Origin of the sequence: Pseudomonas sp. S36, assembly GCF_016647875.1 — a bacterium.
GTDB classification, from domain to species: Bacteria; Pseudomonadota; Gammaproteobacteria; order Pseudomonadales; family Pseudomonadaceae; genus Aquipseudomonas; species Aquipseudomonas parafulva.
The window spans coordinates 112,510-167,603 of record NZ_JACVVG010000007.1; the positions used below are offsets into that span (position 1 = coordinate 112,510).

The window sequence follows — 55,094 nt, forward strand, 5'->3', positions numbered from 1 at the left end:
GTCGGTGTATTTGCATTTGATGCAGTTGTCGGTGACGACGAAGGTCATTTCTAATTCTCTCCTCAGGCGACGGCGGCGGCCCTTCCTCTTGGGGCCGCGCGGTTTACGGGTACATGGCTGCAGGCCAGGCTAATAACCTGCAGCACCAGCAAACCGCGGCGGATTCTACCAGCTTGTAGTGGACGCCGTTATAACAGGTTCTTTAGTTGATATAGCATTTCGATAGCTTGACGCGGGGTCATGTCATCCAGCTGCAGCTTGCCCAGCTTCTCGATGGCTGGGTGGGGCAGGCTGGCGAACAGGTCGCTCTGGTGCGGCACCTGTGGCGCGCCCTTCGGACCCGGCACAGCAGGCGGTTCATGGGGCAGGCTGTTGGTTTCCAGGCGTGCCAGGTGCTCCCGTGCGCGCTGGATGACAGCAGTGGGTACCCCGGCCAACTGCGCCACCGCCAGGCCATAACTCTGGCTGGCCGGCCCGGGCAGCACATGGTGCAGGAACACGATGCGTTCATTGTGCTCGGTGGCATTGAGGTGCACGTTGGCCACCAGCGGCTCGCTGTCGGGCAGTACCGTCAGCTCGAAGTAGTGCGTGGCGAACAACGTATAGGCACGCAGGCGCGCGAGGCGCTCGGCCGCTGCCCAGGCCAGCGACAGGCCGTCGAAGGTGCTGGTACCGCGGCCGACTTCGTCCATCAGCACCAAGCTGCGGTCTGTAGCGTTATGCAGGATGTTGGCCGTTTCGCTCATCTCCACCATGAACGTGGAGCGCCCGCCAGCCAGGTCATCGCTGGAGCCGATGCGGGTGAAGATCCGGTCTACCGGCGACAGTTCGCAGCTGGCTGCCGGTACAAAGCTGCCGATATGGGCCAGCAGCACGATCAGCGCGGTCTGGCGCATGTAGGTGGATTTACCGCCCATGTTCGGCCCGGTGATCACCAGCATGCGTGTGTTGTCGTCCAGGCCCAGGTCGTTGGCCACGAACGGGGTGGTGAGCACCTGCTCGACCACCGGGTGACGGCCCTGCTCGATGCGCAGGCAAGGGTGGTCGACGAAGCGTGGGCAGTTCAGGTCCAAATTCAACGCCCGCTCGGCCAGGTTGCTGAGCACATCCAGTTCGGCCAGGGCTGCGGCGCTGTCCTGCAACGGCGCCAGGTGGCTGATGAGGGTTTCCAGCAGGGCGTCGTAGAGCATCTTTTCGCGGGCCAGGGCCCGGCTCTTGGCCGACAGCGCCTTGTCCTCGAATGCTTTCAGCTCGGGGGTGATGAACCGTTCGGCGCCTTTCAGCGTCTGGCGGCGGATGTAGTCGCCCGGCGCCTGTTCTGCCTGCTTGGTGGGCAACTCGATGAAGTAACCGTGCACGCGGTTGTAGCCAACCTTGAGGTTGGCCAGGCCGGTACGGGCTTTTTCACGGGCTTCCAGGTCGATGAGAAACTGACCGGCGTTTTCGCTGATCGCCAGCAGGTCATCCAGCTCGTTGTCATAGCCGGCCTTGAGCACACCGCCATCACGGATGACCGCAGGTGGGTTGTCCACGATCGCCCGTTCCAGCAGGCTGGCAAGCTCCGGGTAGGTGCCGGTAATGGCGGCCAGCCGCGCCAGGTGAGGGGCTTCCAGTTCGGCCATGGCGTTCTGCAGTTCGGGCAGTGCGCCCAAGGCATCACGCAGGCGGGCGAGATCGCGGGGGCGTGCGTTACGCAGGCCGATGCGCGCCAGAATACGTTCGATGTCGCCGATTTCCTTCAACTGCGGTTGCAGTTTTTCGAACCGGTAGCCGTCGAGCAGGCATCGGATCGAGTCCTGCCGGGCCTGCAGCACCTTGAGGTCGCGCAGCGGCCGGTTCAGCCAGCGGCTCAGCAGGCGGCTGGCCATGGCGGTTTGGCAACGGTCGATCACCGATTGCAGGGTATTGTCACGCCCACCCGCCAGGTTGATGTCCAGCTCCAGGTTGCGGCGGCTGGCACCGTCGAGGATCACGGTGTCGTCCAGGCGTTCATGGCGCAGGCTGCGCAGGTGCGGCAAGGCGGTCCGCTGGGTTTCCTTGGCGTAGGTCAGCAGGCAGCCAGCGGCGCCGATGGCCAGGGTCAGCTTGTCGCAGCCAAAGCCCTTGAGGTCCTTGGTCGCAAATTGCTGGCACAGCGCCTTGCGCGCGGAGTCGCGGTCGAAGTCCCAGGGCGCACGGCGGCGAGCCCCCGGGCGCTTTTCGGCTGGCAGGTCGCGCGGCCAGTCGTCCGGGATCAACAGCTCCACCGGGTTCAGGCGTTCCAGTTCGGCCAGCAGGTTTTCCCAGCCCTTGAGCTCCTGAACGCTGAAATTGCCACTGGTGATGTCCAGCACAGCCAGGCCGAACAGGCGGTCATCGCCCAGCAGCGCGGCAATCAGGTTGTCGCGGCGCTCGTCCAGCAGCGCTTCGTCGCTGACTGTGCCGGGCGTGATGATCCGCACCACCTGGCGCTCGACCGGCCCTTTGCTGGTGGCCGGGTCGCCGATCTGCTCGCAGATCACCACCGACTCGCCCAGCTTCACCAGCTTGGCCAGGTAACCTTCCAGCGAATGGAACGGCACGCCGCACATGGGGATGGACTGGCCGGCTGACTGACCGCGGGCGGTCAGGGTGATGTCCAGCAGGCTGGCGGCCTTTTTCGCATCTTCGTAGAAGATCTCGTAGAAGTCGCCCATGCGGTAGAACATCAGCTGGTCCGGGTGCTGGTTCTTCAGCTTCCAGTACTGCTGCATCATCGGGGTGTGTGCGGAAAGATCAGACATTCGGGGCCTTACAGCGAGTGATCTGGTTGGCGATGGTAAACCCGCAATGGTACAGCCTTTTTGCTTGCCATGCAGGCACCCGCAAGTGGGCAAATCGGCGCAGTTGGCGCTTCGGGGTGGAGCCAGGCGACATCAAGCTTTAGAATGGCGAGCCCCGATGAAGACCCAAGCCGCTATTTGCATGAATGTCTCCACGCGCGTTTCTTTTGTAGACCAGCAACTTATCTACCTTCTGTACGGCAAGCGTCGTACCTATCAGCTAGAGGCCAAGTTCAGCATTCTCAGCGCCTTGGCGCGCTGTGAGCCCGGCCAGTGCCCCGTTATCCGTGTGCTTACCGACGAGCCTCAGGCATTTGCCGGGTGGCCCGTGGAAGTGGTCAGGCTGGACGCGCAGACCCTGCAAGCCTGGGCGCCCGATGGCAGTTACACCCATCGGCGCAAGGCCTGCGCCATTGCCCAAGCTTGCGAATGGGCACAAAAGACCATTTTCATCGACACCGATACGGTGTTTCTGCAACCTGCGCAGCGGCTCTTCGAACAGGTGGGTGCCGGCCAGTTCCTGATCGACGAAGTGGAGTCGAGCTGGGCCAAGGCCTCGTGCAAGCGTCATTATCGCGCCCTCGCCCGCGGGTTGGCGGCGACAGGCCAGTTGCCACCCGACGACCTGCAGCTGTGCAACAGTGGGGTACTGGGCCTTGCGCATGAAAACGCAGCCGTTGCCCAGCGGGCGATCGCCCGGATCGACGACTGGGCCGCCTACAGCCGCGAGCTGCTGACCATCGAGCAGATTGCATTTTCGTTTGAAATCCATGGCGCGCGCATCAACCAGGCACGGGGTTTGATCAGCCATTACTACGCCATGAAACCATACCTTCATGCCATCCAGGACGTGTTCTTTGCCCGCCATGGCGAGGGCTTCCATGCCGACATGCCGGCCTTGGCGCTGCAGGTGCCAGCGTACCGCCCGCTGCCCTCATGGTCGATGCGCGTTGGCGTGAAGCTGAGCCTGCTGCGCGTGCCTCGTGAACTGCGTGGCGTTGCCCGCAAGCTGCTTTACGGCAGTGCGATAAGTGGTGATGAGTACCTGCAGGCCTGCAAGGTGGTGTGGTGGCGCTCGGCGATCGACGACATGCGCATGCTCGGCGGCCTTGACTGGACCAATGGCTGGCCTGCAGGGCTGCCGCGCCTCAAGCGCAGGGATGAGCGCGTCATCAGCAAGATTGCGCGGGAAAGCCTGAACGTTTGACCGGCCAGTGGCTCTACCAGGATGGTAGGGTAGCGCCCACTCTTTCAGGAGCCTGTCATGGACCCGATCACCACGCTCGCCAACCAATTGGGCGAACACCTGCAGCGCGTTGGTGCGCAGGTGAGCACTGCCGAATCCTGCACCGGCGGCGGTATCGCCGAGGCCATCACCCGCATCGCCGGCAGCTCGGCATGGTTCGAGGCCGGTTATGTGACCTATTCCAATGCGCAGAAAACTCGACAGCTGGGCGTGCCTGAGCTGTTGTTCGAGCAGGTCGGGGCGGTGAGCCAGGAGGTGGTCGAAGCCATGGTGCGCGGGGCGCAAGCCGCCAGTGGTGCACGTTTTGCCGTTGCGGTCAGTGGTGTGGCCGGCCCTGGCGGTGGTTCGCCGGCCAAGCCGGTGGGTACCGTATGGCTGGCCTGGGGCGATGGAAGCCGCGTGGTCAGCATACGCCGCCAGTTCGACGGCGACCGCGAGGCGGTGCGCCGGCAGACGGTGATCGCCGCTTTAGAAGGCTTGTTACAGCTTGCCCCGCGGTAAATCGACGACAGGGGTTTGCGTAGGCGCTGGCCTGTGGAATAATACTGGCTACTTATACAGGTATCCCGGCCGTCAGGGCCAAGTCGAACACGTGAGGATTTCAATGGACGACAACAAGAAGCGCGCCTTGGCTGCGGCCCTGGGTCAAATCGAACGCCAATTCGGCAAGGGCGCGGTCATGCGCATGGGCGACCACGAGCGCCAGGCCATCCCCGCCATTTCCACCGGCTCCCTGGGGCTGGACATTGCGTTGGGCATCGGCGGTTTGCCAAAAGGCCGTATCGTCGAAATCTACGGCCCGGAGTCGTCGGGTAAAACCACGCTGACGCTGTCGGTCATCGCCGAAGCCCAGAAAAGCGGCGCCACGTGCGCGTTCGTCGACGCCGAGCACGCCCTGGACCCGGAATACGCCGGCAAGCTGGGCGTCAATGTCGACGACCTGCTGGTCTCGCAGCCAGACACCGGCGAGCAGGCCCTGGAAATCACCGACATGCTGGTGCGCTCCAACGCGGTTGACGTGATCATTGTCGACTCCGTAGCTGCGCTGGTGCCGAAGGCGGAAATCGAAGGCGAAATGGGTGACATGCACGTGGGCCTGCAGGCTCGTCTGATGTCCCAGGCCTTGCGCAAGATCACCGGTAACATCAAAAACGCCAACTGCCTGGTGATCTTCATTAACCAGATCCGGATGAAGATCGGCGTCATGTTCGGCAGCCCGGAAACCACCACCGGTGGTAACGCCCTGAAGTTTTACGCATCGGTGCGTCTGGACATCCGCCGTACTGGCGCGGTCAAGGAAGGCGATGAAGTGGTGGGTAGCGAAACTCGCGTCAAAGTGGTCAAGAACAAGGTTTCGCCGCCGTTCCGCCAGGCTGAGTTCCAAATTCTTTACGGTAAGGGTATTTACCGTAACGGCGAGATCATCGATCTGGGCGTATCCCAAGGGTTGGTCGAAAAGTCGGGTGCCTGGTACAGCTATCAGGGCAATAAAATCGGTCAGGGCAAGGCCAACGCCGCCAAGTACTTGCAAGAAAACCCGGCTATCGGCAACGAGATCGAGAAGCAGGTTCGCGACAAATTGCTCACCGCAGGCGCCGCTGCCGCGGCAGCAGCTGCTGGCAAAGCTGCAGCAGCAAAAGCTGACGCCGACGACATGGCTGACGCCGACGCTGGTTATTGATCGCGCGGTCGTTGCTAAATTATGCCCGCCGTACTCGACACCCCTGTCGCCATTCGGCGGGCTGCCATGGACCTGCTCGCGCGACGTGAGCACGGTCGCGTTGAACTGACACGCAAGTTGCGCCAGCGTGGTGCAATGGACGAGCTGATCGAGCCTGAGCTTGATCGGCTTTGCGATGAAGGGCTGCTAAGCGAAGCCCGGTACCTGGAAAGCTTCATCAGGTACCGTTCCGGCTCTGGTTATGGCCCGGCGCGCATTCGCGAAGACCTCGGTCAACGTGGGTTGGCTCGAACTGATATCGACCAGGCACTGCGTGAAAGCGAAGTGGATTGGGGGGAGCGCTTGCGGGATGTCTGGCAACGCAAGTTCGCCGGCCAGCGCCCGCAGGATCCGCGCAGTCGTGCGCAGCAAACACGCTTTCTGGCCTACCGCGGCTTCCCCCTGGATATGATCGGTCGTTTGCTCAGCGGGCGCGATTTGGACGACTGACGTGTTATGTCAGCCAGTTCTCCGGCACGTTGATGAAGTTCACCAGCTCTCTTAGCCGACCCTGGTCGCGACCGGTAAAGGCGAAGGACAGGCGGGTGAGGTGCCCATAGTCGGCCGTTTCATGTTCGGCGCTGCTGTCGGGCTGCTGTTCAAATTCCCCATTCATGCACAAGTCCGCGAAGGTTTCCCGTATGTCCTGGAGTGCGGCGGCACTCAGGGCGTGTTGCATACGAATCACGAACTGGCTCTTCAACCAACGGCTTGAATGGTAATTGCGGTAGAACTGGTTGATTTCCTCCACCGCCTCATCAGCTGTATGCACCAGGCGGACCAGCTTCAGGTCGCCGGGCAGGATGTAGCGGTTTTCTTCGAGTTGATTGCGGATGAAAGCCAGGCAGTCGCGCCAGAAGGTGCCGTCGGGTGAGTCCAGCAGTACCACGGGTACCAGCGGGCTTTTGCCGGTCTGGATCAAGGTCAGCACCTCAAGCGCTTCGTCCAGTGTGCCAAAGCCGCCAGGGCAGAGCACCAGCGCATCGGCCTCCTTGACGAAGAACAGCTTGCGGATGAAAAAGAAGTGGAAAGGTAGCAATTTGTCCGTGCCATCCACCGTGGCGTTGGCATGTTGCTCGAAGGGCAGGGTGATGTTGAAACCGAGGCTGTGATCGCTGCCGGCACCCTCGTGCGCTGCGGCCATGATGCCGCCACCGGCGCCAGTGATTACCATCAGGTCCGAGCGTGCAAGGGTGGCGCCCAGTTCGCGGGCGATAGCGTACATCGGGTGCTGCAGTGGCGTGCGCGCCGAGCCGAATACGGTTACCTTGCGGCGGCCCTTGTACCGCTGCAGGGCACGGAAAGACTGGTCAAGTTCACGCAGTGCCTGCGCTGTGATCTTGGCGCTCCAGCGGTCGGCATCGTCATGAGCCATGCGCAGAACGGTCAGCATCATCTCGCGGTACAGCGGCAGGTTGGGGCTGGCGGGTGCCACGAGTTGCAACTGTGCGTCGATGTGGCTGAGGTCGATGTTGTTGTCGCGGAAATGGCCGGAAAGCAGTTCGTTCGATTGATAAGGCATGCAACTTCTCCTTCTGCACCCTCTCAATCTAGCCGTTTGCGCAGCATCATGCCCAGCCGCAATGGCTGCCGGTCAGCCGGCAATGGGCGCCGCGGCGCCCAGGTAACCGGCCAATGCGGCCATTACTTCTTCTTGTTGCCTGCCACGCAGCTGGCGCTGTCGAAGGCTTGATCCATCACAGGCTGGTTAGTTTTGTACACGGTGAAGCGGTAGACCATCACGGCACCCTTGGACATCAGGTTGCGGAACCCGCTGTTGCGGCACACGCTGTCGCCCAGCTGGCTGCGAACCTGCTCGGGGTTGGATTGCATGCGCGCAGCATGCTCGCCACGCACGCTCAGGTGGTTGATCAAGGCCTTGCCTTCAACGGTGTAGCCTTGGTCGAGAATGTCTTCGTTGATGGCGCGGGGCGTGCCGACGCTGCTTTCCTTGGCGACCTTCTGCAGCATCTTGTTGAGGTCGTAGTCCTGCTTGGAAGCCGCCTGGGCTGCCAGGGGCAGGGCGAGCATCAGGCTCAGGGCGGGGGCGATGAGGCGCAGCATGAATCTCTCCTGTTCGGTGACTGGCGCTTGGACATGCATGTGTCTGCGGCGTTCCGTGAGCACCGCACGGCGCCTGTGCCTGGCATAAAGCCGCGATTATAGGGGGCGCGCCGCCCGCTGCACAGCAATGGGTGGCGCTTCTGTTAAACTGCACGCCGTTTTTGCTCGAGCTATTACCGTGCCTATTTTCAACCTGCCTGGAGGCCTGCCGGCATGAGCCACGCGGTAGCGCGTCTGCGTGCCGAACGCCTGGCCCGCAGTAACAAGCCCTTCGTTGCCCGTGGATCACGGGCGCAACGCTGCCCCGATTGCCGGGTTATTGCCACGCACTGCCTGTGTGCCTGGAAGCCCAAGGTGCAAGCCGAGTCAGGCATTTGCCTGCTGATGCATGACACCGAGCCATTGAAGCCCACCAACACTGGCTGGCTGATTGCCGACCTGATCGAGGACACTTCCGCCTTTGGCTGGCTGCGCACCTCGGTCGACGAGGGCTTGCTGGCATTGCTAGACGACCCGCATTGGCAGCCCTATATCGTTTTTCCCGGTGAATTCGTTGCTGAACAACGTGTGGTCAATGATGTGGTGCGCGAGCCCGGCAAGCGCCCGCTGTTCATCCTGCTGGATGCCACCTGGACCGAGGCGCGCAAGATGTTCCGCAAAAGCCCGTACCTGAACCGCTTTCCGGTGTTGAGCCTGCAAGCCGAGCAGATGTCACGCTACCGCTTGCGCCGTTCCCGTCGTGATGACCACTTCTGTACCGCCGAGGTTGCGGCCATGTGCCTGGACCTGGCCGGAGACGCGGTAGCCTCCCAGGCGCTGGATGCCTACCTGGATGTCTTCAGCCTGCATTACCTCAGCGGCAAGCGGCGGGTGCCGCTGGACGAACAGGATGACACCCATCGCCGTTTGCATACCTTCCTATAGTCCAAGGGGCATGCCCCGGGCTTTCGTTCATAATGATGGGGCTGGGCAGCCAGGACAGGCGAGACGGCAGGGCGGCTGGCTTGCCTTCCTGGGCCGCGCTCGGCATCCTTGGCGCCGATTCCCCGCCGGGCAGCCCCGTTTGAGACCGGGCGCCGGGTACAGAACAGGATCACTAGATCGATGGCCACGTACGAAATCCTGATTGCCGATGACCACCCGCTGTTCCGCGGTGCCTTGCGCCAAGCCGTAACGCTTGGCCTGGGCCCGGACGTTCGCCTGGTAGAGGTTGCCAGCATCGCCGAGCTGGAAACCCGCCTGAGCGAAAAAGCAGATTGGGACCTGGTGCTATTGGACCTCAACATGCCAGGCGCCTATGGTTTCTCTGGGCTGGTGCTGCTGCGCGGGCAGTACCCGCAGATACCTGTGGTGATGGTCTCTGCGCAGGAAGAGGCCGCCGTGGTGGTCAAGTCTCGCGAATTCGGCGCCAGCGGGTTCATCCCCAAGTCAAGTACCCTGGAGGTGATCCAGGACGCCGTGCGCAAGGTGCTGGACGGTGAAGTATGGTGGCCGCCCCAAGCGTTCGAGAAGGTTGATGTACCGGCCGAGGCCAAGGCCGCCAGTGCAGGCCTGGCGAGCCTGACGCCGCAGCAGTTCCGGGTGCTGACAATGGTGTGCGAAGGCCTGCTGAACAAGCAGATCGCTTACGAACTGAGCGTATCCGAAGCCACCATCAAGGCCCATGTCACGGCCATCTTCCGCAAGCTGGGCGTGCGTACGCGCACCCAGGCCGCGCTGTTGCTGCAACAACTTGAATCGGTTGCCAGCACCTGACTGCGCGTGGCTTCACGCTTTTTTGACCCATGCCGGTCTAGTCTGCTGGCCTTCTCGTTGTTAAGCGACCCTCATGACTCCATCACCCTTCAAGGGCCAGACCGGCCTTAAACGTATCCTGAACGCCGCTGGCTATTCGCTGGACGGGCTGCGCGCCGCATTCAAGGGCGAAGCGGCATTTCGTCAGTTGGTACTGCTCAACGTACTGCTGATCCCCATCGCCTTCTGGCTGCCGGTCAGCCGTGCCGAGCGGGCGATCATGATCGCTGTCTGCTTGTTGGGCTTGATCGTGGAGCTGTTCAACTCGGCGGTAGAGGCAGCCATCGACCGCATTTCACTGGAGCGCCACCCGCTGTCGAAAAATGCCAAGGACATGGGCAGCGCTGCGCAATTCGTGTCGCTCAGCATGGTGGCGCTGGTGTGGGGCGTGATCCTGCTCTAGGCGATAGGCGGCAACACGATTTCATCACTGCGGGTGACGCCGGCAGTGAAGTTGCGGCACAGCTGCAGGAACTCGCGCATGGCCGATGTCTGGTATTTCTGCTTGTGCCAGATGAAGTAGAACTGGCGCATCAGGTCCAGCTCCGGGGTTTCCACCGCCACCAGGCTGCCCCGGCGGAATGCATCGCGCAGCGCCAGGCGCGAGATGCAGCCGATGCCCAGGCCAGACTCCACCGCGCGTTTGATGGCCTCGGTATGCTCCAGTTCAAGGCGGATATCCAGATGGGAGCGGTGGTGTCGCATCGCCTGGTCGAACGTAAGCCGCGTGCCTGAACCCTGCTCGCGCAGGATCCAGGCCTCCCTGGCCAGCGTCTGCACATCGGCGCGGCCCTGTTTGGCCAACGGATGCTGCGGCGCGCAGAACACCACCAGCTCATCCTCCACCCAGGGCAGGACCTCAAGGTCTGGATGGTTGCAATCGCCTTCGATCAGACCCAGGTCAATTTCATGGTGAGCAACCTGTTGCACGATATGCGCGGTGTTTTGCACGTGCAGCTTCACCTGGCTTTCCGGGTGAAGTTGCATGAAGCTGCCGATCAGCAAGGTGGCCAGGTAGTTACCAATGGTCAGCGTGGCGCCCACGGCCAGCGAGCCGAAGCCGGACTTGCCATTGAGCAGGTCTTCGATTTCCTTGGCCTGGTCAAGCAGGGCGACAGCCTGAGGCAGTAACTGGTGCCCCAGCGCATTGAGGCTCAGGCGCTTGCCCGCGCGGTCGAACAGCTGGCAGCTGCACTGGCGCTCGAGTTCGGTGATGGAAGTGCTGGCAGCAGACTGCGACAGCGCAAGCAGGCTGGCTGCTCGCGACACGCTCTGGTGCTGGGCGACGGCCACGAAGACCTGAAGTTGACGAAGTGTAAATCGCATATCGATATAACCGATAACACATATCTTGATAATTCAGTTAACAGATATTGTCGCTGCCCCTAAACTATCACGCAACTACGCGCCCTCTGCGCCGCGTCTTTTTCAGGAGCCCCATTAGATGAGCAACATGAACCACGAACGTGTCCTCAGTGTGCACCACTGGAACGACACCCTGTTCAGCTTCAAGTGCACCCGTGACCCGGGTCTGCGCTTCGAGAACGGTCAGTTCGTGATGATCGGCCTGCAACAAGACAGCGGCCGTCCGCTCATGCGCGCCTACTCCATCGCCTCGCCGAACTGGGAAGAGCACCTGGAATTCTTCAGCATCAAGGTGCCGGATGGTCCGCTGACTTCCCAGCTTCAGCACCTGAAGGAAGGCGATGAGATCATCATCAGCAAAAAGCCTACCGGTACGTTGGTACTCGATGACCTGAACCCGGGCAAGCACCTGTACCTGCTCAGCACCGGTACCGGCCTTGCGCCTTTCATGAGCGTCATCCAGGACCCGGAAACCTACGAGCGTTTCGAAAAGGTGATCCTGGTACACGGCGTGCGCTACGTGAACGAGGTGGCCTACCGTGAGTTCATCACCGAACACCTGCCACAGAACGAGTTCTTCGGTGAAGCGGTACGCGAAAAACTGATTTACTACCCCACCGTTACCCGCGAGCCGTTCGAGAACCAGGGCCGCCTGACCGACCTGATGCGCAGCGGCAAGCTGTTCAGCGACATCGGCCTGCCGCCGATCAACCCGCAGGACGACCGTGCCATGATCTGTGGCAGCCCCAGCATGCTCGACGAGACCAGCGAAGTGCTGGACAGCTTCGGCCTGAAGATCTCCCCACGCATGCGTGAGCCAGGTGATTACCTGATCGAGCGCGCCTTCGTCGAGAAGTAAGGCGCAGGCGGGTACAGAAAGGTGGCCTCGGTGCCACCTTTTTCGTGCCTGGGCGGCTGGCGCAATCGCTGGCATGCCAGCTAGAGCACCACCTCTCTATTCCAGCCGCGTTTCACCGCTATACACCAATATCCCCCGGCACCGCTTGCACAGGTAGCGCCGCCCCTGGCGAACCAGCGTGTGCCGCTGGGCCGTGAACGGGAAATCACTCTGCGGGCATGGGCAGCGGTAGATGTACCGGGTCGCCAGGCGGCGCTCGATTGCATAAGTGTGGCAGCGGCTGGGCGGCAGTTCGTACACACCGCGCATGATCAATTGCCACTCCTGGCCGTGAGCCTGAATGCTGTCGCCGAACAGTTGGTGGGCCACCAGGTGCGCGACTTCGTGCGCCACCGTCTGGCGTAGAAAATCTTCCTGGTTTTCTCGGTACAGCTGCAGGTTGAAGCGCAGTTTGTTCTCGTGAAGGTGGGCGACCCCGGCTTTTTGCCCGCGCAGTTTGAAGTTCACTTCCGGGCGGAGGAAGGGGCGTTTAAAGAAGGTTTCCGCTTGCTGGTAACAGGTTTCGACGCGTTGGATAAGCAGCTCGGGCATGGCGCAATGGTTCTCCTGGCCCGTCATTATGCCGTAACCGCGGGGAGGCCGCCGAGCCACCTGTCAGCGCGCCCCGTGGCCTTCGGGTCCCCCGGGCAGCGCGCTGACATCCGGCCTAATTGGTGTAGACAGGCCCTACACCCAAGCCCCAGATGATGACAGTGGCCGCCATGATCGCCACCAGCACCACCAGCCCTACCGCCAGGACGGAGCTGGAAAACAGAAAACCTTCATCCTGCGGGATGTTCATGAAGGTCGGCAGGCCCACGTACAGTAGATACACCGTGTAGCAGATAGCCGCTGTTCCCACCAGCATGCCCAGCCATAAGTGTGGGTAGAGCGCCGCCAAGCCGGCAATGAACAGAGGGGTGGCGGTGTAGGTGGCAAAGGCCGTGCACTGGGCCATGGACGGATTGGCATCGTAGGTACGTGCCATCCAGTGGATAAAGGCCGCCATTACCGCCACCCCGGCGAGCATGGCGACATAGGACATGATGCTCATCCAGAGTGCGCTTTGCAGGGTCAGCATCACCGCTGGCCGGTCGCCGATCACCCAGCCGACCTGGGTAGTGCCAATGAATGCCGAAAGGGCGGGTATCGCCGCCAGTATCAAGGTATGGGTCAGGTACATGTGGCTGATGGTTTCGTCTTCGCCACGGATTTCCCGCCATTCCCGGTCGGGGTGGGTAAACAGCCCAACGACGTGATGAATCATGCCGGTCACTCCTCTGAATGTTGCCAGTCGCCCCCTATGGAGCGCAGCGGCCCGGGGCCTGGACACCGAGCGAGCGGTACGTTGGCCCTATCACGCAGTATAGGAAGCGGTGACTCGATCAAGGCAGCACCTTTAGAGCAAATCGCACTCGCTCGCCTGCTGCTGATTACCGTGAAGTCTTTGTCGGAATGCCTACAGTGCTGGCGCATTTGTGCGTAAAATAGCCGGCTTTTGTCACACCTCGCGGATTCAAGCGCTATGGGCACCCTCTCGGTCAACCAGAACAAACTGCAAAAACGCCTGCGTCGTCTTGCCGGCGAAGCCATCACCGACTACAACATGATCGAAGATGGCGACAAGGTCATGGTCTGCCTGTCCGGCGGCAAGGACAGCTACACCATGCTCGACGTTCTGTTGCACCTGCAGAAGGTAGCGCCGATCCAGTTCGAGATCGTCGCGGTGAACATGGACCAGAAGCAGCCAGGCTTCCCTGAGCACGTGCTGCCTGCGTACCTGAAGGCGCTGGGCGTCGAGTACCACATCGTCGAGAAGGATACGTACTCGGTGGTGAAGGAGCTGGTGCCGGAGGGCAAAACCACCTGTTCGCTGTGCTCGCGCCTGCGCCGTGGCACCCTGTACACCTTCGCCGATGAAATCGGCGCAACCAAGATGGCGCTCGGTCACCACCGCGACGACATCGTCGAGACGTTTTTCCTCAACATGTTCTTCAACGGCGCCCTTAAGGGCATGCCGCCGAAGCTGCGCGCCGATGACGGCCGCAACGTGGTCATCCGCCCGCTGGCCTACTGCAGCGAGAAGGATATCCAGGCCTACTCCGACATGAAGGAATTCCCGATCATCCCGTGCAACCTGTGCGGTTCGCAGGAGAACCTGCAGCGCCAGGTGGTCAAGGACATGCTGGTGGAGTGGGAGCGCAAGCACCCGGGCCGTACCGAGAGCATCTTCCGTGCGATGCAGAACGTAGCGCCGTCGCAGCTGGCCGACCGCAACCTGTTCGACTTCACCAGCCTCAAGATCGACGAAACCGCTGCGCCACGTTTCCTTGATGTGGTGAACATCTGAACCTATGCGCGATTACCAGTGGTTGCACGAGTTCTGCCTGAATCGCTTTGGCTCCGCCCAGGCCCTGGAGGCTTTTCTGCCGCAGCCGCGTACACCGGCGCAGTTGCGTGAAATAACCGACGACCGTTATCTGTCCACGCTGGCGCTGCGTGTGTTCCGGGCCGGGCTCAAGCACAGCCTCGTGGATGCCAAGTGGCCAGCATTCGAGCAGGTGTTCTTCGGTTTCGATCCGGAGAAGGTCGTGCTGATGGGGGCCGAGCACCTGGAGCGGCTGATGCAGGACACGCGCATCATCCGCCACCTGGGCAAGCTCAAAAGCGTGCCGCGCAATGCGCAGATGGTATTGGACGTGGCGAAGGAGAACGGCAGCTTTGGTGCGTTCATCGCCGACTGGCCGGTTAACGACATCGTCGGGCTATGGAAGTACCTGGCCAAACAGGGCAACCAGCTGGGCGGGCTGTCGGCGCCGCGGTTTCTGCGCATGGTGGGCAAGGATACCTTTGTGCCCACCGACGACATGGCGGCAGCGCTGATCGCGCAGAAAGTGATCGACAAGCCGCCGACCAGCCAGCGCGACCTGGCCCTGGTCCAGCAGGTTTTCAACCAGTGGCACGCCGAGAGCGGGCGGCCGCTGTGCCAGTTGTCAGTGATGCTGGCGCATACTGTCAACCATTGAGACCGCCGGGGCTGCACCGCAGCCCCCCGAACTTATCCCCCTTCACCCGCCATGCGCCGCTCATGCTGGAATTTCCAGCGCACATACAGCAATGCGGCAATGAAAAGCCCCAGGCTGATCAGCACTTCGGCCCAGCCAAACACCGCCCGCCCCGGGTCGAACGCGGCCAGTACGCCCTTGATGAAGTAGATGTTCACCACGAAGCATGTCCAGGCATGGGCCCGTGCGCTGCCTAGCAGCATGCCGGGCAGCAGCAACAGCAACGGGATCAGCTCGATCGCCAGGATCACGCCGACTCGCGCGCCGTGGAGGTTGGCGAACCACAGGTTGTTCACCACCAGCAGGGCGATCAGGCCGAAGAACAACGCCAGGCTCGTTGCCCGCGCCAGGCGCAGGCGCGGCGCCAGCCACTCCAGCGGCGGCAGCACCTTGGGCTTCTTAGCCACGCGCAGCCTCCAGGGCCTTGGCAGTGGTCGCCAGACGTTGGCCCAGGGCACGGCACAGGGCGATTTCGTGGGTGTCCAGCTCGCGCTTGCCGTCGGCGCCAGCATGGTGGCTGGCGCCATAGGGGGTGCCACCGCCACGGGTTTCCAGCAGTGCCGACTCGCTGTAGGGCAGCCCCATCACCAGCATGCCGTGGTGCATGAGTGGCAGCATCATCGACAACAGGGTGGTCTCCTGGCCGCCGTGCAAGCTGGCGGTGGAGGTGAACACACCGGCAGGCTTGCCCACCAGTTCACCGCCCAGCCACAGGCTGCTGGTGCCATCGAGGAAGTATTTCAACGGTGCTGCCATGTTGCCGAAGCGGGTAGGGCTGCCCAGCACCAGGCCGGCGCAGTGGCGCAGGTCGTCCAGGGTGGCGTACAGGGCGCCGCTGGCTGGGATGTCGGGCGCTACCGCTTCGCATTCGGTGGAGATGGCCGGCACGGTGCGCAGGCGCGCCTCCAGGCCTGCCAGTTCGATGCCACGGGCGATATGCCGGGCCATCTCGCTGGTAGCGCCATGGCGGCTGTAGTAGAGCACCAGGATGTAGGGTTCGCTCACGGCAAAATCTCCAGCACATGCTCAGGTGGGCGGCCGATCACGGCCTTGCCGCCGGCCACCAGAATGGGCCGCTCGATCAGCTTGGGGTGGCTGACCATGGCTTCGACCAGTTGTGCGTCAGTGAGTGCGGGGTTGGCCAGGTTCAGCTGTTTGTATTCGTCTTCGCCGGTGCGCAGCAACCCGCGCGCGCCAATGCCCAGCTTGCCCAGTACGGCCCGCAAGGTGGCAGCATCGGGAGGTGTTTCCAGGTAGCGCACCACGGTGGGCGCCAGGCCGCGGGCCTCGAGCAGTTCCAGGGCGGCGCGGGATTTCGAGCAGCGCGGGTTATGATAGAGCGTCAGGTCGGTCATGTGGGGTCGCATCCAGCAGGGTGTGGCGGCTATTCTAACCGCAGCGACCGCCCCATTTGCTCTAAAACTCGAGAAGGATTGACCCATGGCAAGGCGTCTGGCAGCAGTACTGGCCATCACCGCAAGCTTGTTGCTCGGTGGTTGCGGTGCCGATTATGGCGTGGACCAACACGGTAATGCAGTGAAGGCCGAGCAGCTTGACGGCCACTGGCTGGTGCTCAACTACTGGGCAGAATGGTGCGGGCCGTGCCGTACCGAAATCCCTGAACTGAACGCTGCGGCCAAGCAGTGGGCGGCTGACGGTGTCAGGGTGGTGGGGGTGAACTTCGATGGCTTGCAGGGCCAGGACCTGAAGCAGGCAGCCGAAACCCTGGGTATTGGTTTCACCGTACTGGCCCAGGACCCGGCCGAGCGTTATGACCTGCCACGCAGCGAGGCGCTGCCGGTGACCTACATCATCGATGACAAGGGCAAGGTGCGCGAGCAACTGCTGGGCGAGCAGACCTTGGAAGGCTTGCAGGCGAAGATCAAGGCGTTGAAGGGCGCGTAAATAGGGCGGGCCGCATCTAGGGCGCGTTACCGAACCGGTGCGCGTGAGCACCGCTCAAGGTGCGGCCCACCACCCCTCACCCTTCCTCGGGCCACAAGCGCAGCGGCTTGCCCTCGGCAGGCCACAGGCGCAGCTGGTCCACAGGGGACATGTCCCAGCGCTGGACTGTTTCCAGCGCCTGCAGGAAGCGCTTTTCCTGCTCCATCAAGGCGGGTGCGCACAGCTTGCGGGTTTTGCCCACATGGCCGAAGCTCAGGCGCTCACCGTCAAGGGTGTAGGGCGCAAACCAGTGGTTGCACCCGGCGTTGCCGTAGGCACGGCCGTCGCTGGCCAGGGTCAGGGTCAGGTGGCTGTCGTCGATCAGTGGGCGCTCGCCGATCCACTCCAGCACATAGCTGCGCTCCTGTTGCAGCTTGGCAGGCTGTGCGGCGCAGCCAAGCAGGCCGGTGGCGATCAGCACGCAGGTCAGCAGGTTTTTCACTGTGCACCCTCCTGGCAGCGCGGGCACAGGTGCGTCTCGTCGCGGCTTACCCAACCCAGCTCAGCGATGCGGGCACTGGCAGCAGGCTGGCGGGCTTTCTTGCCCAGCTTGGCGTCCACGGCGAATTCGAAATCCAGTACTGCCGCGCAGCTGTTGCACTCAACCTGCCAGTTGAGGATTTCCAGCTCGTTGAACACTGGGCCACTGGCCACGGCGACCCATTGGCCGCGTGGGTTGATCAGGTGGCGTACGCTTTCGACGGCCAAGCGCATGGACAGGTCCTTGCTGCCCTTGAGGGTCACCAGCAAGGTGTCGCCTTTGTGCATCGAGCCGCCGTTGCCTGTGACCTGATAACGGCCCGGCACCAATGCGCGGCACTCGATCAGGGTGTGTTGCGGGTTGAAAAGCGTGTAGCGAAAATCGTGTTCGACCATGGGTCCTCCAGAAATGCCGCGTATCCTAGCACTAACCCACCACCAGGTTCTGCGGATTGCCCGCCGCCCAGCGGTTGATGTTTTCCAGCGTGGTCTCGGCAATGGCCGCCAGTGCCTCACGGGTGAGAAAGGCCTGGTGGGCCGTGATGATCACGTTGGGGAACGTCAGCAGCCGCGCCAGTACGTCATCCTGCAGGGGCTGGTCGGAGCGGTCCTCGAAAAACAGCTGGGCTTCTTCTTCATACACATCCAGGCCCAGGTAGCCGAGCTGGCCGCTTTTCAGCGCGTCGATCAGCGCTGGGGTGTCCACCAGTGCGCCGCGCCCGGTATTGATGAGCATGGCGCCGCGCTGCAACTGCGCCAGGCTCTGGGTGTTGATCAGGTGGTGGGTGCCTTCGGTCAGCGGGCAGTGCAGGCTGACGATATGGGCCTCGTGCAGCAGCTCGGGCAGCGGTAGATAGCGAGCGCCCAAGGCCAGTAGGTCAGGGTTGGGGTAGGGGTCGTAGGCCAGCAACTGGCAGCCGAAACCGGCCATGATACGAGCAAAGGCGGCGCCGATCTGCCCGGTGCCAACCACGCCGACGGTTTTACCGTGCAGGTCGAAACCGGTCAGGCCATGCAGGGTAAAGTCTCCCTCACGGGTGCGGTTATACGCGCGGTGCAGCCGGCGGTTCAGCGCCAGTACCAGCGCTACCGCATGTTCGGCCACGGCGTGGGGCGAGTAAGCCGGCACACGTACCACGGCCAGGCCCAGGCGCCGTGCGGCGGCCAGGTCGACATGGTTGTAGCCGGCAGAGCGCAGGGCGATCAGGCGCGTGCCACCGCTTGCCAGGCGTTCGAGCACCGGCGCATCCAGCTCGTCATTGATGAATGCGCAAACCACCTCATACCCTTGTGCCAGGGTAGACGTGTCGAGGGTCAGGCGGGCGGGCTGGAAGTGGAGGTCCGCACCGTAATGCTGGGCGGCCCGCGAAAAACTCTCCTGATCGTAATGCTGGCAACTGAACAGCAGTGCACGCATGTCTGGCTCCTTGTGTGTCCGTGGCCAACGGCGTGGAATGCTGCCCGTCGGCGATTAACCTCAGCCGGTCGACCGGGCTTGCGCAGCCAGGCGAACGATTGCGCTGTCCAGTTCATCCAGGGCTTGGGTTGCCTGTGTACTGTCCTGCTTCAGCAAGGTTTCGCTGCGCTGGCAGGCCGCCCGTAGCTGCGGCACCCCGCAATAGCGGGAGGCGCCGTTCAAACGGTGCACTTGTTCGATCAGCGCAGTGCGGTCCTGGGCATCGCGGGCAGCGCGTATGGCCCTGCGGTCATCATCGAGCGCGGCCAGCAGCATGCTCAGCATGTCTGCTGCAAGGTCTGCCTTGCCGGCTGCCAGGCGCAGGCCTTCTTCGTGGTCCAGCACCTTCAGTTCGTCGGCGTTGGGTGGCAGCTCGGCCTGGACCTGCTGGGGCGAACCCAGGCTGAGCCCGGTCCACTTCATCACCACCTGGGCCAGTTGCCGCTCGCTGATCGGCTTGGTCAGGTAGTCGTCCATGCCGGCGTGCAGCAGGGCGCGTTTTTCGTTGGCCATGGCGTGGGCGGTAAGGGCAACGATTGGCAGTGGGTTGCCACTCTGGGTGTTTTCCCACAGGCGAATCTGTTCGGTGCAGGCCCGGCCATCCATGCCGGGCATCTGCACGTCCATCAGCACTAGGTCGAAGGGTTGGTCCTGTACGGCCTGAACGGCAGCGTAGCCATTGTCGACCGCTACTACCCTGGCGCCCAGGTCCTCGAGCAGGGTCTGCACCAGCAGCAGGTTGGCCGCGTTGTCGTCCACGCAGAGGATCTTTGGCTGGTGCTGGCCGTGAAGTGGGCTGGTTTCATTTTGCGGCCGGCGCGGTTGCACCATCTCCAGCAGCAAGCGGCGCAGTTTGCGGGTGCAGGAAGGTTTGGACAGCAGTTGGCCGTGCCCGTTGGACAGGTAAGGGTGGTACAGCGCTTGCTCGGTGGTGGGGCACAGCACCACGCACTGGCAGTGGTGGCGTTCGAGTTGCTGGTAGTACTCGCCCAGTTGCTCGGGCGAAAGGGTGCCCAGGTTGGCGCCCATCACCGCGAAGTCGAACGGCTGCCCCGCCTGGCTCGCGGCCTGCACTGCCTGCACCAACTGATCGTACGACGCGAACTGGCTGACGCTCAGCCCGCAGTCCTGCAACTGGTGGTCCAGTGCCTGGCGCGCCAGTTCATGGCCATCGACGATGGCGGCCCGGCGGCCGAGCAAGGGTTGCAGCGGCAGGGCCTCGACATCGTCGTGGGCCTTGGGCAGGTTCAGGCTTATCCAGAACTGCGAGCCTTCCCCGGGCGTGCTGTCAACGCCAATTTCGCCGCCCATCTGCTCGATCAGGCGTTTGGAAATCACCAGGCCCAGGCCGGTACCGCCGGGTTGCCGGGCCAGTGAGTTGTCGGCCTGGCTGAAGGCCTGGAACAGGGTGCGCACATCCTGGGGCGACAACCCGATGCCGGTGTCCTGCACGCTGATGCGCAACTGCGCGCTGTCTTCGTGTTCGTCTTCGAGCATGGCGCGGACCACGATCGTGCCTTCGCGGGTGAACTTGATGGCATTGCTGACCAGGTTGGTGAGGATCTGCTTGAGCCGCAGCGGGTCACCGATCAGTGACGATGGCGTGTCCCGGTAGATCAGGCACAGCAGCTCCAGCTGCTTGGCGTGGGCGGCCGGGGCCAGGATGGTCAGCGTGTCCTGGATCAGGTCGCGCAGGTTGAACGGAATGCTGTCGAGCACCAGCTTGCCGGCCTCGATCTTGGAGAAGTCGAGAATCTCGTTGATGATGCCCAGCAAGTTGTCGGCAGATTTTTCGATGGTGTTCAGGTAGTCCACCTGGCGCGGCATCAGCTCGCTTTTCTGCAGCAGATGGGTGAAGCCCAGGATGCCATTGAGCGGGGTGCGGATTTCGTGGCTCATGTTGGCCAGGAACTCCGACTTGATCCTGCTGGCCTCCAGGGCCTCCTTGCGCGCCATGTCCAGTTCGATGTTCTGGATCTCGATGGTTTCAAGGTTCTGGCGTACGTCCTCGGTGGCCTGGTCGATGCTGTGCTGCAGCTCTTCATGGGCATTGTGCAGGGTTTCGGCCATGCGGTTGATGCCCCGGGCGAGTTCATCCAGTTCATGGCTGCCCATCGCCGGAAGGCGTTCTTCCAGGTGCCCGTCCTTGAGCTGGTTGACCGCATGCTTGATGCGTTCGATAGGGTGGTTGATGGCACGGCTCATGCGCAGTGCCAGCAGCCCGCTGAGTACCAGGCAGGCGAGGATCAGCAGCAGGGTGGTGAACAGGTTGCGGTAGCCCCGTAGCAGCGTGCCGTCGTGGGACAGTTCGATCTCTACCCAACCCAGCAAGCGTTCGGCTTCGGCCGGCACCGCTTCTGTGGCCAGGTCGCGATGGTGGCCGAAGACCGGCATCAGGTAACGGGTGGCGTCGTTGCCAGTGCGTTGCAGCAGCTGCGTGCCGCTGCCGCCGCTGGGGGGCTGGTTGAGCATGCTGGGGCCGGCATGGGCCAGCCGTGTGCGGTCCGGGGCGAGGAAGGCGACGGCACGCACGTCGGGCTGCTCCAGGGTCTGGGCAGCGATGCGTTCAAGTTGCGCGGGCGCCGGCCGCGCCATGGCGGGTGCAGCCAAAGGCGCCAGTTGCTCGGCGAGCATCTTGCCGCGTTGCAGCAACTGCGTACGCAGGTCGCTTTGTTGCAGCCAGGTAAAGTAGCTGCCCAGTACCAGCGCCATCAGCCCGGCCGGCAGCAAGGCCAGCAGAAGCACCCGGCTGCGAATCCCCAAACGATCGAGCACACCGCCTCCTGTCATGTGCCTGGACACCGTCGTGTGTGACGGCCAAGGGGCGACGTTACTCCGCCTGCCAGGCTAATGCACCTGTTTAGTCGGTGTTTTTGCCTTCTGTGGCCAAGCTGCACGGGATGCAGTTGCCTGTTGCCTACGGGATGCTGAATAATCTGGCAATTGAGAATAAATGGCAGTTGCCAATGAATCTTGTAGCGACGCCCAGCCCCGCCATCCTCGCCATTGAAGACGACCCCGTACTGGGCGCCTACCTCCACGAGCAATTGCAGCGCGGCGGCTTTCAGGTCACTTGGTGCCGCAATGGCCTGGAGGGCTTGGAAACGGCCAGCCGCCGGGTCTTCGATGTCGTGCTGCTCGACATCCTGCTGCCCGGGCTCAACGGGCTGGAAGCCCTGACCCAGCTGCGCAGGCAGGGCGCCACGCCGGTCATCCTGATGTCGGCGCTGGGCGCCGAGGCTGACCGCATCGTCGGTTTCAAGCGTGGCGCGGACGACTACCTGCCCAAGCCGTTCAGCATGGACGAATTGCAGGTGCGTATCGAAGCAATCCTGCGCCGCGTGCGCCTGGAGCGCCATCACCGTCCGCCGCTCCAGCATGGGGATCGGGGCGAACTGGAGTTCGACGAGGCGCACCTGGACGTGCGCCTGGCCGGCTGCGCGGCGGGCCTGACACCCAGCGAATACCGGCTGCTGGAAATGCTGACCCGTAATCCCGACGAGGTGCTGAGCAAACCCTTCCTGTACCAGCAGGTGCTGCAGCGGGGCTATTCGCAGCATGATCGTAGCCTCGACATGCACGTCAGCCAGCTGCGCCGCAAGCTCAAGGGCATCGGCTACGAAGGGCGGCAGATCCGTACCGTCTGGGGCAAAGGCTACGTGCTCAGCGCCCTTGAGGTGCAGTAGGCCGTGCTCGACCGGCACTCGCTGTTCTGGAAGCTTGCCATTCTGCTGGTGGGCTTCTGCCTGCTGATGATCGGGCTCAGCTTCACTTGGGGCCGGCATATGGAAACCCGCAACGCCTACCTCGACGAGCCTGCGCGTGCAGCGTTGCGCGCCTATGCGGCCGAGGCTGAGCACGCCTGGCGCAGCGGTGGGCGTGAGGGCCTGGACCGTTGGGTTGCGCAGATGCACCGGCGTGAGCACGGCTGGGTGGGTGTGCTGGACGCCAACCTGCGGCCGCTGGACAACGCCACGCTCGATGCACAAGCCCTGCAGCGCCTGACCCGCCTGCGGGGGGTTGACTGGCCCATGAGCAGGCGCAGCGTCGACCAGCCGTGGATGCGTGTTCCGTTCCCGGGCGCCGCAGAGCAGGCCATGCTGGTCATCGAGCTGCCACAGCGCTTCAACCCGGGCCAGTACCTGCTGCTGTGGCGCATCCTCACCAACGGTATCATCCCCGGGCTGTTCACCCTGCTGCTGTGCGTGGGCCTCTACCGCATGCTGATCGTGCCGCTGAACCAACTGCGCGAGCAGGCCAATGCCTGGCGTGCCGACCAGCTGTCGGCGCGCCTGGCACCACGCCTACTGGCCCGTCACGACGAACTGGGCGAACTGGCGCGGGCATTCGACCAGATGGCTGAACGCTTGCAAGGCACCGTGGCTATCCAGCAGCAGTTGCTGCGTGACCTGTCCCACGAGATGCGCACGCCCCTGAGCCGCTTGCGCGTGGCCTGCGACAGCGAGCCCGAGCTACAGGGGTTGCGCGAGCGCCTGAGGCGAGAAGTGGACTGCATGCAGCAGCTGGTCGAAGGCACCTTGCAGTTGGCCTGGCAGGACGCCGAGCGTGCGCCGATGAACCTGGAGCCCATCGAGGTGCAGGCGCTGTGGGACCTTCTGGCCGAGAACGCCTGCTATGAGTGCGGCTGGTCACCCACCCGCCTGCACTGTGAGGTGCCCGCGGGCTGCTGGGTGCAGGGCAACCTCAATTACTTGGCCCAGGCGCTGGAGAACCTGCTGCGCAACGCCATTCGTCACTCGCCCCCCGAGGGTATAGTGCGTCTGGGTGGGCGCAGGGAGGCGGGGTTCTGGTGGCTGTGGCTTGAGGATGAAGGGGGCGGAGTGGCCGAACAAGACCTGGAGCGCATCTTCGCGCCGTTCTCCCGGCTGGACGGCTCACGGCCCGGGGACGGCGGCTTTGGCCTGGGCCTGAGCATCGCCCGCAGTGCCATCCAGCGCCAGGGCGGCACCCTGTGGGCGCGCAATGGGCCGCGTGGGTTGCGCCTGTGGCTGCGTTTGCCCGCGCATGCGCCAAGCCGAAATCAATGACTGGGCATTTGATATAGCGTGTAGCTATATGCACCACAGATTGCGTGATATGGCGCGCAAGGGTTTGCCGGTATGATAGGCGCCCCTGCCGCCTGGATTGTGAAGCACACCATGACCTTGCAGTACCCAACCATCGCCGATTGCGTCGGCAATACGCCTCTGGTTCGCCTGCAGCGCCTGGCTGGCCAAACCAGCAATACCCTCCTGCTCAAGCTTGAAGGTAACAATCCTGCCGGCTCGGTGAAAGATCGCCCGGCGCTGTCGATGATCGCCCGGGCCGAACTGCGCGGCCAGATCAAGCCCGGCGACACCTTGATCGAAGCCACCTCCGGCAATACCGGTATCGCCTTGGCGATGGCGGCAGCGATCAAGGGTTACAAGATGATCCTGATCATGCCCGACAACTCCACCGCCGAGCGCAAGGCCGCCATGACCGCCTACGGCGCCGAGCTGATTCTGGTGACCAAGGAAGAAGGCATGGAGGGCGCCCGGGACCTGGCCGAAAAGCTTCAGGCCGAAGGCCGTGGCCTGGTGCTGGACCAGTTCGCCAACGGCGATAACCCGATCGCCCACTACAACAGCACGGGCCCCGAAATCTGGCAGCAGACCCAGGGCACCATTACCCATTTCATCAGCTCCATGGGCACCACTGGTACCATCATGGGCTGCTCGCAGTACCTCAAGGAGCAGAACCCGGCGGTGCAGATCGTCGGCCTGCAACCGATGGAGGGCTCTGCCATCCCTGGCATCCGCCGCTGGCCAGAAGAGTACCTGCCGAAAATCTTCGATGCCGCCCGTGTTGATCGCGTCGTCGACATGTCCCAGCAGGAAGCCGAAGAGACCATGCGCCGGCTTGCCCGCGAAGAGGGCATTTTCTGCGGCGTGTCCTCCGGTGGTGCGGTGGCCGCCATGCTGCGTCTGTCCCGCGAGGTGGAAAATGCCACCTTGGTCGCGATCATCTGCGACCGTGGCGACCGCTACCTGTCCACTGGCTTGTTCGATCACAGCTAAATGTCCAAGAAAAAGAGCAACAGCGGCCTGCGCTTTCAGCCAGCCGGCGGTAACCGCAGCCCCCAGGTACCTGTGGGCAAGAAGCAGCAATTGACCGTGGAGCGCCTGGCCGGCGACGGCCGAGGCATTGCCTTTCATGACGGGCGTACCTGGTTCGTCAGTGGCGCCCTGGCAGGTGAGGTGGTCGAGGCGCGGGTGCTCAGTGCCCGCGGCAAGGTGGTGGACGCGCGCCTGGAGCGGTTGCTGCAACCCAGCCCCGAGCGCCGCGAGGCGCCGTGCCGGCACTATGCCCGCTGTGGCGGGTGCAACCTTCAGCACCTGCCCCATGCGGCGCAGCTTGCGTTGAAACAGCGCACCCTGGCCGAACAGTTGCAGCGGGTGGCTGGCGTGCAGCCCGAGCAGTGGGCGCCGCCGCTGAGCGGGCCGGAGTTCGGCTACCGGCGCCGTGCGCGGGTGGCCGTGCGCTGGGACGCCAAGGCGCGGCACCTGGAGGTGGGGTTGCGCGCCGAAGCCAGCCAGGACATCGTCGCCCTCGACGATTGCATGGTGCTGGTACAGCCCTTGCAGTCGATTCTGCGGCATTTGCCAACCGTGCTGCGCTCGCTGGACAAGCCGCAGGCCCTGGGGCATGTGGAATTGTTCAGCGGCACTGCCGACGCGGTGCTGGTACGCCATGTGGCGCCGTTGCCCGCCGAAGACCTGGCCCGGTTGCAGGCCTTCTGCGAGCAGGCCGGCGCCCAGTTGTGGCTGCAGGGGGAGGGTGAGCCTGCCCCGGTGGTGCAGGGTGCACCCTTGGGCTTTGCCTTGGCGCCCTGGCAATTGGAGCTCGCCTGGCGACCAGGGGACTTCGTGCAGGTCAACGCTCAGGTCAACACGGCGATGATCGAACAGGCCCTGGCCTGGCTGGCACCGCAGGCTGACGAACGGGTGCTGGACCTGTTCTGCGGGTTGGGCAATTTCGCCCTGCCACTGGCCCGCCAGGCGCGTGAGGTGGTAGCAGTTGAAGGCGTGCAGGCCATGGTCGACCGGGCCGCCGCCAACGCCCGAAGCAACAATGTGCATAACGCACGGTTTTTTCAGGCCGATTTATCGCAGCCTTTGGCCGGCTCCGGATGGGCCGCCGAAGGCTTTTCTGCGGTACTCTTGGACCCACCGCGTGACGGTGCATTCGAGGTGGTGCAAGGCATCGCCCGCCTCAAGGCCAAACGGCTGGTCTATGTATCGTGCAACCCGGCAACGTTGGCGCGAGACGCGCAAGTGCTGGTTGGGCAGGGGTACCGGTTAAAAAGGGCCGGGATTCTCGACATGTTTCCTCAGACGGCACATGTCGAGGCCATGGCGTTATTCGAAGCGGGCTAGCATGCTGCTGGCCCCTTGGTACGGCTTTCAAGGATTGGCAGCCGTGCGGTGATTGCCAGCGCATCCGTGGGGTGCGCTGTATGGAAAGGTAGAACAAAGATGGTACAGGTGAGAGTGCACCAGCCGGTCAACACCGACGGCAGTATCAATCTCGAAGGCTGGTTGGACCACGTGGTAAGCGTCGATTCGGCACTGGACCGCGCTGCGCTGAAAGACGCCTGCGAGTTTGCCCTGGACGTCGAGAAGAAGGGCAACCCTGCCAAGCATTCCTGGGCAGACGGTACCTCCAGCTTTCAGGCCGGGCTTGAAATCGCCGAGATCCTCGCGGACCTCAAGCTCGACCAGGACTCCCTGGTGGCAGCGGTCATCTACCGGTCGGTACGCGAAGGCAAGGTGACCTTGGCCGAGGTCAGCCAGCGCTTCGGCCCGGTGGTTTCCAAGCTGATCGACGGCGTGCTGCGCATGGCTGCCATCAGCGCCAGCCTCAGCCCCCGGCAGTCGCTGGTGCTGGGCTCTCAGGCGCAGGTTGAAAACCTGCGCAAGATGCTCGTGGCCATGGTCGACGATGTGCGCGTGGCGCTGATCAAGCTGGCCGAGCGCACCTGCGCGATACGTGCAGTCAAGGGCGCCGACGACGAGAAGCGCCTGCGGGTTGCCCGCGAGGTGTTCGACATCTATGCTCCCCTGGCCCACCGCCTGGGCATCGGCCACATCAAGTGGGAACTCGAGGACCTGTCCTTCCGTTATCTCGAGCCCGATCAATACAAGCAGATCGCCAAGCTGCTGCACGAGCGTCGGCTGGACCGCGAGCGCTTCATCAGTGATGTGATGAACCAGTTGCAGAACGAGCTGCTGGCCACGGGCGTGAACGCCGATATCAGTGGCCGGGCGAAACACATCTATTCCATCTGGCGCAAAATGCAGCGCAAGGGCCTTGAGTTCAGCCAGATCTACGACGTGCGTGCCGTACGTGTACTGGTGCCGGAGGTTCGTGACTGCTACACCGCGCTGGGTATCGTGCATACGTTGTGGCGGCACATCCCCAAGGAGTTCGACGACTACATCGCCAACCCCAAGGAAAACGGCTACCGCTCGCTGCATACGGCGGTAATCGGCCCTGAGGGCAAGGTGCTCGAGGTCCAGATCCGCACCCACGGCATGCATGAAGAGGCTGAGCTGGGGGTGTGCGCCCACTGGCGTTACAAGGGCACCGACGTAAAGTCTGGCTCCAACCATTACGAAGAAAAGATTTCCTGGTTGCGCCAGGTGCTGGAATGGCACGAAGAGCTGGGCGATATCGGCGGCCTGGCCGAACAGCTGCGGGTGGATATCGAGCCGGACCGGGTCTACGTGTTCACCCCGGACGGCCACGCCATCGACCTGCCCAAAGGCGCCACGCCGCTGGACTTCGCCTACCGGGTGCACACCGAGATCGGCCACAACTGCCGGGGTGCCAAGATCAACGGGCGCATCGTGCCGCTCAACTACAGCCTGCAGACCGGCGAGCAAGTCGAGATCATCACCAGCAAGCACGGTAACCCGAGCCGCGACTGGCTGAACTCGAACCTGGGCTACGTGACCACTTCCCGGGCGCGGGCAAAGATCGTGCACTGGTTCAAGCTGCAGGCACGTGACCAGAACGTCGCCGCCGGCAAGACCCTGCTCGAGCGTGAGCTAAGCCGGTTGGGCCTGCCTCAGGTGGACTTCGAGCGCCTGGCCGACAAGACCAACGTCAAGACGGCAGAAGACATGTTCGCGGCACTGGGTGCCGGCGACTTGCGCCTGGCGCACCTGGTCAATGCTGCCCAGCAACTGCTCGAGCCCGAGCGCATCGAGCAGATCGAACTGGTCCCGCGCAAACCCAGCGGGCCGCGCGGTGGCAAGCGTGGCGATATCCAGATCCAGGGCGTCGGCAACCTGCTGACGCAAATGGCAGGCTGCTGCCAGCCGCTGCCGGGCGATGCCATCGTTGGCTACATCACCCAGGGCCGTGGCGTGAGCATCCACCGCCAGGACTGTGCATCGGTGCTGCAACTGGCGGGCAAGGAGCCCGAGCGCATGATTCAGGTGAGCTGGGGGCCGATCCCGGTGCAAACCTACCCGGTGGACATCGTCATCCGCGCCTATGACCGCCCGGGCCTGCTGCGCGATGTGTCCCAGGTGCTGCTGAACGAGAAAATCAACGTGCTGGCGGTGAACACTCGCTCGAACAAGGAAGACAACACCGCGCTGATGTCTCTGACCATCGAGATTCCAGGCCTGGACGCGCTGGGGCGCCTGCTGGGGCGGATCTCGCAGTTGCCGAACATCATCGAGACGCGGCGTAATCGTACCCCTTGAGACCGCGGCGTCTGCTTCGCGGGTAAACCCGCTCCCACAGGTAACGTACAGATTTCAAAACCTGTATCCATCCTGTGGGAGCGGGTTTACCCGCGAAGAAGCCACCGCCGAAGGACCTGCCTACATGACCTACACCCTCGAAGACCTGCTGCACCTCATGGCCCGCCTGCGCGACCCGCAGTACGGTTGCCCATGGGACCTCAAGCAGAACTACGCGAGTATCGTCCCCCATACCCTCGAAGAGGCCTACGAGGTCGCCGACACCATCGAGCGCGGTGATTTCGAGCACCTGCAAGGTGAGCTGGGCGACTTGCTGTTCCAGGTGGTCTACTACAGCCAGCTGGCCCGGGAGGAGGGGCGTTTCGAGTTCGATGGCGTGGTCGACAGCATCACCCGCAAGCTGATTCGCCGCCACCCGCATGTATTCCCTACCGGCGAGCTTTATGCGCCGCTGGATACCCCCAGCCTGAGCGAGGCCCAGGTCAAGTCCCGTTGGGAGGAGATAAAGGCCGAGGAGCGGGCCGAGAAAAGCACGCCCGAGCAACTGTCGCTGCTTGATGACGTGCCGTCAGCCTTGCCGGCCCTGTCCCGGGCAGCCAAACTGCAAAAGCGTGCGGCCACGGTCGGCTTCGACTGGCCGGCAGCGTTGCCGGTGCTGGACAAGGTGCGTGAAGAACTGGATGAAGTGTTGCAGGCCATGGCCGACGATGACGCCGATGCACTGGAAGACGAGGTGGGCGATTTGTTGTTCGCTGCCGTCAACCTGGCGCGGCACCTCAAGCAAGACCCGGAAAATGCCCTGCGCCGCGCCAACCGAAAGTTCGAGCGACGTTTTCGTTTTATCGAGCAGGCATTGCGCGACAGTGGCACCCCTATTGAAGAGTGTAACCTTGACGCGCTTGACGCCCTTTGGGGTGAAGCCAAGCGTCAGGAAAAGAACCTGCCCAGCTGCAGCTGAGCTGTTGCATAAGTGAGTGAACATTCATGAGCCTTTCCCTTCGCGACCAATTGCTCAAAGCCGGTCTGGTCAACCAGAAACAGGTCTCCCAGGCCAACAAGGCTGAGAAAAAACAAAAACGCCTGGAACACAAAGGCCAGGTAGAGGTGGACGACACCCAGCAGCGCCAAGCCAAGGAAGCGATGGCCGAGAAGGCCAAGCGTGACCAGGAGCTGAACCGCCAGCAGCAGGAAAAGGCCGAGCAGAAAGCCCGTGCCGCGCAGATCAAGCAGTTGATCGAAGCCACCCGCCTGCCGAAGCTCACCACCGAGGACTACTACAACTTCGTCGATGACAAGAAGGTCAAGCGCATTGCGGTCAATGCGCTGATGCGCAGCAAGCTGAGCAATGGTGCGCTGGCGGTAGTGTCCCATGGGGGCGGCTACGAAGTGATTCCGCGTGAAGCGGCGCTGAAGATCCAGGAGCGCGACCCGCACCGGGTGTTGCTGCTCAACACCCATGTGGAGGAAGCCGACGATGATGACCCGTATGCGGCCTACAAGATCCCGGATGACCTGATGTGGTAACAGTAAAAACCCCGCCTAGGCGGGGTTTTTCGTTCAAGAGGGGTCATTGCGTGGTGCGCTGCTTTTCCTGGTCTTCCAGCTCGACGCGGTACTGCTGTGCTTCGTGTTCGTTATGGAACATCCCAACCAGTTGACCTTGTTGGTGCACGTCCCAGATCCGCACGCCAGCGGCCAGGCCTTCATGGGACATTTTCGATTCGTCGCGTTCGGTTACTTGGACTGTCATCGGTAAACTCCACATTTTCAGTTGGCTGCGACAGTGTGTCGCACACCCCCTTTATAGAGTTTGTTAGCAGGCTAAGTAAATAAAATCGCCATGAAACAAGTTTCATGAAGCCTGCTTGCGGCGCCTCGGCGCCCGCCCCACCATCGTCCCATAAAAAAGCCCCGCTCAAGGCGAGGCTTCAGTCACTCAAGACAAACCCGGCTCAGTTACCCTTTACCGCCTTGCCATCGACCGTCCCATCCTGCAGCACGATCACGTATTCCTTGCCGTCAGTTTCGACCTGACGCAGTTGCACCAGCAGATAATCCCAGTTCTTGGCGAACCACAGCTCGGTGATGCGCTTGCTCTGGCTCGGGTCACGTACCCGCTCGACCTTGACGGCATCCACCTGGCCGGTCTTGGTGGTGACCTTTTCGGTGCCCAGTACGCGGAAGTCGTAGGTGTCGATCTCGTCGCCATCGACCACCTGGTAGGTCATGCTCTTCTTGCCAGCGGCCACATCATGCTGCAGCGCCAGCTGATACGACGACTTGTCGAGTACGCCGCGGTTCAGCGGCAGGGTGATGGCATCGCCACGGTCGGTACCGGTCACCTTCTTGGCGGCCCAGTCGAAGTTCAGGTCGACCTTCTTCGCCTTACCCAGGCCGCCCCGTTCGAAGTGGTACTGCTGGGGCAGCAGGGTATCGTTGTCCTGGCGCAGTGTGCTCTGCTCGGTCAGGCTGGCAATCATCATGGACGCCTTGAAGTTCAGGCTCCACGTGCCATTGGCATTCTTGACCAGGCTACGTTCAGCGGTACCGCTCATGGGCAACTGCTTCCAATCGGCGGTGTAGCTGGCCGAAAACGGCTTCAAGTCTGCTGCCTGGAGGGGCAGGGCAAGCACGGCTAGAGCCAAGAGCAAGGCACGACGCATAAAATCTCCTAGGATCGAATCAAGTGACCGCTGGCCGACAGGGGCTGGCCATCCAGTAATGCACCTTGTTCGCCAAGACGCAAGCGCCCTTCGGCAAACCAGCGCACTGCCAGGGGGTAGACCAGATGTTCCTGACAGTGCACCCGCTGGGCCAGCGTTTCGACGGTGTCATCGGCGGCTACGGGCACAACAGCCTGTACGACCAGTGGCCCCCCATCGAGTTCCTCGGTCACAAAATGCACACTGCAACCGTGTTCCGCGTCACCGGCTTCCAGCGCCCGGCGATGGGTGTGCAGGCCTTTGTACTTGGGCAACAGGGACGGATGGATGTTGACCAGACGCCCCTGGTAGTGGCGCACAAAGCTGCCGCTGAGGATACGCATGAAGCCAGCCAGCACCACCAGGTGGGGTTCGAAACCGTCGATGCACGCCATTAGCGCAGCGTCGAAGGCCTCACGGCCTTCGTACTGGGTGTGATCAAGCACGACATGTTCGATGCCCGCCGCGGCGGCGCGCTGCAGGCCAAAGGCATCGGCACGGTTGGAAACCACCCCGCAGATGCGCACTGGGTTACCCGGGGCCTGGCAGCTGTCGATCAGGGCCTGCAGATTGCTGCCGGACCCCGACAGCAGTACCACGACATTGCAGAACGCGTTCGGCATCAGTGTGCCTTGAGGTTTTGCAGCTCGACCTGGGCTGCGCCCTCAGCGGCTTCGGTGATGTGGCCGATGACCCAAGGCTGCTCGCCAGCGGCACGCAGTTCAGCCAGGGCGGTTTCCACCTGGTCTTGTGCCACGCAGATCACCATGCCGACGCCGCAGTTGAGCACGCGGTGCATTTCGTGTTCGTCGACGTTGCCTTTTTCCTGCAGGAAGTCGAACACTGCCGGGCGCTGCCAGCTGGCCACGTCGATCACTGCCTGGGCGTTGGCCGGCAGTACGCGTGGAATGTTGTCCAGCAGGCCGCCGCCGGTGATGTGGGCCATGGCCTTGACTGCACCGGTATTCTTGATCAGTTGCAGCAGCGGCTTGACGTAGATGCGGGTCGGTGCCATCAGCAGGTCGGTCAGGGGCTTGCCGCCCAGCTGGGTGCTTTCGACGTCAGTGGCCGATACCTCGAGGATCTTGCGAATCAGCGAGTAGCCGTTGGAGTGTGGGCCGGAGGACGGCAGGGCAATCAGGGCATCGCCCGTGGCCACCTTGGAGCCGTCGATGATCTCGGCCTTTTCCACCACGCCCACGCAGAAGCCGGCCAGGTCGTAGTCTTCGCCTTCGTACATGCCGGGCATTTCGGCGGTTTCACCACCGACCAGCGAGCAGCCGGCCAGCTCGCAACCGGCACCGATACCGGTGACCACAGTGGCCGCCACGTCGACGTTCAGTTTGCCGGTTGCGTAGTAGTCGAGGAAGAACAGCGGTTCGGCGCCGCATACCACCAGGTCGTTGACGCACATGGCGACCAGGTCCTGGCCGATGCTGTCGTGCTTGTTCAGGTTCAGTGCCAGGCGCAGCTTGGTGCCGACGCCGTCGGTACCAGAGACCAGCACCGGCTGCTTGTAGCCGGCCGGGATCTCGCAGAGGGCGCCGAAGCCGCCCAGGCCACCCATGACTTCAGGGCGTGCGGTGCGTTTTGCCACGCCCTTGATGCGTTCGACCAGTGCTTCGCCGGCGTCGATGTCTACACCGGCGTCCTTGTAGCTCAGGGAGGGTTGCTTGCTCATTGATCCAGGCCTTTAGGGGGAGGGATTCGTAGAAAAGACCTTGATAGCCAGGGCTGGCTGCCTGATGGCGGCTGCCTGAACTTCAGTGGTCTGTGAAGGCGCGCGATTTTATCAGGGTTGCCGGGCAGCGGCCATCCTCACGCCGACGGGCAGGGCGGGAAATTGCTAAAAAACGGTTGGGGTGTTGATGCGGTGTCTCGAAAGCTTCAAGCTTCAAGCTTCAAGCCAGGCCCATACCGCATCCTGCTTGCAGCTTGCAGCTTGCAGCTTGCCGTCGCCGCTCTGTCCGAGAAGGATACCTCATGCGTTTCTTGAATTTTCTGGTAGCGGGTTGTCTGGGGCTCATGGCAAGCGTTGCCCAGGCTGAGAACGTCGCTGGCCTTTATCAGGTGCGCGAGCAGGTGGCAGGGCAGGGGGCTGAGGCCCGCAACGCGGCGACCGCTCAAGCCTTCGATACCTTGGTACTGCGCCTGACCGGCGACCCGAAGGCTGTTCAGAGCCCCGGGCTTGCCGGGTTGCGCAAGGACCCACAGCAAATCATCAATCAGGTGGGCAGCGATGCAGGCCCGCCCGAATCGGTGATGGTCGAATTCGACCCTGGCAGTACCGAGCGTGCCCTGCGCAAGGCCGGCCTGGCACTGTGGGGCAGCAACCGCCCGTCCATCCTTGGCTGGTGGCTGAACGACAGCGCCGAGGGTAGCAACCTGGTCGGCGATGGCCAGCCCAGCGCCCAGCCCTTGCGCCAGGCAGCCCAGCACCGTGGCCTGCCCTTGCGCCTGCCGCTGGCCGACCTGCAAGAGCAGTTGGTGGCCAACGCCAAACAGATCGACGCCAGCAAACCCGGCCCCCTGCGCGAAGCGTCCGAGCGGTACGGTGCCGACGCCTTGCTGGCCGTTCACGCCCAGGAAGCGGACGGCAAGTGGCAGGGCAAATGGCAGCTGTGGCTGGGGGACCAGCACGAGCAGGGTACTGCCGAGGGCGCGTCCCCTGAGGCATTGGCTGATGCCGTGATGCTGGCGGTGAGTAACCGCCTTGCGCCGCGCTACGTCAACCGCCCCGGTGCCAGCAGCCAGTTGCTGATGCAGGTAGAAGGCATGAACCTGCAACGCTACGCCGAACTGGCCCGCATTCTTGAACCCTATGGTGCTCACCTGCAATTGGCAGAGGGTACCACCTTCACCTATGCAGTCACGGCCAACCGCGAGCAGTTGCGTGCCCAGCTGGGGCTTGCGCGGCTGCAGGAACTGCCGGCCGACCCCGCGCCTGCCAGCACCCTACCGCCAGCCTCGGCAGGGCAGCCCGCCCCTGACCTAGCAGTGCCCAAATCTTTCGATGGCTTGCGTTTCCGCTGGTAAGAGGCTTCATCATGACTGACATGCGTCGCTGGATCTGGCTGGGCTTGGCACTGCTGCTCATCGTGCTGCTGTATAGCCTGCACAATATCCTCACCCCGTTTCTGGTCGGCATCCTGCTGGCGTACCTGGCAGACCCCCTGGTCGATCGTCTGGAGCGCATGGGCATGTCGCGCACCTGGGGCGTGGTTGTGGTATTCGGCTTGGTCACTTTGGTAATGCTGGCCTTGCTGCTCGTGCTGATCCCGATGCTGGCCAAGCAGCTGGTTCGGCTCTACGAGCTGGCGCCCCAGGTGCTGGACTGGCTTGAACATGTTGCACTGCCCTGGGTGCAGGGGCGCCTCGGGCTTGCAGATGGCTTCTGGAAGTTCGACAAGATCAAGGCGGCCATCGGCGCGCACATGGGCCAGACCACCGACATCGTGGGTGTGGTGCTGTCCCAGGCAACGGCCTCCAGCCTGGCCTTGATCGCCTGGCTGGCGAACATGGTGCTGATCCCGGTGGTGGGCTTTTACCTGCTGCGCGACTGGGACGTGATGATGGCCAAGTTGCGCAGCCTGCTGCCGCGCCAGAACGAGCCGAAAATCGTCGAGCTGGCCGGTGAGTGCCATGAGGTGCTGGGCGCGTTTGTACGCGGGCAGTTGCTGGTGATGGTCGCCCTGGGCTTCATCTATTCAGCCGGCCTGATGCTGGTTGGCCTGGAGTTGGGCCTGCTGATCGGCATGATGGCCGGGCTGGCGGCCATTGTGCCGTACATGGGCTTCATTATCGGTATCGGCGCAGCGCTGGTGGCCGGGTTGTTCCAGTTCGGTGGCGACCTTTATCCCATGCTCGGCATCGTGGCGGTGTTCATGGTGGGGCAGGCGCTGGAGGGCATGGTGCTGACCCCCTTGCTGGTAGGGGATCGCATTGGCCTGCACCCTGTGGCAGTGATTTTCGCGATCCTGGCCGGCGGTGAACTGTTCGGTTTTACCGGCGTGTTGCTGGCGTTGCCGGTTGCAGCGGTGATCATGGTGCTGCTGCGGCACATGCACGACCTGTACAAGCAGTCGGACATGTACGACGCAGACGTCGACCCTGAGCTGTAGCCGAGTTTGCCCGTGGCAGGCTGCAAGCCTTTGATTTTGCTTGCACTCTGCCCGGGTGTGATTGTGCACCCTGCGTTGCAGGTATAGACTTTGCCGACTGTTCACTAAAGGCCCCTGTGGTCCCGCCGACCGCCCGCGAGCATGAAACCACCGATCCAGTTGCCCCTGGGTGTGCGCCTGCGCGATGACGCCACCTTCATCAACTATTACCCGGGCGCCAATGCTGCGGCGCTGGGGTATGTCGAGCGTCTTTGCGAAGCGGACGCCGGCTGGACCGAGAGCCTCATCTACCTGTGGGGCAAGCAGGGCGTTGGGCGTTCCCACCTGCTGCAGGCCGCCACTCACCGTTTTCAGCAACGTGGCGAGCCTGCGGTGTATCTGCCCCTGGCGCAACTGCTGGAGCGCGGCATCGGGCTGCTCGATTACCTTGCCCAGTACGAACTGGTGTGCATCGATGACCTGCATGTCATCGCCGGCAAGCCGGACTGGGAAGAGGCGATGTTCCACCTGTTCAACCGCTTGCGTGACAGCGGCCGCCGCCTGCTGCTGGCCGCGTCTGCCTCCCCCCGCGAATTGCCCATCAAGCTCCCCGACCTCAAGTCGCGCCTCACCCTTGCCCTGGTGTTCCAGATGCGTGGGCTGTCCGACGAAGACAAGCTGCGTGCCCTGCAACTGCGGGCATCGCGCCGGGGTCTGCACCTCACCGATGAAGTCGGGCACTTCATTCTCACCCGTGGCGCGCGCAGCATGAGCGCGTTGTTCGACCTGCTTGAACGCTTGGACCAAGCCTCCCTGCAGGCTCAGCGCAAGCTCACCATCCCGTTTCTGAAAGAAACCCTCGGCTGGTAACCCCCTGAAAACGCTGGGCTAGAGCGGCCTCACAGAAAAGTCACATCTTTTTCGATAAAATTTGCAAATCGCCATCATAGAGGGCATAGTTCCACCCCACTAAAGGATTACAGACACGGTTGTGCCCATGCTCAAGCGCTTCGCACCCCTCGTGCCACTCGCACTCGTGACCCTGCTTTTTGGCTGCGCGGCCCAAGGCCCAGCTTCTTATTCGCAGCCCCAGGATCACACTCCGGTCGCCGTACAGCCGGCGATCAAGGCCAAAGCCTCGTCGTCGTCGGTGTTCGGCGAACCGCAAGAAGTGGCCACTGAAGATGACCTGGAGGCTTTCTCCAGCAGCAAGCCCTACCAACTGCCGGTTCTGGCCGACAGTATTCTGGAGCGCGGCATGTCGTTGATCGGCACCCGCTATCGCTTTGGCGGTACCTCGGAACAGTCCGGCTTCGATTGCAGTGGTTTCATCGGCTACCTGTTCCGCGAAGAGGCGGGCATGACCCTGCCACGCTCAACGCGTGAAATGATCAACGTCGATGCACCCAAGGTTGCGCGCAACAAGCTCAAGCCAGGTGACTTGCTGTTCTTCAGCACCAACGGCCGGGGCCGTGTCAGCCATGCCGGTATCTACCTGGGTGATAACCAGTTCATCCACTCCAGCAGCCGCCGCAGCGGTGGCGTACGCATCGACAGCCTCGGTGACCGTTACTGGAGCAAGACCTTCATCGAAGCCAAGCGTGCCTTGGCCATGGCGCCGACCAACATCGCGCGCAACTGATAGCATGTGATATACCCTGCCACGGCGGCGTTGCTTTTCAAAAAAAGCTCGCCGCCGTGCGCATTTACAGAAAACGTCTAATCTAAGTTCTCAACTCTTTTCGGCTGCGGCCCAGCGACCTCAGACAGGATGTTTTGGCCATGACAACGATGGCGCGCTTCGCATTGCTTTCCCTGGCAGCCCTTCTGGCTGCTTGTACCAGCCGGCCACCGGCACCTGCCCCGGTGGTGGTTCAGCCACGGGTCGTGTACAGCCAGCCGAGCGCTTCGCCCGTGGCCGATGACGTGCTCATCCGCGCGATCGGCCTGGTGGGTACGCCCTACCGTTGGGGCGGCAACACCCCGGACTCTGGCTTCGACTGCAGCGGCCTCATCAAATACGTCTACCGCGATGCCGCCGGTATCAGCCTGCCGCGCTCCACGCGGGAGATGATCGTCATGCAAGCGCCAACGGTAGATGCCAAGTCCCTACAGTCCGGGGACCTGGTGTTCTTCGCCACAGGGGGTGGGTCGCAGGTCAGCCATGCGGGCATCTATGTGGGCGACGGGCGCTTCGTGCACGCTCCGTCCACCGGTGGCACCGTGCGCCTGGACTACCTGTCCAACAGCTACTGGGCCAAGGCCTACCTGCAGGCCAAGCGGGTGATCCAGCAGGGGCACCTGGCGCAGAACCCCTGAGCATGCTCAGGGGGCTTTGCTGACCCGCCATATGCTGTTGCCCACATCGTCAGCCACCAGCACACCACCGCGGCTGTCCTGCACGACGCCGACCGGTCGGCCCATGGCATTACCCGCCTGGTCGAGGAAGCCGGTCAATAGGTCCACGGGTGGGCCGGCCGGTGTGCCGGCGCTGTCGAACGGTACGAAGATTACTTTGTAGCCACTGTAGGGCTGCCGGTTCCACGAGCCGTGCTGCCCTATCAAGGCGCCTTGGCCAAAGCTCGGCGGCAACACACCCTGGTCGACAAAGGCCAGCCCGAGGGACGCGGTATGGGGCCCCACTGCGTAGTCGGGCGCTATTGCCTTGCTGACCTTGGCAGGGTCTTGCGGCTGCACCCGGTTGTCCACATGTTGCCCGTAGTAACTGTATGGCCAACCGTAGAACCCGCCTTTTTTCACAGACGTGATGTAGTCCGGTACCAGGTCACTGCCGATTTCGTCACGCTCGTTGACCGCGGCCCACAGGGCGCCACTGCCTGGCTGCCACGCCAGCCCGTTAGGGTTGCGCAGGCCGCTGGCATAGATCCAATGCTTGCCGGTGGCCGGGTCTATCTCCCAGATCGCGGCCCGTTCAGCTTCCTTCTCCAGACCGTTTTCGCCCACGTTGCTGTTCGAGCCCACGGTCACGTACAGCCGTTTGCCGTCCGGGCTGGCGATCACGTTTTTTGTCCAGTGGTCATTCAAGGGGCCAGCAGGCAGTTCGGTCACCACCTCGCCTGCACCGGTAACCTGCTGCATACCGGGTTCGTAGTGAAAACGCAGCAGTTTGTCCGTATCAGCCACGTAAAAGTCGTTGCCGATCAACGCCATGCCGAAGGGTGAATTGAGCCCTTCTATAAAGGACGTGCGGGTTTCAGCTACACCGTCATGGTCGGCGTCGCGCAGCAGCGTGATGCGGTTGCGGCTGGGCACTGCTGCGCCTGCACGTTTCATGGCCAGCCCCATGGCCCAACCACGTATGCCGCGACTGTCCTCGGGCTTGGCGGGCGCATTGGTTTCCGCCACCAGGACATCGCCATTGGGCAGTACGTAGAGCCATCGGGGGTGGTCCAGCCCTGCAGCAAAGCGGGTCACGTGCAAGCCTGGTGCTGCCTGAGGCATCAGCCCCTGGGGCCAGCCGGTGGCCGGTGCGATGTTGACGGTAGGGAACAGGGTTTCAGCGGGAGGCGGGAGCTGCGGGGTAGGGCCCGTGCCGTCGGCTACCGCCAGGCGGGCTGTTTCGCCGCAGCCTGCCAGGCCGGCGCACAGCACGAGCAACAGTGGAACGGGCGGGCGATTCATGGCGGCGTCTCTCAGTGCGGCAGGTAGTGCTTCAGAGAATAGCCGGGTCTGCTGGGTTCAGTCGCTGTGACCAGGGGCTACACCGCTACCGCCTGCTGACCACTTCGCTAGGCAGCATGGGTGCCTGACAACCCGAGGCAGGAGTACCCATGAAGAACCTTCTGGAAAAAGTCGACCGTGGCCTGGATGCGATAAGTGCTGGTATGCCGCTGGCGCGATTGGTCGACAAGATCATCCGGGACTACCCCGACCCCTATGAGTTGGCCAGGGAGCAGGCCACGCAAATCCTGCTGCGCCGTACCGGCAAGGCTATTGACCCCCGGTTCGTTTGGTGGCACCAGTTTCAAGGCACGGCTACCAGCAGCCCGCGCACGTTCACCGGCTGGCAGCATTCGGGGCGCCCCAGCAAGTCGCTGCGGCTGCCGCAGCTGGTGATCGAGCGCTTTGACCCGGGTTTTCAGGAGGCCTCCGACGAACTGAACGTTTACGGCGGCTTCTATCGCCAGGGCCCCCATGCGGGGCGGTTTGACGAACACAATGAAGTGCCGATGCTGCCCAGCGACGTGCTGGCTGATTTGTGGACGCTGGATTTCGCCAGCCTCTACCGTCAGCGTGTCGATGAGTTCTGGGTTCGGCATGGCCGGCATTTTCGTGTGCTGGCCAAGATCAACCTGTTGGCCCAAGCCCGGCATGCGGCGCAGGCCGGCAAGATAAACAGCACGCAGTGGGCGCAGTTGCGCGCCTTGGTTACTGACCGCTTGAGTGCAAACGAGCTGCCTGTACTGGCCCGGCTGGAGCATGACAGTAGCCAGCGCCCATTGAAGGTTTACCGCTACGCATTCGATCATGACGACCGCGGCTGCCTTTATAGCCTGCATGAGCAGGACGGACGCGCGATGCTGTATCTGCCCTGGGCCGAGCAGGCCTTGTGGGCGTTCGAGTCCGAGCGCGCCATGGCCGGCTGGTTGCGCACGAGCCTGCAGGACCCGCAGTGGTTGGGTCAGTTCATGCGGGCTACGCATCTCTATGATGACGGCAGGGTGAAGCGTATCCATGGGCAGCTGCACAATTTGGCCCAGAGTGCCTCGGCAGAAGCTGCGCAGGTGCTGTTGCAACCCCTGAAACGCCCGGTGAAGAACGACTTCTTCGACTACATGGCCAACTTGTCCCGTGCCGAGATGCACAGCAATGCCAACCTGATGATCAGCAACCAGGACCTGCGCAAGGTGCTCTGGCGAGGATACTTGGGTGCATTCCTGAAGGTGTTTGGCGGCTTTGCGCCCCTCGGGCGGCCAGTGCTCTGGGTCATGCTCGGGGTCACCGTCAGCCGGGTGGCGCTGGAGGTGGATGCTGCACTGGATGCACGAGACGATGACGGGCGCAAGGCGGCGTTACGCGCAGCCATGATCGATACGCTAATGGCTGCGCTCAACCTGGTGGATGTGATGTTCCAGGCCAGTTTCGACTCGCTGGCCTATCAGGCACCCCAGCATGAAGCCACGATTTCACTGGAGCACTGGCAAGTGCAGACGTCAGCGACCACGGCCGCGGAGGGTTTGGAAACCAACAACCTGCTGGTGGGTGAAACCGGCCGTGAAGGTCGGCTGGCGGGCGTGCTGGTGCAGGAGGATGGCTCCTGCTGGATCAAGCTGAACGGTTTGTCGTACCGGGTCCGTTACAGCACCGACCTGTCATGCTGGCTGATCGTGCCGGCCGAAAACCCATACGCATTCGGGCCCCTGCGCCCGGTCCGCCTGAGTGCCAGCGGTGAATGGGAACTACTGGTGCCGCCCCGCCTGGCAGGCGGCAACCCCCCCGCTATAGAGAACGTCGCCACCGTAAACTCCCCTTTCTGGGACACCTACGCCGGCCTGGATTCTGCACAGAGCAAGGCCCTTAGCACTCAGGCGCTGAGGCGTCAGAAAGCCCTTCTGGAATCCTGGATGTTGCCTACGGTATCGGAGGGACGTGCGCCCGATGTGGATGCCAATGGGCTGGACTGCGTGATGGTCAGAAACGCCCCTGAATATTCGTACCGTCACGAGCGTGAGTATTTCAATTCGTTGATCGAGTACTACACCAGCGACGAGTCGCAAGTGAATGATGTGTTCCGCCATGGCCGCTATCGGTATGGGGACGAAGACAGCTATATCGCCAACCTGGCTGACTCGCTCGAGCGGCTGCCCAAGAGTAACGCGGTGACGCTGTACCGCGGTGGCAATGCAGCGCGCCACACCGGTGCGGCACCCTATCGCACAGGTCGGCTGAAGGTGGGGGACACGCTGGTAACTACGGACCTGACGTCCTTTACCGAAAACCCCTATAAGGCAGCGGAGTTCGCCTCACGTGTATTACCTGGGCAGGCGCGTGGTAACGCCAGGGAGTTCGATGACAGTTCCGTGATTTACCAGCTGCCTGCCGGGCGTTATGAGGATGGCACCCCGGTGAGCGCTTTTTCGCTGTACTGGGATGAAGCAGAAACGTTGTTTCTGCCTGGGCAGTATTTCCGGGTGGAGAATGTGGAGCAGGTATACGGGGCCGGTTACCACTTTATCCTGGTTACCCTGGGCCGTACGGTTAAGCCTGCTTCCGGCGTGGTTCACGACCTGCGCACGGGCCAGGTATTCGACCCCGGCGTATTCAGTAGGCGCCTGCGTACGCCGGCGTTGGCAAAGCGGTTTTTCCCTGCGTGACTGGCCAGCCCAGCGCGTGGTTCAACTTTGCCTGAGCAGCAGCGCAACGCCTGGGTAGTAGTTACCCAGTGCGTCGTGCAGCTTGCGGTAGGCGTAGGGGAAATACCAGGCAATGGCGCACGCAGTATGCTTCTGCAGGTCGTCCACCAGGTCCTGGAGTTCCTCGGGGCTGGCATGTTGCCCTGCCTTGCACGGGCTGATGAACAGGGCGCCGGCTTTCAGCTGGCTGGGGTAAGCCACCTGGTGAGCCAGGGCCGCAGTCTGTTGCAGGGCTGCCGCCATGTCCAGGCCGGCCATTTTCGGCCAGCGCTGGCTCACACTCAGGTAAAGCGCCTCGTCAAGGCTGCTGATCCATAGGTCGCAGCGTGCCTCACGGTCCTCGTCGTCCCGTTGTTTCTTGCCTGAAAACTGCTGCAACGCGGTCAGCTCTGCTTGCCAGGCCGCCGCTGCCAGCAGCCCTGCATTGGCCGTTGCGCCGTGCCAGTAAGGCGCCTCGGCGTCGCCGGCGCAGCGGTTGTAGCGGTCGATGCATTCCACCCAGCGTTCGAACACAGGCGCCAGAAATTCCAGGCGCGGGTTGTTGATCAGATGGCCTCGCATGCTGCGCACTCCTGTTGTGATTATGGGGGCGTACGACCTGCGTAATGGCTATGTGATATCACTTGCTTTCAGTGTGGCACAGTTTTGCCGAATGGCCATCGAGCCGGGTCGCTTTGTTATCCCGCCTAGGGGCTGCGTCGATTGACGCTCCCGACGCAACCCTCTAACCTTCGCGCGTGTTTCAGGTGCCCCGCCAAGGGGTGAAACAGGGAAGCCGGTGGGTGCCAGCATGGCGCGATTCCGGCGCTGCCCCCGCAACGGTAAGTGAGTGACGGCCGCGCAATACCACTGGGTGTCTGTACCCGGGAAGGTGCGCAGGCTTGGGCCGGTGCCCGCTCGCAAGCCCGGAGACCGGCCTGACACTGCCAACGGCATCACGGAGGGTGATGCGCGGTGCACCGTGGCGTTCAGCCATGGCTCCTGCGCGCGCTCCTTTTGCCTGCTTATTCCCTGTCGCCATGGCTTGCCGTGGTGCCAGCCAGCGGAGCCCCCCATGAGCGAAATCACCGAACGCGACGAACGTCACCTGGCGCGCATGCAGCGCAAGAAAGCGGTCATCGACGAACGCATCGCCAACTCCCCCAACGAATGCGGCTTGCTGCTGGTACTGACCGGCAATGGCAAGGGCAAGAGCAGCTCGGCGTTCGGCATGCTCGCGCGTGCACTGGGCCATGGCATGCAGTGCGGTGTCGTGCAATTCATCAAAGGCCGCAACAGCACCGGCGAAGAGCTGTTCTTCCGTCGCTTCCCCGAGCAGGTGCGTTACCACGTGATGGGCGAGGGTTTCACGTGGGAAACCCAGGATCGCCAGCGTGACATCGCGGCGGCCGAGGCGGCATGGGCCGTGTCGCGTCAACTGCTGCAGGACGAATCTGTGCAGTTCGTGGTACTCGACGAGTTGAATATCGCCCTGAAGCACGGCTACCTGGAGCTGGATCAGGTGCTGTCCGACATCCAGGCCCGCCCACCCATGCAGCACGTGATCGTCACTGGTCGCGGTGCCAAACCAGAGATGGTCGAGCTGGCGGACACGGTGACTGAAATGGGCATGCTCAAGCACGCATTCCAGGCCGGCATCCGTGCCCAGAAGGGCGTGGAACTGTGAGCGCACCCCGCCAATGCCCCGCGGTACTGATTGCAGCCCCGGCTTCAGGGCAGGGCAAGACCACGGTGACCGCGGCCCTGGCCCGGCTGCACCGCAACCTGGGCCGCAAGGTACGGGTGTTCAAATGCGGGCCCGACTTTCTCGACCCGATGATTCTCGAACGGGCCAGCGGTGCGCCGGTGTATCAGTTGGACCTGTGGATGATCGGTGCCGAGGAAAGCCGCCGGTTGCTGTGGGAGGCCGCAGGTGAGGCCGACCTGATCCTGATCGAAGGGGTGATGGGGCTGTTCGACGGCACCCCCTCGAGCGCGGACCTGGCACGCCATTTCGGCGTGCCGGTGCTGGCGGTCATCGATGGTACGGCCATGGCCCAAACCTTCGGTGCATTGGCCCTGGGGCTGGCCCGCTATCAGCCCGACCTGCCGTTTGCCGGGGTGCTGGCCAACCGGGTGGGCAGCCTGCGCCACGCCCAGTTGCTTGAGGGTAGCCTGACCGAGGGGCTGCGCTGGTACGGCGGGTTGTCCCGTGAGCGGGGCATCGAGTTGCCCAGCCGCCACCTCGGCCTGGTCCAGGCCAGTGAACTGAACGACCTGGATACCCGGCTGGACGCCGCCGCGCAGGCGCTGGGTGACAGCTGCGATGCCACCCTGCCGCCGGCTGTCACCTTCGCCCAGGCACAGCCGTTGCAACCCTCTGCCTTGCTGGAAGGTGTGCGGGTAGGCGTGGCGCACGACGAGGCCTTTGCCTTCACCTACGGCGCCAACCTTGAATTGCTGCGGCGCATGGGCGCGCAGCTGGTGTTCTTCTCGCCGCTGCATGACCAGGTGCTGCCGAGGGTCGACAGCCTGTACCTGCCTGGCGGCTACCCCGAATTGCATCACCATGCCCTGGCGGATAACGCCCCGATGTGTCAGGCCATTCGCGCGCACCACGCCCAGGGCAAGCCCCTGTTGGCAGAGTGTGGCGGCATGCTGTATTTGCTGGAAGCGCTCACCGATGTGGCTGGCGAGCGTGCCGAGCTGCTGGGCCTGCTACCTGGCGAGGCGACCATGCAAAAACGCTTGGCGGCCTTGGCCTTGCAGGCTGTGGAACTGCCGGAGGGCACCCTGCGTGGCCATACCTATCACCATTCCCTGACCAGCACCACGCTGGAGCCCGTTGCACGTGGCCTGAGCCCCAATGGCGGGCGGGGCAACGAGGCGGTGTATCGCCTGGGGCGGTTGACGGCTTCCTATGTGCATTTTTATTTCCCCTCGAACCCTGAGGCGGCGGCGGCGCTGTTGCGACCATGACTGATCACGTTTTCAGTGAGCCCGAACGCGCTGCGGTATACCGAGCAATCGGCGAGCGCCGCGACATGCGCCATTTTGCCGGTGGCGAAGTGGCGCCAGAATTACTGGCGCGGCTGCTGGCGGCGGCCCATCAGGCACCCAGTGTCGGCCTCATGCAGCCCTGGCGCTTCATTCGCATTACCCAGCGTGCGTTACGCGAGCGCATCCAGGCGCTGGTCGAGCAGGAGCGTGTGCTGACTGCTCAGGCGTTGGGCGAGCGCTCCGACGACTTCATGAAACTCAAGGTCGAAGGCATAAACGATTGTGCAGAGCTGCTGGTGGCCGCCCTGATGGACAACCGCGAACCGCACCTGTTCGGCCGCCGCACGCTGCCTGAGATGGACCTTGCCTCGCTGGCCTGCGCCATCCAGAACCTGTGGCTGGCCGCACGTGCCGAGGGGCTGGGTATGGGTTGGGTGTCGTTGTTCGATCCGCAGGCCCTGGCCGCACTGTTGGGCATGCCCGCCGGGGCCAAACCTGTGGCGGTGCTCTGCCTGGGCCCTGTTACCGCGTTCTACCCGGCGCCCATGCTGGTGGTGGAGGGCTGGGCCCAGGCGCAGCCGCTGAGTGAGATGCTGTACGAAAACCGTTGGGGGGCACGCCCATGAGCGTAGCCTTGCTGACCGTCGCCGGCGTTGCTTTGGATGCCCTGTTCGGTGAACCCCAGCGGCGTCACCCGTTGGTTGCGTTTGGCAACATGGCGGCCAACCTTGAGCGCCGTTTGAACGCGGGCGGCCGTGGCTGGCGCAGCCATGGCGTGAGTGCCTGGTTCCTGGCCGTGGTGCCCTTGACCTTGGTTGCACTGATACTGTCCTGGCTGCCGGGCATTGGCTGGCTGGTGGACGCGCTCGCGTTGTACTGCGCGTTGGGCCTGCGCAGTTTGGGCGAACATGTACTGCCTGTTGCTGCCGCCTTGCGCCAGGGCGACCTGGAAGAGGCGCGGCGCCGTGTGGGTTACCTGGTCAGCCGCGAAACCCGTGAGCTGGATGAACCTGCGGTCGCACGGGCAGCTACCGAGTCGGTGCTGGAAAACGGCAGCGATGCCGTGTTCGCCGCGTTGTTCTGGTTCGTGGTAGCGGGTGCGCCGGGGGTGGTGCTGTACCGTCTGAGCAATACCCTTGATGCCATGTGGGGCTACCGCAACGAGCGCTTCGAGCGCTTTGGCTGGTGCGCCGCGCGTATCGACGACCTGCTCAACTACGTGCCGGCCCGGCTGGTGGCATTGACCTATGCGGTGCTTGGCAAAACCCGCCTGGCACTGGCCTGTTGGCGCCGGCAGGGCCCCTTGTGGGACAGCCCCAACGCTGGGCCGGTGATGGCCGCTGGCGCGGGTGCGCTGGGGGTGGAACTTGGCGGGCCTGCGGTGTACCACGGCCAGTTGCACGAGCGCCCGCGCCTGGGCGAAGGGCCGGCAGCCAGCGAGGACGCCATCGAGCGTGGCTGGCAGTTGGTGCAGCGCGGGGTCTGGTTATGGCTGTTGGTGATCTGCCTGGGGGCGTACCTGAATGCTTGAACACGGTGGCCGCCTGCTGCGCGCAGTGCGCCAGTACGGCATTGCACGCGAGCACTGGCTGGACCTGTCCAGTGGCATCGCGCCTTGGCCCTTTCCCATCCCGTCTATTCCTGTGCAAGCCTGGGCCCGCCTGCCTGAAACCCATGACGGCCTGGAGCAGGCCGCCTGCCGTTACTATGGCGCCGCTCAGTTGCTGCCGGTTGCCGGGTCCCAGGCTGCCATTCAGGCGCTGCCGCTGCTGCGCCCGCCCGGCAACGTCGGTGTGCTCAGCCCCTGTTATGCCGAACACGCCCATGCCTGGCAGCGTGCCGGGCATCAGTTGACGGCGCTGGACGAAACCCAGGTCGAGGCATCACTCGATCACCTGGATGTGCTGGTGCTGGTGAACCCGAACAACCCGACCGGCCGCAGCCTGCCACGTGAAACGGTGCTGGCCTGGCACCAGCGCCTGGCAGCGCGTGGGGGCTGGTTGCTGGTGGACGAAGCCTTCATGGACAACACCCCCGCGTGCAGCGTGGTGGATTGTGCTGAGCGCCCTGGGCTGATCGTCTTGCGCTCGTTCGGCAAATTCTTTGGGCTGGCGGGGGTTCGCCTGGGCTTCGTGGCGGCTGAGGGCAACCTGCTGTCGCGCCTGGCCGACCTGCTCGGGCCCTGGACCATCAACGGCCCGACCCGGGTATTGGCCCAGGCCAGCCTGGCCGATCAGGCCACCCAGCATCTGCAACGCGAGCGCTGCGCGGCTTACAGCCTGCGCCTTGCACAATTATTGGCGCGTGGCGGGCTTGCCGTCAGCGGCGGCTGCGACCTGTTTCAGTATGTGCGTTGCCAGCATGCTGCACACCTGCACGACCATCTTGCCCGCAGCGGCATTCTGGTTCGCCTGTTTGAACAGCCCTCGGCGCTGCGCTTTGGCCTGCCTGCCTGCGAGGCGGACGAACTGCGCCTGGCCCAGGCCCTGGCTACCTACAAGAAGGACACCCCATGACCACCCTCATGGTGCAAGGCACCACGTCCGACGCCGGTAAAAGCACCCTGGTGACTGCCCTGTGCCGCTGGCTGTTGCGCCAGGGTATCGGGGTGGTGCCGTTCAAACCGCAGAACATGGCGCTGAACAGTGCCGTGACCGCCGATGGTGGCGAAATTGGCCGCGCCCAGGCCGTGCAGGCCCAGGCCTGCCGCCTTGAGCCCCACACCGACATGAACCCGGTGCTGCTCAAACCCAACAGCGACACTGGCGCCCAGGTGATCATCCATGGCCGCGCCGTCACCAGCATGAATGCGGTCGCGTACCACGACTACAAGGCCATCGCCATGCAAGCGGTGCTGGCCTCCCACCGGCGCCTTAGCGAGGCCTGGCCAGTGGTGATGGTGGAAGGGGCAGGGTCCCCGGCGGAAATCAACTTGCGTGCCGGCGATATCGCCAACATGGGCTTTGCCGAGGCAGTGGATTGCCCCGTCATTCTGGTGGCCGACATCAACCGCGGAGGGGTCTTCGCCCACCTTGTCGGCACGCTGGAGCTGCTGTCGCCCAGCGAGCAGGCGCGGGTCAAAGGGTTTGTCATCAACCGCTTCAGGGGCGATATCGCCCTGCTGCAACCAGGGCTCGACTGGCTGGAGCAACGGACGGGCAAGCCGGTGCTGGGCGTGCTGCCCTACGTCACCGACCTGCACTTGGAGGCCGAGGATGGTATTGATGCACGCCAGGGCAAAAAGGATGCACAGGTACTGAAGGTGATCGTGCCGGTGCTGCCGCGTATCAGCAACCACACCGACTTCGACCCGCTGCGCCTGCATCCGCAGGTGGACCTGCAGTTTGTGGGCCCGGGCCAGCCTATCCCACCTGCCGACCTGATTATCCTGCCGGGCTCCAAGAGTGTACGCAGTGACCTGGCCCAGCTGCGCGAACGCGGCTGGGACAAGGCCATCGAGCGGCATCTGCGCTACGGTGGCAAGTTGATCGGCATTTGTGGCGGGCTGCAGATGCTCGGCCGTGACGTCCACGACCCCGCCGGCCTGGAAGGCGCCGCCGGTTCCAGCGCGGGCCTGGGGCTGTTCGACTACGCCACGGTACTGGAGGCCGAGAAGCAACTGCGCAACGTGGCGGGCACCCTGGCGCTTGAAACCGCGCCGGTCACCGGTTACGAGATCCACGCCGGGGTCACGACCGGCCCGGCACTGGGCCACCCTGCGGTGCAGCTGGCCGATGGCCGCAGCGACGGCGCCATCAGTGCCGACGGGCAGGTGCTCGCCACCTACCTGCACGGCTTGTTCGAGGGCAGCGCCTCCTGCGCGGCGTTGCTGCGCTGGGCAGGCCTGGATGAAGTGCAGGTAATCGATTACCAGGCGTTGCGCGAACGCGACATCGAGCGCCTGGCCGACCTGGTTGAGCGGCACCTGGACACCCGCCGCCTGCTGCAACTGTGTGGGGTAGCCTGAAATGCACAACCTGATCCTGGGCGGTGCCCGCTCCGGCAAAAGCCGCCTCGCCGAACAACTGGCTGCCGACAGCGGCCTGCCGGTGACCTACATCGCCACCAGCCAACCCTTGGACGGCGAGATGAACGAACGTGTGCAACTCCACCGTCAGCGGCGCCCCGCCGAGTGGGGGTTGATCGAGGAACCCCTGGCCCTGGCTAGCGTGCTACGGGGCGAAGCGGCAGAGGGGCGCTGCCTGCTGGTGGACTGCCTGACCTTGTGGCTGACCAACCTGCTGATGCTCGAAGACGATCAGCGCCTGGCCCAGGAGCGCGATGCGTTGCTGGAGTGCCTGCCCACCCTGCCTGGCACCCTGGTGCTGGTCAGTAACGAAACCGGCCTCGGCGTCGTGCCCATGGGCGAGCTGACCCGACGCTACGTCGACCTGGCCGGCTGGCTGCACCAGGCAGTGGCCGAGCGCTGTCAGCGCGTGGTGCTGACCGTGGCCGGCTTGCCCCTGATGCTGAAAGGACCTGCACTATGAACACGACCTGGTGGCAGAACCCCTGCCAAGCCGTCGATGAAAACGCCACGGGCCAGGCCCGTGCCCGTCAGCAACAGTTGACCAAGCCAGCGGGGTCCCTCGGCCAGCTGGAGAGCCTGGCGGTTCAGCTGGCCGGCCTGCAAGGGCGCGAGCGCCCGACCGTGGATAACGTTTTCATCACCCTGTTTGCTGGCGACCATGGGGTCGTCGAGGAAGGCATCTCCGCCTACCCACAAGCCGTCACCGGCCAGATGCTGCGCAATTTTGTCGGAGGTGGCGCGGCAATCAGTGTACTGGCCCGCCAACTGCAGGCCAGCCTGGAGGTGATCGACCTGGGCACGGTCGACCCGCATCTGGAACTGCCAGGGGTGAGCCATTTGCGCCTCGGCGCCGGTACCGCCAACTTCGCCCGCCAGCCTGCCATGACGGCGGGCCAGTTGCAGGCGGCCTTGCAGGCTGGCCGCGACAGCGCACAGCGTGCCGCCCAGGCCGATGGGCATTTGTTCATCGGTGGCGAGATGGGCATTGGCAACACCACGGCTGCAGCGGCCTTGGCCAGCGTGTTGCTGGGCTGCCCGGCAGCTGCCCTGAGCGGCCCCGGTACGGGTCTAGACAATGCCGGCGTGCGGCACAAGGCCGAGGTTATCGAGCGGGCGCTGAGCTTGCATGCGCTGCAGGCTACAGACCCGTTGCAGGCGCTGGCCTGTGTCGGCGGCTTCGAGATCGCCGCCCTGGCCGGTGCTTATCTGGGCTGCGCGCAAGCCGGGGTGGCGGTACTGGTGGACGGCTTCATCTGTAGCGTCGCTGCGCTGGTGGCGGTGCGGCTCAACCCACAGTGCCGCCCATGGTTGCTGTTTGCGCACCAGGGCGCCGAGCCCGGGCATCAGGCTGTGCTGGCTGCGCTGCAAGCCGAGCCATTGCTGGCGTTGGGCTTGCGGCTGGGCGAGGGCAGTGGTGCTGCCCTGGCCCAGCCGCTGCTGCGCCTGGCGTGTGCCCTGCACGGGCAGATGGCGACCTTTGCCGAGGCGGCCGTGGCGGACCGCCCGGCATGATCCTCGACCTGCTGCGCCACGGTGAAACCGAACAGGGCGGCCTGCGAGGCAGCATTGATGATGCCCTGACCAACAAGGGTTGGGCACAGATGCGCGAGGCCGTGGCAAAGGCCGGCCATTGGCAGGTGCTGGTGAGTTCGCCGTTGCAGCGTTGTGGCCGCTTCGCCGATGAGCTGGGGGCGCAATTGGGCTTGCCCGTGCAGCGCGAGCCTGCCCTGCAGGAGCTGCACTTCGGTGACTGGGAGGGCCGCACCGCTGCACAGATCATGGAACAGCAGGCCGACGAACTGGGGCGCTTCTGGGCAGACCCCTACGGCTACACACCGCCCAACGGCGAACCGGTTGAAGCCTTTGCCGGGCGCGTGCTGACGGCGGTAGGGCGCCTGGCGTGCCAGCACGCCGGCAAACGCGTGCTGCTGGTGACCCATGGTGGGGTGATACGCCTGTTGCTGTCCCGTGCCCGCGGCCTGCCAAGGGCACAACTGCTGCAGGTGGAAGTGGGCCACGGCGCACTCGTGCAGCTGCGGGTGACCGCGCAAGGGCAACTGATAGAGGGCTGCTGACATGCTACCGTTCTGGATCGCGTTGCAGTTTCTGAGCAGTTTGCCCGTCACCTTGCCGGGCATGCCAGCCCCTCGCGAGGTAGGCCGTTCGCTGCTGTTTTACCCGCTGGTTGGCCTGTTGTTCGGCCTGGTGCTCTGGTTGGCCAGCCACTTGCTGCAAGCGGTGCCGGCACCGCTGCATGCGGCGTTGCTGTTGAGCCTGTGGGTGGTGCTGAGCGGCGCCTTGCACCTGGATGGCCTGGCGGACAGTGCCGATGCCTGGCTGGGCGGGTTTGGCGACCGCGAACGCACCTTGCAGATCATGAAGGACCCCCGCAGCGGGCCGGTGGCGATCGTCACCCTGGTGCTGGTGTTGCTGCTTAAATTCTGTGCCCTGTGGGTGCTGGTGGAGCAAGGCGCTGGTGCAGTGTTGCTGCTCGCACCCGTGATCGGCCGGGCCGCGATGCTTGGCCTGTTTCTTTCTACCCCCTACGTCCGCCCTGGCGGCCTGGGCCAAGCCCTTGCCCAGCACCTGCCTCGGCGGGCTGCCATGGGGGGCGTGCTGGTGTGTACTGCTGTCGGCCTGCTGATGGCGGGTTGGGTCGTGGTGCTGGCACTGGGTGTGGCTGTCGCATTGCGGCGTCTGATGTGCCGGCGACTGGGCGGCACTACGGGTGATACAGCCGGTGCCATGCTGGAGCTGCTTGAGTTGGCCGTAGTGCTTGGCCTGGCTTTGAGTCTTTAGGTTGCCTGCATGAATATCAGAGCCTTCCTACAGAAAATCTTGCGTTTATATTCCGTAAAAATCATTGAATCGTTTTGAAAAGACGCTAACCCCGTATTCAAGTAGGCTCGCTGCTTCCTGAAAGCTGGAGAAGCCTGCCATGCGCCATTGGTTATTCACCGTTCTGCTGATGCTCTGTGTACCCGTTGCTACGGCAGCAGACCTGATCACGTTCTGGGACACGCCCCGCCACGGCGGCAATAGCTTCAACCGGCTGCCACCGGATCAGGCGTATTTCGACGCATTGCGCGGGTATGGCGCAACCTGGGTGCGGTTGTCCTACGACAAGTGGCAGCCTGCGCAGCGGGATTTCCTGCTGGGTAACGCCGATCACTATCAAGGCCTGCCATCGGCCGACCTGGCCACATTGCGTACTGCTCTGGACCGCGCCCACCAGGCGGGGTTGAAGGTAGTGATCGCGCCCCTGTCACTGCCGGGCATGCGTTGGTCGCAAAACAACAAGGGCCAGTTCGACGACCGCCTGTGGCAGGACAAAGCCTACTGGTTGCAGGCCGCGGGCTTCTGGAAAGACCTGGCGCGGGAGCTGAAAGGCCACCCGGCTGTTGCTGCGTACAACCTGGTGAACGAACCTGCGCCCGAGAAAATGAGCGACCTGGCCGAACACGCCGACGCCGAGAGCATGCGCCGGTGGTATGCCCGAGAGCAGGGTGGCGCGCGCGACTTGCCCGGGCTGTATCGGCAACTGATAACCGCTATCCGTCAGGAAGACCCAGCCACGCCGATCATGGTCGATGCGGGGTGGTTTGCCGCTGCCGATGCATTCGGCTACTGGCCGGCACCTTTGCCAGACCCACGTGTGCTCTACAGCATCCACATGTACGAGCCGTATTTTGTCACCAGTGCTCCCAATATGACCCGCAAGCAACCGTTGGCCTACCCTGGTGCGGCTCCCTTTGCCGGGCACACCCAGCAATGGGATAGCGAACGGGTGAAGCGCTACCTGCAGCAGCCCATTGCCTGGGCACAGGCCATGAAGTTGCCGCGTTCACGCCTGGTGGTAGGCGAGTTTGGCTGCATGCGCCGGCTGGCGGGCTGCCCGCAGTACCTTGAGGACGTTCTTGGGGTACTCGACGGTGCCCGGCTGCATTGGGCGTTCTACAGTTTCCGCGAAGACAGCTGGGATGGCATGGACTATGAACTGGGCGCTGCGAAAGTGCCGTGGCGGTACTGGCAGGCGATCGAGCAGGGCGCTCCCGACCCACTCCCTCGCACGGCCACCCCGCAGTTCGAACCTATCGCCAGGCGCCTGCGCCAGGCCGAGGGCGCGCCGTAACCCGATGCACCCGTACGCGCCACTTGATACCAGCCGGCCCACGCGTTCATGCTGCATGCCAGTGAGCGGGAATCTACCCGCAAGCACCTTGCGATGGGCTGGAGATAACAATAATGAGTTCGGTGTGGCGCACCAGCGGGTGGGTATTGTTGGGGGCGGCGTTGATTCTTGCGCTGTCTTTGGGCGTGCGGCATGGCTTTGGCCTGTTCCTGGCGCCGATGAGTGCGGATTTTGGCTGGGGCCGAGGGGTGTTTGCATTCGCCATTGCGTTGCAGAACCTGATCTGGGGGCTCGCCCAGCCGTTCGCGGGTGCTTTGGCTGACCGCCTCGGTGCGGGTCGGGTGGTGATGATCGGTGGGGTGCTGTACGCCACCGGGCTGGGGCTGATGGGCATGGCCGACTCTGCCTGGTCGCTCTCGCTCAGTGCCGGGCTGCTGATTGGCATCGGCCTGTCCGGTACATCGTTCTCAGTGATATTGGGTGTGGTTGGGCGCGCCGTGCCGGCGGACAAGCGCAGTATGGCCATGGGCATCGCCAGCGCTGCCGGCTCGTTCGGCCAGTTCGCCATGTTGCCGGGCACGTTGGGCCTGATCCAGTGGCTGGGCTGGTCCGCCGCGTTGCTGGTGTTGGGGCTGCTGGTGGCGTTTATCGTGCCGTTGGTGGGCCTGCTGCGCGATCGCCCGCTGCCCGCGCTGGGCAGTGAGCAGACCCTGGGCGAAGCCTTGCGCGAGGCGTGCGGGCATTCGGGCTTCTGGTTGCTGGCGCTGGGGTTCTTCGTGTGCGGGTTCCAGGTGGTGTTCATTGGTGTACACCTGCCGGCCTACCTGGTGGACCAGCACCTGCCGGCAACCACCGGCACCACCGTGCTGGCGCTGGTGGGCCTGTTCAATATCGCCGGTACGTTCACTGCCGGCTGGCTCGGCGGGCGCATGTCCAAGCCGCGTTTGCTCACTGGGCTGTATCTGCTGCGGGCGGTGGTTATCGTGCTGTTTCTGTGGGCGCCGGTGAGTGCGTTCAGTGCCTATCTGTTTGGTATCGCCATGGGGCTGTTGTGGTTGTCCACGGTGCCGCTGACCAATGGCACGGTGGCCACGTTGTTCGGGGTGCGCAACCTGTCGATGTTGGGCGGCATTGTGTTCCTGTTCCATCAGTTGGGGGCGTTTCTGGGCGGCTGGTTGGGGGGTGTTGTCTATGATCGAACGGGCAGCTACGACCTGGTCTGGCAGATCGCAATCCTGCTGAGCTTGATGGCGGCGGCTCTCAACTGGCCCGTGCGTGAACGGCCCGTGGCGCGTTTGCAGGCGGCAGCATGAACCGGTCTGTGGCGCGGGTGGGGCTCGTGATTGTGGCGCTGGTGGCGCTGGCCCTGGTGTGGTGGGGGTGGCACCAGGGTGGCATGGCGTTGATGCAATTGGGCATGGGCGTTTGTTAAGCGCTACGCTGCAAGTTCGGGCATTGGCCAACAGGAGTCAGTTGACGTGAAGACACAGTGGTTGACAGTACCGTTGCTGGCGTTGTGCGCCGCGCTACCGGTGTGGGCGGCCGAGTGCCCGGCGGTATTGCAGGGGGCGCTGCCAGAGCTGCGGGGCAAGGGGCAGGTGGATTTGTGCGAGCGCTATGGCGGTAAGCCGCTGGTGGTGATCAACACGGCCAGCTATTGCGGTTTTGCGCCACAGTTCGAGGGGCTTGAGGCCACGTACAAGGAGTATCACGGTCGGGGGCTCGAGATGTTGGGGGTGCCCTCCAATGACTTCAAGCAGGAGGATGCCGACAGCGAGAAGACGGCGAAGGTCTGTTATGCCAATTATGGGGTGACCTTTACCATGACCAAGGAGCAGGCGGTACGGGGTAAGGATGCGATCCCTCTGTTTGTGGAGCTGGCGAGGCAGAGCAGTGCGCCGAAGTGGAATTTTTATAAGTATGTGATTGATCGGCAAGGGAAGGTGATTGCGAGTTTTTCCAGTTTGACGAAGCCGGATGATCCGGCGTTTCGGGGGGCGATTGAGAGGGCTCTGGGGCGGTAGGGTTGAGTGGTTGTGCTTGGGGGCCTATATTGGGTTTGAAGTTTGAAGTTTGAAGTTTGAAGTTTGAAGTTTGAAGTTTGAAGTTATTTGCTGTGTGGGTTTTTATGGCGGGCATAGTCCATATGCGATGGTGACGCTTATTCACCTTTTCGCCCTTACGGC

At 63.4% G+C, this 55,094-nt stretch carries 58 protein-coding genes and 1 riboswitch (1 of these 59 running past the window's edge); of the genes, 38 read left to right on the forward strand and 20 right to left on the reverse strand.

From position 1 onward, the window contains the following. Together fdxA and mutS are read right to left on the reverse strand one after the other, a co-directional pair. Positions 1-48, reverse strand: partial view of a ferredoxin FdxA gene (gene fdxA / locus IAE36_RS06065; RefSeq protein WP_060481748.1) — the start only. Its footprint begins 276 nt before the window's first position; the window shows 48 of its 324 coding nt (coding positions 1-48); it begins with the start codon at positions 46-48; its stop codon lies beyond the left edge, outside the window. Between the two features lie 140 nt (positions 49-188). After that, entirely contained in the window at positions 189-2,762 is a 2,574-nt protein-coding gene (mutS, locus tag IAE36_RS06070; protein WP_060481747.1) for a DNA mismatch repair protein MutS, read from the reverse strand. Between the two features lie 181 nt (positions 2,763-2,943). Here mutS and IAE36_RS06075 point away from each other — a divergent pair, with 181 nt between their 5' ends. The 4 genes from IAE36_RS06075 (at position 2,944) to recX (ending at position 6,217) form a co-directional block, all read left to right on the forward strand. Further along, positions 2,944-4,008: a hypothetical protein gene (locus IAE36_RS06075; protein WP_201211190.1), complete on the forward strand. Its 1,065-nt coding sequence runs from the start codon at positions 2,944-2,946 to the stop codon at positions 4,006-4,008. 57 nt (positions 4,009-4,065) lie between these two features. Then, positions 4,066-4,548: a CinA family protein gene (locus tag IAE36_RS06080; protein ID WP_201211103.1), complete on the forward strand. Its 483-nt coding sequence runs from the start codon at positions 4,066-4,068 to the stop codon at positions 4,546-4,548. Positions 4,549-4,651: 103 nt separating this feature from the next. Then, on the forward strand, positions 4,652-5,728 hold the full coding sequence (gene recA, locus IAE36_RS06085; protein WP_028635015.1) for a recombinase RecA: 1,077 nt from the start codon (positions 4,652-4,654) through the stop codon (positions 5,726-5,728). 21 nt (positions 5,729-5,749) lie between these two features. Continuing rightward, positions 5,750-6,217, forward strand: coding sequence for a recombination regulator RecX (gene recX, locus IAE36_RS06090; protein WP_201211105.1), 468 nt, complete (start codon positions 5,750-5,752; stop codon positions 6,215-6,217). A 4-nt stretch (positions 6,218-6,221) separates the two neighbouring features. Here the strand turns inward: recX and IAE36_RS06095 are convergent, their stop codons facing one another. Then, the gene (locus tag IAE36_RS06095) at positions 6,222-7,289 is read right to left on the reverse strand and encodes an LOG family protein (protein WP_201161737.1); all 1,068 of its coding nucleotides are present in this window, start codon (positions 7,287-7,289) and stop codon (positions 6,222-6,224) included. 122 nt (positions 7,290-7,411) lie between these two features. Beyond that, positions 7,412-7,831 carry a quorum-sensing-regulated virulence factor family protein gene (locus IAE36_RS06100; protein WP_201211107.1) on the reverse strand — a complete coding sequence of 140 codons (420 nt, stop codon included), beginning with the start codon at positions 7,829-7,831 and terminating at the stop codon, positions 7,412-7,414. Positions 7,832-8,044: 213 nt separating this feature from the next. Here IAE36_RS06100 and IAE36_RS06105 point away from each other — a divergent pair, with 213 nt between their 5' ends. The 3 genes from IAE36_RS06105 (at position 8,045) to IAE36_RS06115 (ending at position 10,028) form a co-directional block, all read left to right on the forward strand. Then, entirely contained in the window at positions 8,045-8,755 is a 711-nt protein-coding gene (locus IAE36_RS06105; protein ID WP_201161735.1) for a tRNA-uridine aminocarboxypropyltransferase, read from the forward strand. Between the two features lie 180 nt (positions 8,756-8,935). Continuing rightward, positions 8,936-9,586: a response regulator transcription factor ErdR gene (gene erdR, locus IAE36_RS06110; RefSeq protein WP_028635019.1), complete on the forward strand. Its 651-nt coding sequence runs from the start codon at positions 8,936-8,938 to the stop codon at positions 9,584-9,586. Between the two features lie 73 nt (positions 9,587-9,659). Then, on the forward strand, positions 9,660-10,028 hold the full coding sequence (locus IAE36_RS06115; RefSeq protein ID WP_028635020.1) for a diacylglycerol kinase: 369 nt from the start codon (positions 9,660-9,662) through the stop codon (positions 10,026-10,028). On the opposite strand, the gene IAE36_RS06120 is transcribed toward IAE36_RS06115, so the two are convergent. Continuing rightward, positions 10,025-10,951, reverse strand: coding sequence for a LysR family transcriptional regulator (locus IAE36_RS06120; RefSeq protein ID WP_201211109.1), 927 nt, complete (start codon positions 10,949-10,951; stop codon positions 10,025-10,027). The genes IAE36_RS06115 and IAE36_RS06120 overlap by 4 nt on opposite strands. A gap of 118 nt (positions 10,952-11,069) precedes the next feature. Here IAE36_RS06120 and fpr point away from each other — a divergent pair, with 118 nt between their 5' ends. Next, entirely contained in the window at positions 11,070-11,849 is a 780-nt protein-coding gene (fpr, locus tag IAE36_RS06125; protein ID WP_028635022.1) for a ferredoxin-NADP reductase, read from the forward strand. 96 nt (positions 11,850-11,945) lie between these two features. Here the strand turns inward: fpr and IAE36_RS06130 are convergent, their stop codons facing one another. Further along, the gene (locus IAE36_RS06130) at positions 11,946-12,467 is read right to left on the reverse strand and encodes a SprT family zinc-dependent metalloprotease (RefSeq protein ID WP_268933049.1); all 522 of its coding nucleotides are present in this window, start codon (positions 12,465-12,467) and stop codon (positions 11,946-11,948) included. Positions 12,468-12,555: 88 nt separating this feature from the next. Continuing rightward, positions 12,556-13,155, reverse strand: coding sequence for a Yip1 family protein (locus tag IAE36_RS06135; RefSeq protein WP_028635024.1), 600 nt, complete (start codon positions 13,153-13,155; stop codon positions 12,556-12,558). A 258-nt stretch (positions 13,156-13,413) separates the two neighbouring features. Between IAE36_RS06135 and ttcA the strand changes: the two genes are divergently transcribed. Together ttcA and IAE36_RS06145 are read left to right on the forward strand one after the other, a co-directional pair. Beyond that, positions 13,414-14,238: a tRNA 2-thiocytidine(32) synthetase TtcA gene (ttcA, locus tag IAE36_RS06140; RefSeq protein WP_028635025.1), complete on the forward strand. Its 825-nt coding sequence runs from the start codon at positions 13,414-13,416 to the stop codon at positions 14,236-14,238. A gap of 4 nt (positions 14,239-14,242) precedes the next feature. Further along, complete coding sequence (locus IAE36_RS06145) at positions 14,243-14,914, forward strand: DNA-3-methyladenine glycosylase I (RefSeq protein WP_060481740.1); 672 nt, start codon at positions 14,243-14,245, stop codon at positions 14,912-14,914. A gap of 32 nt (positions 14,915-14,946) precedes the next feature. Here IAE36_RS06145 and IAE36_RS06150 read toward each other — a convergent pair whose 3' ends face one another. From IAE36_RS06150 to arsC, 3 genes are read right to left on the reverse strand one after another with little or no spacing between them, the layout of a single operon-like run. Further along, on the reverse strand, positions 14,947-15,360 hold the full coding sequence (locus IAE36_RS06150; RefSeq protein ID WP_060481739.1) for a DUF2069 domain-containing protein: 414 nt from the start codon (positions 15,358-15,360) through the stop codon (positions 14,947-14,949). Further along, the gene (wrbA, locus tag IAE36_RS06155; RefSeq protein ID WP_028635028.1) at positions 15,353-15,958 is read right to left on the reverse strand and encodes an NAD(P)H:quinone oxidoreductase; all 606 of its coding nucleotides are present in this window, start codon (positions 15,956-15,958) and stop codon (positions 15,353-15,355) included. The genes IAE36_RS06150 and wrbA overlap by 8 nt, the downstream gene beginning before the upstream one ends. Beyond that, complete coding sequence (arsC, locus tag IAE36_RS06160) at positions 15,955-16,308, reverse strand: arsenate reductase (glutaredoxin) (protein ID WP_201211114.1); 354 nt, start codon at positions 16,306-16,308, stop codon at positions 15,955-15,957. Before arsC ends, wrbA begins: the two co-directional genes overlap by 4 nt. A gap of 85 nt (positions 16,309-16,393) precedes the next feature. On the opposite strand from arsC, the gene IAE36_RS06165 reads away from it, so the two are divergent. Then, entirely contained in the window at positions 16,394-16,858 is a 465-nt protein-coding gene (locus IAE36_RS06165) for a TlpA disulfide reductase family protein (RefSeq protein WP_028635030.1), read from the forward strand. 76 nt (positions 16,859-16,934) lie between these two features. Here IAE36_RS06165 and IAE36_RS06170 read toward each other — a convergent pair whose 3' ends face one another. Genes IAE36_RS06170 through IAE36_RS06185 form a run of 4 tightly spaced genes read right to left on the reverse strand, consistent with a single transcriptional unit; the run spans position 16,935 to position 21,608 of the window. After that, the gene (locus IAE36_RS06170; protein ID WP_201211116.1) at positions 16,935-17,339 is read right to left on the reverse strand and encodes an META domain-containing protein; all 405 of its coding nucleotides are present in this window, start codon (positions 17,337-17,339) and stop codon (positions 16,935-16,937) included. Further along, positions 17,336-17,773: a hypothetical protein gene (locus tag IAE36_RS06175; protein WP_201211118.1), complete on the reverse strand. Its 438-nt coding sequence runs from the start codon at positions 17,771-17,773 to the stop codon at positions 17,336-17,338. The genes IAE36_RS06170 and IAE36_RS06175 overlap by 4 nt, the downstream gene beginning before the upstream one ends. A gap of 31 nt (positions 17,774-17,804) precedes the next feature. Then, positions 17,805-18,794: a 2-hydroxyacid dehydrogenase gene (locus tag IAE36_RS06180; protein WP_201211120.1), complete on the reverse strand. Its 990-nt coding sequence runs from the start codon at positions 18,792-18,794 to the stop codon at positions 17,805-17,807. 60 nt (positions 18,795-18,854) lie between these two features. Continuing rightward, positions 18,855-21,608 carry a response regulator gene (locus tag IAE36_RS06185; protein WP_201211124.1) on the reverse strand — a complete coding sequence of 918 codons (2,754 nt, stop codon included), beginning with the start codon at positions 21,606-21,608 and terminating at the stop codon, positions 18,855-18,857. A 191-nt stretch (positions 21,609-21,799) separates the two neighbouring features. Here IAE36_RS06185 and IAE36_RS06190 point away from each other — a divergent pair, with 191 nt between their 5' ends. The 7 genes from IAE36_RS06190 (at position 21,800) to IAE36_RS06220 (ending at position 30,115) form a co-directional block, all read left to right on the forward strand. Then, positions 21,800-22,519 carry a response regulator transcription factor gene (locus IAE36_RS06190; RefSeq protein WP_201211126.1) on the forward strand — a complete coding sequence of 240 codons (720 nt, stop codon included), beginning with the start codon at positions 21,800-21,802 and terminating at the stop codon, positions 22,517-22,519. 3 nt (positions 22,520-22,522) lie between these two features. Continuing rightward, entirely contained in the window at positions 22,523-23,881 is a 1,359-nt protein-coding gene (locus IAE36_RS06195; RefSeq protein ID WP_201211128.1) for a sensor histidine kinase, read from the forward strand. A gap of 111 nt (positions 23,882-23,992) precedes the next feature. Then, on the forward strand, positions 23,993-24,892 hold the full coding sequence (gene cysM / locus IAE36_RS06200) for a cysteine synthase CysM (protein WP_028635037.1): 900 nt from the start codon (positions 23,993-23,995) through the stop codon (positions 24,890-24,892). Then, entirely contained in the window at positions 24,893-26,251 is a 1,359-nt protein-coding gene (rlmD, locus tag IAE36_RS06205) for a 23S rRNA (uracil(1939)-C(5))-methyltransferase RlmD (RefSeq protein ID WP_201211138.1), read from the forward strand. Between the two features lie 99 nt (positions 26,252-26,350). Then, positions 26,351-28,591, forward strand: a complete 2,241-nt coding sequence (relA, locus tag IAE36_RS06210) for a GTP diphosphokinase (RefSeq protein WP_028635039.1) — start codon at positions 26,351-26,353, stop codon at positions 28,589-28,591. A gap of 124 nt (positions 28,592-28,715) precedes the next feature. Continuing rightward, positions 28,716-29,549 (forward strand): nucleoside triphosphate pyrophosphohydrolase, encoded by an 834-nt coding sequence (mazG, locus tag IAE36_RS06215; protein ID WP_201211141.1) that lies wholly within the window; start codon positions 28,716-28,718, stop codon positions 29,547-29,549. A 26-nt stretch (positions 29,550-29,575) separates the two neighbouring features. After that, positions 29,576-30,115, forward strand: coding sequence for a DUF2058 domain-containing protein (locus tag IAE36_RS06220; protein ID WP_201164769.1), 540 nt, complete (start codon positions 29,576-29,578; stop codon positions 30,113-30,115). 43 nt (positions 30,116-30,158) lie between these two features. Here the strand turns inward: IAE36_RS06220 and IAE36_RS06225 are convergent, their stop codons facing one another. The 4 genes from IAE36_RS06225 to purM form a co-directional block, all read right to left on the reverse strand. After that, on the reverse strand, positions 30,159-30,341 hold the full coding sequence (locus IAE36_RS06225; RefSeq protein ID WP_028635042.1) for a hypothetical protein: 183 nt from the start codon (positions 30,339-30,341) through the stop codon (positions 30,159-30,161). Between the two features lie 202 nt (positions 30,342-30,543). After that, positions 30,544-31,254, reverse strand: a complete 711-nt coding sequence (locus tag IAE36_RS06230; protein ID WP_060481733.1) for a DUF3108 domain-containing protein — start codon at positions 31,252-31,254, stop codon at positions 30,544-30,546. Between the two features lie 8 nt (positions 31,255-31,262). Next, positions 31,263-31,916, reverse strand: a complete 654-nt coding sequence (gene purN / locus IAE36_RS06235) for a phosphoribosylglycinamide formyltransferase (protein WP_028635044.1) — start codon at positions 31,914-31,916, stop codon at positions 31,263-31,265. Further along, positions 31,916-32,974: a phosphoribosylformylglycinamidine cyclo-ligase gene (gene purM / locus IAE36_RS06240; protein WP_201164770.1), complete on the reverse strand. Its 1,059-nt coding sequence runs from the start codon at positions 32,972-32,974 to the stop codon at positions 31,916-31,918. Before purM ends, purN begins: the two co-directional genes overlap by 1 nt. 302 nt (positions 32,975-33,276) lie before the next feature. Between purM and IAE36_RS06245 the strand changes: the two genes are divergently transcribed. The 5 genes from IAE36_RS06245 (at position 33,277) to IAE36_RS06265 (ending at position 37,712) form a co-directional block, all read left to right on the forward strand. Beyond that, positions 33,277-34,329 carry a DUF2066 domain-containing protein gene (locus IAE36_RS06245; protein ID WP_201211143.1) on the forward strand — a complete coding sequence of 351 codons (1,053 nt, stop codon included), beginning with the start codon at positions 33,277-33,279 and terminating at the stop codon, positions 34,327-34,329. A gap of 11 nt (positions 34,330-34,340) precedes the next feature. Next, positions 34,341-35,414 (forward strand): AI-2E family transporter, encoded by a 1,074-nt coding sequence (locus tag IAE36_RS06250; RefSeq protein ID WP_201164772.1) that lies wholly within the window; start codon positions 34,341-34,343, stop codon positions 35,412-35,414. A 141-nt stretch (positions 35,415-35,555) separates the two neighbouring features. Continuing rightward, positions 35,556-36,263 (forward strand): DnaA regulatory inactivator Hda, encoded by a 708-nt coding sequence (gene hda / locus IAE36_RS06255; protein ID WP_060481729.1) that lies wholly within the window; start codon positions 35,556-35,558, stop codon positions 36,261-36,263. Between the two features lie 127 nt (positions 36,264-36,390). After that, complete coding sequence (locus IAE36_RS06260; protein ID WP_201211145.1) at positions 36,391-37,035, forward strand: C40 family peptidase; 645 nt, start codon at positions 36,391-36,393, stop codon at positions 37,033-37,035. A 140-nt stretch (positions 37,036-37,175) separates the two neighbouring features. Next, positions 37,176-37,712: a C40 family peptidase gene (locus IAE36_RS06265; protein WP_201211147.1), complete on the forward strand. Its 537-nt coding sequence runs from the start codon at positions 37,176-37,178 to the stop codon at positions 37,710-37,712. Positions 37,713-37,718: 6 nt separating this feature from the next. Here IAE36_RS06265 and IAE36_RS06270 read toward each other — a convergent pair whose 3' ends face one another. Next, the gene (locus IAE36_RS06270) at positions 37,719-39,035 is read right to left on the reverse strand and encodes a PQQ-dependent sugar dehydrogenase (RefSeq protein WP_201211149.1); all 1,317 of its coding nucleotides are present in this window, start codon (positions 39,033-39,035) and stop codon (positions 37,719-37,721) included. 149 nt (positions 39,036-39,184) lie between these two features. On the opposite strand from IAE36_RS06270, the gene IAE36_RS06275 reads away from it, so the two are divergent. Beyond that, positions 39,185-41,728 (forward strand): dermonecrotic toxin domain-containing protein, encoded by a 2,544-nt coding sequence (locus IAE36_RS06275; RefSeq protein WP_201211151.1) that lies wholly within the window; start codon positions 39,185-39,187, stop codon positions 41,726-41,728. 21 nt (positions 41,729-41,749) lie between these two features. Here the strand turns inward: IAE36_RS06275 and IAE36_RS06280 are convergent, their stop codons facing one another. Next, positions 41,750-42,328 (reverse strand): hypothetical protein, encoded by a 579-nt coding sequence (locus IAE36_RS06280; RefSeq protein WP_028635053.1) that lies wholly within the window; start codon positions 42,326-42,328, stop codon positions 41,750-41,752. 166 nt (positions 42,329-42,494) lie between these two features. Then, positions 42,495-42,702, forward strand: a riboswitch (cobalamin riboswitch). A gap of 119 nt (positions 42,703-42,821) precedes the next feature. On the opposite strand from IAE36_RS06280, the gene cobO reads away from it, so the two are divergent. The 14 genes from cobO (at position 42,822) to IAE36_RS06345 (ending at position 54,932) form a co-directional block, all read left to right on the forward strand. After that, on the forward strand, positions 42,822-43,433 hold the full coding sequence (gene cobO / locus IAE36_RS06285) for a cob(I)yrinic acid a,c-diamide adenosyltransferase (RefSeq protein ID WP_201164778.1): 612 nt from the start codon (positions 42,822-42,824) through the stop codon (positions 43,431-43,433). Beyond that, on the forward strand, positions 43,430-44,725 hold the full coding sequence (locus tag IAE36_RS06290; RefSeq protein WP_201211153.1) for a cobyrinate a,c-diamide synthase: 1,296 nt from the start codon (positions 43,430-43,432) through the stop codon (positions 44,723-44,725). Before cobO ends, IAE36_RS06290 begins: the two co-directional genes overlap by 4 nt. After that, positions 44,722-45,372, forward strand: coding sequence for a 5,6-dimethylbenzimidazole synthase (bluB, locus tag IAE36_RS06295; protein ID WP_201211154.1), 651 nt, complete (start codon positions 44,722-44,724; stop codon positions 45,370-45,372). The genes IAE36_RS06290 and bluB overlap by 4 nt, the downstream gene beginning before the upstream one ends. After that, positions 45,369-46,277, forward strand: coding sequence for an adenosylcobinamide-phosphate synthase CbiB (gene cbiB / locus IAE36_RS06300; protein WP_201211156.1), 909 nt, complete (start codon positions 45,369-45,371; stop codon positions 46,275-46,277). The genes bluB and cbiB overlap by 4 nt, the downstream gene beginning before the upstream one ends. After that, positions 46,270-47,262 carry a threonine-phosphate decarboxylase CobD gene (gene cobD / locus IAE36_RS06305; protein WP_201211164.1) on the forward strand — a complete coding sequence of 331 codons (993 nt, stop codon included), beginning with the start codon at positions 46,270-46,272 and terminating at the stop codon, positions 47,260-47,262. Before cbiB ends, cobD begins: the two co-directional genes overlap by 8 nt. Next, positions 47,259-48,713: a cobyric acid synthase gene (locus tag IAE36_RS06310; RefSeq protein ID WP_201211166.1), complete on the forward strand. Its 1,455-nt coding sequence runs from the start codon at positions 47,259-47,261 to the stop codon at positions 48,711-48,713. The genes cobD and IAE36_RS06310 overlap by 4 nt, the downstream gene beginning before the upstream one ends. 1 nt (position 48,714) lies before the next feature. Continuing rightward, the gene (cobU, locus tag IAE36_RS06315; protein ID WP_201211169.1) at positions 48,715-49,236 is read left to right on the forward strand and encodes a bifunctional adenosylcobinamide kinase/adenosylcobinamide-phosphate guanylyltransferase; all 522 of its coding nucleotides are present in this window, start codon (positions 48,715-48,717) and stop codon (positions 49,234-49,236) included. Then, on the forward strand, positions 49,233-50,288 hold the full coding sequence (gene cobT, locus IAE36_RS06320) for a nicotinate-nucleotide--dimethylbenzimidazole phosphoribosyltransferase (protein ID WP_201211172.1): 1,056 nt from the start codon (positions 49,233-49,235) through the stop codon (positions 50,286-50,288). The genes cobU and cobT overlap by 4 nt, the downstream gene beginning before the upstream one ends. Further along, complete coding sequence (locus IAE36_RS06325; protein WP_201211174.1) at positions 50,285-50,851, forward strand: histidine phosphatase family protein; 567 nt, start codon at positions 50,285-50,287, stop codon at positions 50,849-50,851. The genes cobT and IAE36_RS06325 overlap by 4 nt, the downstream gene beginning before the upstream one ends. Before the next feature lies 1 nt (position 50,852). Further along, complete coding sequence (locus tag IAE36_RS06330) at positions 50,853-51,575, forward strand: adenosylcobinamide-GDP ribazoletransferase (protein ID WP_201211176.1); 723 nt, start codon at positions 50,853-50,855, stop codon at positions 51,573-51,575. Between the two features lie 205 nt (positions 51,576-51,780). Beyond that, on the forward strand, positions 51,781-52,908 hold the full coding sequence (locus IAE36_RS06335) for a glycoside hydrolase family 5 protein (protein ID WP_328822854.1): 1,128 nt from the start codon (positions 51,781-51,783) through the stop codon (positions 52,906-52,908). 113 nt (positions 52,909-53,021) lie between these two features. After that, the gene (locus tag IAE36_RS06340; protein ID WP_028635065.1) at positions 53,022-54,221 is read left to right on the forward strand and encodes an MFS transporter; all 1,200 of its coding nucleotides are present in this window, start codon (positions 53,022-53,024) and stop codon (positions 54,219-54,221) included. Continuing rightward, entirely contained in the window at positions 54,218-54,340 is a 123-nt protein-coding gene (locus IAE36_RS23835; protein WP_268933053.1) for a hypothetical protein, read from the forward strand. The genes IAE36_RS06340 and IAE36_RS23835 overlap by 4 nt, the downstream gene beginning before the upstream one ends. Before the next feature lie 46 nt (positions 54,341-54,386). Further along, the gene (locus tag IAE36_RS06345; RefSeq protein WP_201211181.1) at positions 54,387-54,932 is read left to right on the forward strand and encodes a glutathione peroxidase; all 546 of its coding nucleotides are present in this window, start codon (positions 54,387-54,389) and stop codon (positions 54,930-54,932) included. Positions 54,933-55,094 lie beyond the last annotated feature (162 nt).

Coding starts and splice junctions, on each gene's coding strand:
- mutS (WP_060481747.1), bottom strand. CDS start 2,762: ATGTCTGATCTTTCCGCACACACCCCGATGATGCAGCAGTACTGGAAG.
- IAE36_RS06075 (WP_201211190.1), top strand. CDS start 2,944: ATGAATGTCTCCACGCGCGTTTCTTTTGTAGACCAGCAACTTATCTAC.
- IAE36_RS06080 (WP_201211103.1), top strand. CDS start 4,066: ATGGACCCGATCACCACGCTCGCCAACCAATTGGGCGAACACCTGCAG.
- recA (WP_028635015.1), top strand. CDS start 4,652: ATGGACGACAACAAGAAGCGCGCCTTGGCTGCGGCCCTGGGTCAAATC.
- recX (WP_201211105.1), top strand. CDS start 5,750: ATGCCCGCCGTACTCGACACCCCTGTCGCCATTCGGCGGGCTGCCATG.
- IAE36_RS06095 (WP_201161737.1), bottom strand. CDS start 7,289: ATGCCTTATCAATCGAACGAACTGCTTTCCGGCCATTTCCGCGACAAC.
- IAE36_RS06100 (WP_201211107.1), bottom strand. CDS start 7,831: ATGCTGCGCCTCATCGCCCCCGCCCTGAGCCTGATGCTCGCCCTGCCC.
- IAE36_RS06105 (WP_201161735.1), top strand. CDS start 8,045: ATGAGCCACGCGGTAGCGCGTCTGCGTGCCGAACGCCTGGCCCGCAGT.
- erdR (WP_028635019.1), top strand. CDS start 8,936: ATGGCCACGTACGAAATCCTGATTGCCGATGACCACCCGCTGTTCCGC.
- IAE36_RS06115 (WP_028635020.1), top strand. CDS start 9,660: ATGACTCCATCACCCTTCAAGGGCCAGACCGGCCTTAAACGTATCCTG.
- IAE36_RS06120 (WP_201211109.1), bottom strand. CDS start 10,951: ATGCGATTTACACTTCGTCAACTTCAGGTCTTCGTGGCCGTCGCCCAG.
- fpr (WP_028635022.1), top strand. CDS start 11,070: ATGAGCAACATGAACCACGAACGTGTCCTCAGTGTGCACCACTGGAAC.
- IAE36_RS06130 (WP_268933049.1), bottom strand. CDS start 12,467: ATGACGGGCCAGGAGAACCATTGCGCCATGCCCGAGCTGCTTATCCAA.
- IAE36_RS06135 (WP_028635024.1), bottom strand. CDS start 13,155: ATGATTCATCACGTCGTTGGGCTGTTTACCCACCCCGACCGGGAATGG.
- ttcA (WP_028635025.1), top strand. CDS start 13,414: ATGGGCACCCTCTCGGTCAACCAGAACAAACTGCAAAAACGCCTGCGT.
- IAE36_RS06145 (WP_060481740.1), top strand. CDS start 14,243: ATGCGCGATTACCAGTGGTTGCACGAGTTCTGCCTGAATCGCTTTGGC.
- arsC (WP_201211114.1), bottom strand. CDS start 16,308: ATGACCGACCTGACGCTCTATCATAACCCGCGCTGCTCGAAATCCCGC.
- IAE36_RS06165 (WP_028635030.1), top strand. CDS start 16,394: ATGGCAAGGCGTCTGGCAGCAGTACTGGCCATCACCGCAAGCTTGTTG.
- IAE36_RS06175 (WP_201211118.1), bottom strand. CDS start 17,773: ATGGTCGAACACGATTTTCGCTACACGCTTTTCAACCCGCAACACACC.
- IAE36_RS06180 (WP_201211120.1), bottom strand. CDS start 18,794: ATGCGTGCACTGCTGTTCAGTTGCCAGCATTACGATCAGGAGAGTTTT.
- IAE36_RS06190 (WP_201211126.1), top strand. CDS start 21,800: ATGAATCTTGTAGCGACGCCCAGCCCCGCCATCCTCGCCATTGAAGAC.
- cysM (WP_028635037.1), top strand. CDS start 23,993: ATGACCTTGCAGTACCCAACCATCGCCGATTGCGTCGGCAATACGCCT.
- rlmD (WP_201211138.1), top strand. CDS start 24,893: ATGTCCAAGAAAAAGAGCAACAGCGGCCTGCGCTTTCAGCCAGCCGGC.
- relA (WP_028635039.1), top strand. CDS start 26,351: ATGGTACAGGTGAGAGTGCACCAGCCGGTCAACACCGACGGCAGTATC.
- mazG (WP_201211141.1), top strand. CDS start 28,716: ATGACCTACACCCTCGAAGACCTGCTGCACCTCATGGCCCGCCTGCGC.
- IAE36_RS06220 (WP_201164769.1), top strand. CDS start 29,576: ATGAGCCTTTCCCTTCGCGACCAATTGCTCAAAGCCGGTCTGGTCAAC.
- IAE36_RS06225 (WP_028635042.1), bottom strand. CDS start 30,341: ATGACAGTCCAAGTAACCGAACGCGACGAATCGAAAATGTCCCATGAA.
- IAE36_RS06230 (WP_060481733.1), bottom strand. CDS start 31,254: ATGCGTCGTGCCTTGCTCTTGGCTCTAGCCGTGCTTGCCCTGCCCCTC.
- purN (WP_028635044.1), bottom strand. CDS start 31,916: ATGCCGAACGCGTTCTGCAATGTCGTGGTACTGCTGTCGGGGTCCGGC.
- purM (WP_201164770.1), bottom strand. CDS start 32,974: ATGAGCAAGCAACCCTCCCTGAGCTACAAGGACGCCGGTGTAGACATC.
- IAE36_RS06245 (WP_201211143.1), top strand. CDS start 33,277: ATGCGTTTCTTGAATTTTCTGGTAGCGGGTTGTCTGGGGCTCATGGCA.
- IAE36_RS06250 (WP_201164772.1), top strand. CDS start 34,341: ATGACTGACATGCGTCGCTGGATCTGGCTGGGCTTGGCACTGCTGCTC.
- hda (WP_060481729.1), top strand. CDS start 35,556: ATGAAACCACCGATCCAGTTGCCCCTGGGTGTGCGCCTGCGCGATGAC.
- IAE36_RS06260 (WP_201211145.1), top strand. CDS start 36,391: ATGCTCAAGCGCTTCGCACCCCTCGTGCCACTCGCACTCGTGACCCTG.
- IAE36_RS06265 (WP_201211147.1), top strand. CDS start 37,176: ATGACAACGATGGCGCGCTTCGCATTGCTTTCCCTGGCAGCCCTTCTG.
- IAE36_RS06270 (WP_201211149.1), bottom strand. CDS start 39,035: ATGAATCGCCCGCCCGTTCCACTGTTGCTCGTGCTGTGCGCCGGCCTG.
- IAE36_RS06275 (WP_201211151.1), top strand. CDS start 39,185: ATGAAGAACCTTCTGGAAAAAGTCGACCGTGGCCTGGATGCGATAAGT.
- IAE36_RS06280 (WP_028635053.1), bottom strand. CDS start 42,328: ATGCGAGGCCATCTGATCAACAACCCGCGCCTGGAATTTCTGGCGCCT.
- cobO (WP_201164778.1), top strand. CDS start 42,822: ATGAGCGAAATCACCGAACGCGACGAACGTCACCTGGCGCGCATGCAG.
- bluB (WP_201211154.1), top strand. CDS start 44,722: ATGACTGATCACGTTTTCAGTGAGCCCGAACGCGCTGCGGTATACCGA.
- cbiB (WP_201211156.1), top strand. CDS start 45,369: ATGAGCGTAGCCTTGCTGACCGTCGCCGGCGTTGCTTTGGATGCCCTG.
- cobD (WP_201211164.1), top strand. CDS start 46,270: ATGCTTGAACACGGTGGCCGCCTGCTGCGCGCAGTGCGCCAGTACGGC.
- IAE36_RS06310 (WP_201211166.1), top strand. CDS start 47,259: ATGACCACCCTCATGGTGCAAGGCACCACGTCCGACGCCGGTAAAAGC.
- cobU (WP_201211169.1), top strand. CDS start 48,715: ATGCACAACCTGATCCTGGGCGGTGCCCGCTCCGGCAAAAGCCGCCTC.
- cobT (WP_201211172.1), top strand. CDS start 49,233: ATGAACACGACCTGGTGGCAGAACCCCTGCCAAGCCGTCGATGAAAAC.
- IAE36_RS06325 (WP_201211174.1), top strand. CDS start 50,285: ATGATCCTCGACCTGCTGCGCCACGGTGAAACCGAACAGGGCGGCCTG.
- IAE36_RS06330 (WP_201211176.1), top strand. CDS start 50,853: ATGCTACCGTTCTGGATCGCGTTGCAGTTTCTGAGCAGTTTGCCCGTC.
- IAE36_RS06340 (WP_028635065.1), top strand. CDS start 53,022: ATGAGTTCGGTGTGGCGCACCAGCGGGTGGGTATTGTTGGGGGCGGCG.
- IAE36_RS23835 (WP_268933053.1), top strand. CDS start 54,218: ATGAACCGGTCTGTGGCGCGGGTGGGGCTCGTGATTGTGGCGCTGGTG.